General features: G+C 45.4%; 43 protein-coding genes and 2 pseudogenes (2 of these 45 only partly in view). 13 read left to right on the top strand and 32 right to left on the bottom strand.

The window, feature by feature from the left end:
* The 3 genes in view from FT12353_RS06145 to FT12353_RS06135 are tightly spaced (at most 13 nt apart) and all read right to left on the bottom strand, a layout consistent with a single transcriptional unit that may run on beyond the window.
* On the bottom strand, positions 1-7,829 hold the 5' portion of the coding sequence (locus tag FT12353_RS06145) for a DUF1542 domain-containing protein (protein ID WP_203619154.1). It extends 5,077 nt beyond the left edge of the window; the window shows 7,829 of its 12,906 coding nt (coding positions 1-7,829); its start codon is at positions 7,827-7,829; its stop codon lies off the left edge, out of view.
* The gene (locus FT12353_RS06140) at positions 7,826-8,833 is read right to left on the bottom strand and encodes a DUF1542 domain-containing protein (RefSeq protein WP_203619153.1); all 1,008 of its coding nucleotides are present in this window, start codon (positions 8,831-8,833) and stop codon (positions 7,826-7,828) included. Before FT12353_RS06140 ends, FT12353_RS06145 begins: the two co-directional genes overlap by 4 nt.
* A 13-nt stretch (positions 8,834-8,846) precedes the next feature.
* Positions 8,847-13,265: a pectate lyase-like adhesive domain-containing protein gene (locus FT12353_RS06135; protein WP_203619152.1), complete on the bottom strand. Its 4,419-nt coding sequence runs from the start codon at positions 13,263-13,265 to the stop codon at positions 8,847-8,849.
* A gap of 640 nt (positions 13,266-13,905) precedes the next feature.
* Here FT12353_RS06135 and FT12353_RS06130 point away from each other — a divergent pair.
* Positions 13,906-15,210 (top strand): nucleobase:cation symporter-2 family protein, encoded by a 1,305-nt coding sequence (locus FT12353_RS06130; protein ID WP_059393869.1) that lies wholly within the window; start codon positions 13,906-13,908, stop codon positions 15,208-15,210.
* A 239-nt stretch (positions 15,211-15,449) separates the two neighbouring features.
* Here FT12353_RS06130 and FT12353_RS06125 read toward each other — a convergent pair whose 3' ends face one another.
* Positions 15,450-16,202 carry a CPBP family intramembrane glutamic endopeptidase gene (locus FT12353_RS06125; RefSeq protein ID WP_203619151.1) on the bottom strand — a complete coding sequence of 251 codons (753 nt, stop codon included), beginning with the start codon at positions 16,200-16,202 and terminating at the stop codon, positions 15,450-15,452.
* A 141-nt stretch (positions 16,203-16,343) separates the two neighbouring features.
* On the opposite strand from FT12353_RS06125, the gene FT12353_RS06120 reads away from it, so the two are divergent.
* The gene (locus tag FT12353_RS06120) at positions 16,344-16,925 is read left to right on the top strand and encodes a xanthine phosphoribosyltransferase (protein WP_203619150.1); all 582 of its coding nucleotides are present in this window, start codon (positions 16,344-16,346) and stop codon (positions 16,923-16,925) included.
* Positions 16,926-16,996: 71 nt separating this feature from the next.
* Here the strand turns inward: FT12353_RS06120 and FT12353_RS06115 are convergent.
* The 6 genes and pseudogenes from FT12353_RS06115 to FT12353_RS06090 form a co-directional block, all read right to left on the bottom strand.
* Positions 16,997-17,164 (bottom strand): annotated as a pseudogene (locus FT12353_RS06115) (type II toxin-antitoxin system YafQ family toxin); the annotation flags it as partial.
* A 220-nt stretch (positions 17,165-17,384) separates the two neighbouring features.
* Complete coding sequence (locus FT12353_RS06110; RefSeq protein WP_203619149.1) at positions 17,385-17,873, bottom strand: DUF805 domain-containing protein; 489 nt, start codon at positions 17,871-17,873, stop codon at positions 17,385-17,387.
* Between the two features lie 123 nt (positions 17,874-17,996).
* Positions 17,997-18,497 (bottom strand): DUF805 domain-containing protein, encoded by a 501-nt coding sequence (locus FT12353_RS06105; protein WP_168778970.1) that lies wholly within the window; start codon positions 18,495-18,497, stop codon positions 17,997-17,999.
* A gap of 171 nt (positions 18,498-18,668) precedes the next feature.
* Positions 18,669-19,127, bottom strand: coding sequence for a DUF805 domain-containing protein (locus FT12353_RS06100; protein ID WP_168778969.1), 459 nt, complete (start codon positions 19,125-19,127; stop codon positions 18,669-18,671).
* 133 nt (positions 19,128-19,260) lie between these two features.
* The gene (locus FT12353_RS06095; RefSeq protein ID WP_203619147.1) at positions 19,261-19,719 is read right to left on the bottom strand and encodes a DUF805 domain-containing protein; all 459 of its coding nucleotides are present in this window, start codon (positions 19,717-19,719) and stop codon (positions 19,261-19,263) included.
* An 893-nt stretch (positions 19,720-20,612) separates the two neighbouring features.
* Entirely contained in the window at positions 20,613-21,566 is a 954-nt protein-coding gene (locus FT12353_RS06090) for a restriction endonuclease (protein WP_168778968.1), read from the bottom strand.
* A 91-nt stretch (positions 21,567-21,657) separates the two neighbouring features.
* Here FT12353_RS06090 and FT12353_RS06085 point away from each other — a divergent pair, with 91 nt between their 5' ends.
* The gene (locus tag FT12353_RS06085; protein WP_308438132.1) at positions 21,658-22,185 is read left to right on the top strand and encodes a restriction endonuclease subunit S; all 528 of its coding nucleotides are present in this window, start codon (positions 21,658-21,660) and stop codon (positions 22,183-22,185) included.
* A 27-nt stretch (positions 22,186-22,212) separates the two neighbouring features.
* Positions 22,213-22,767, top strand: a pseudogene (locus FT12353_RS06080) (restriction endonuclease subunit S); the annotation flags it as partial.
* A gap of 18 nt (positions 22,768-22,785) precedes the next feature.
* Here the strand turns inward: FT12353_RS06080 and FT12353_RS06075 are convergent.
* From FT12353_RS06075 to FT12353_RS06055, 5 genes are all read right to left on the bottom strand, one after another.
* A complete protein-coding gene (locus tag FT12353_RS06075; protein WP_373299342.1) occupies positions 22,786-23,742 on the bottom strand; it encodes a site-specific integrase in 957 nt (318 codons plus the stop codon).
* Between the two features lie 111 nt (positions 23,743-23,853).
* The gene (locus FT12353_RS06070; RefSeq protein ID WP_203619127.1) at positions 23,854-25,062 is read right to left on the bottom strand and encodes a restriction endonuclease subunit S; all 1,209 of its coding nucleotides are present in this window, start codon (positions 25,060-25,062) and stop codon (positions 23,854-23,856) included.
* Positions 25,055-26,650: a type I restriction-modification system subunit M gene (locus FT12353_RS06065; RefSeq protein ID WP_203619114.1), complete on the bottom strand. Its 1,596-nt coding sequence runs from the start codon at positions 26,648-26,650 to the stop codon at positions 25,055-25,057. The genes FT12353_RS06070 and FT12353_RS06065 overlap by 8 nt, the downstream gene beginning before the upstream one ends.
* 17 nt (positions 26,651-26,667) lie before the next feature.
* On the bottom strand, positions 26,668-29,682 hold the full coding sequence (locus tag FT12353_RS06060; protein WP_203619112.1) for a type I restriction endonuclease subunit R: 3,015 nt from the start codon (positions 29,680-29,682) through the stop codon (positions 26,668-26,670).
* A 179-nt stretch (positions 29,683-29,861) separates the two neighbouring features.
* The gene (locus FT12353_RS06055; protein ID WP_203619110.1) at positions 29,862-30,140 is read right to left on the bottom strand and encodes a helix-turn-helix domain-containing protein; all 279 of its coding nucleotides are present in this window, start codon (positions 30,138-30,140) and stop codon (positions 29,862-29,864) included.
* A gap of 112 nt (positions 30,141-30,252) precedes the next feature.
* Between FT12353_RS06055 and FT12353_RS06050 the strand changes: the two genes are divergently transcribed.
* Positions 30,253-31,410, top strand: a complete 1,158-nt coding sequence (locus tag FT12353_RS06050) for an AIPR family protein (RefSeq protein WP_203619108.1) — start codon at positions 30,253-30,255, stop codon at positions 31,408-31,410.
* 135 nt (positions 31,411-31,545) lie between these two features.
* Here the strand turns inward: FT12353_RS06050 and FT12353_RS06045 are convergent, their stop codons facing one another.
* The 7 genes from FT12353_RS06045 to FT12353_RS06015 form a co-directional block, all read right to left on the bottom strand.
* A complete protein-coding gene (locus FT12353_RS06045) occupies positions 31,546-33,177 on the bottom strand; it encodes a hypothetical protein (RefSeq protein ID WP_203619106.1) in 1,632 nt (543 codons plus the stop codon).
* A complete protein-coding gene (locus FT12353_RS06040; RefSeq protein ID WP_203619104.1) occupies positions 33,131-33,637 on the bottom strand; it encodes a hypothetical protein in 507 nt (168 codons plus the stop codon). Before FT12353_RS06040 ends, FT12353_RS06045 begins: the two co-directional genes overlap by 47 nt.
* 125 nt (positions 33,638-33,762) lie before the next feature.
* Positions 33,763-34,977 carry a PucR family transcriptional regulator gene (locus tag FT12353_RS06035; RefSeq protein WP_203619102.1) on the bottom strand — a complete coding sequence of 405 codons (1,215 nt, stop codon included), beginning with the start codon at positions 34,975-34,977 and terminating at the stop codon, positions 33,763-33,765.
* A 92-nt stretch (positions 34,978-35,069) separates the two neighbouring features.
* Positions 35,070-36,257: an aminotransferase class I/II-fold pyridoxal phosphate-dependent enzyme gene (locus FT12353_RS06030; RefSeq protein ID WP_203619100.1), complete on the bottom strand. Its 1,188-nt coding sequence runs from the start codon at positions 36,255-36,257 to the stop codon at positions 35,070-35,072.
* Between the two features lie 173 nt (positions 36,258-36,430).
* Positions 36,431-37,606, bottom strand: a complete 1,176-nt coding sequence (locus tag FT12353_RS06025; RefSeq protein WP_203619091.1) for a metal-dependent hydrolase family protein — start codon at positions 37,604-37,606, stop codon at positions 36,431-36,433.
* 42 nt (positions 37,607-37,648) lie between these two features.
* The gene (locus tag FT12353_RS06020) at positions 37,649-38,821 is read right to left on the bottom strand and encodes a hypothetical protein (RefSeq protein WP_203619089.1); all 1,173 of its coding nucleotides are present in this window, start codon (positions 38,819-38,821) and stop codon (positions 37,649-37,651) included.
* 387 nt (positions 38,822-39,208) lie between these two features.
* Positions 39,209-39,742 carry an SAV1803-related protein gene (locus FT12353_RS06015; RefSeq protein WP_203619087.1) on the bottom strand — a complete coding sequence of 178 codons (534 nt, stop codon included), beginning with the start codon at positions 39,740-39,742 and terminating at the stop codon, positions 39,209-39,211.
* A gap of 597 nt (positions 39,743-40,339) precedes the next feature.
* On the opposite strand from FT12353_RS06015, the gene argF reads away from it, so the two are divergent.
* The 5 genes from argF (at position 40,340) to argD (ending at position 45,906) form a co-directional block, all read left to right on the top strand.
* Positions 40,340-41,377, top strand: coding sequence for an ornithine carbamoyltransferase (gene argF / locus FT12353_RS06010; protein ID WP_203619085.1), 1,038 nt, complete (start codon positions 40,340-40,342; stop codon positions 41,375-41,377).
* Positions 41,378-41,454: 77 nt separating this feature from the next.
* Complete coding sequence (argC, locus tag FT12353_RS06005) at positions 41,455-42,486, top strand: N-acetyl-gamma-glutamyl-phosphate reductase (protein ID WP_203619083.1); 1,032 nt, start codon at positions 41,455-41,457, stop codon at positions 42,484-42,486.
* 155 nt (positions 42,487-42,641) lie between these two features.
* Positions 42,642-43,838 (top strand): bifunctional glutamate N-acetyltransferase/amino-acid acetyltransferase ArgJ, encoded by a 1,197-nt coding sequence (argJ, locus tag FT12353_RS06000; RefSeq protein ID WP_203619081.1) that lies wholly within the window; start codon positions 42,642-42,644, stop codon positions 43,836-43,838.
* A gap of 4 nt (positions 43,839-43,842) precedes the next feature.
* Complete coding sequence (gene argB / locus FT12353_RS05995; RefSeq protein WP_203619079.1) at positions 43,843-44,577, top strand: acetylglutamate kinase; 735 nt, start codon at positions 43,843-43,845, stop codon at positions 44,575-44,577.
* A 162-nt stretch (positions 44,578-44,739) separates the two neighbouring features.
* Positions 44,740-45,906 carry an acetylornithine transaminase gene (argD, locus tag FT12353_RS05990; protein ID WP_203619077.1) on the top strand — a complete coding sequence of 389 codons (1,167 nt, stop codon included), beginning with the start codon at positions 44,740-44,742 and terminating at the stop codon, positions 45,904-45,906.
* A 120-nt stretch (positions 45,907-46,026) separates the two neighbouring features.
* On the opposite strand, the gene FT12353_RS05985 is transcribed toward argD, so the two are convergent.
* Positions 46,027-46,206 carry a hypothetical protein gene (locus FT12353_RS05985; protein WP_203619075.1) on the bottom strand — a complete coding sequence of 60 codons (180 nt, stop codon included), beginning with the start codon at positions 46,204-46,206 and terminating at the stop codon, positions 46,027-46,029.
* A gap of 110 nt (positions 46,207-46,316) precedes the next feature.
* Here FT12353_RS05985 and FT12353_RS05980 point away from each other — a divergent pair, with 110 nt between their 5' ends.
* Entirely contained in the window at positions 46,317-47,702 is a 1,386-nt protein-coding gene (locus FT12353_RS05980) for an amino acid permease (RefSeq protein WP_059393892.1), read from the top strand.
* A gap of 406 nt (positions 47,703-48,108) precedes the next feature.
* Positions 48,109-48,930 carry an undecaprenyl-diphosphate phosphatase gene (locus FT12353_RS05975; protein WP_203619073.1) on the top strand — a complete coding sequence of 274 codons (822 nt, stop codon included), beginning with the start codon at positions 48,109-48,111 and terminating at the stop codon, positions 48,928-48,930.
* Between the two features lie 118 nt (positions 48,931-49,048).
* Here the strand turns inward: FT12353_RS05975 and FT12353_RS05970 are convergent, their stop codons facing one another.
* From FT12353_RS05970 to folB, 4 genes are all read right to left on the bottom strand, one after another.
* Entirely contained in the window at positions 49,049-50,401 is a 1,353-nt protein-coding gene (locus FT12353_RS05970; protein ID WP_203619071.1) for a bifunctional folylpolyglutamate synthase/dihydrofolate synthase, read from the bottom strand.
* A gap of 221 nt (positions 50,402-50,622) precedes the next feature.
* Complete coding sequence (gene folE / locus FT12353_RS05965; RefSeq protein ID WP_203619069.1) at positions 50,623-51,189, bottom strand: GTP cyclohydrolase I FolE; 567 nt, start codon at positions 51,187-51,189, stop codon at positions 50,623-50,625.
* A 15-nt stretch (positions 51,190-51,204) separates the two neighbouring features.
* Complete coding sequence (folK, locus tag FT12353_RS05960; protein WP_203619067.1) at positions 51,205-51,696, bottom strand: 2-amino-4-hydroxy-6-hydroxymethyldihydropteridine diphosphokinase; 492 nt, start codon at positions 51,694-51,696, stop codon at positions 51,205-51,207.
* Positions 51,693-52,073 (bottom strand): dihydroneopterin aldolase, encoded by a 381-nt coding sequence (gene folB / locus FT12353_RS05955; protein WP_203619065.1) that lies wholly within the window; start codon positions 52,071-52,073, stop codon positions 51,693-51,695. The genes folK and folB overlap by 4 nt, the downstream gene beginning before the upstream one ends.
* A 143-nt stretch (positions 52,074-52,216) precedes the next feature.
* Here folB and folP point away from each other — a divergent pair, with 143 nt between their 5' ends.
* Complete coding sequence (gene folP, locus FT12353_RS05950) at positions 52,217-53,314, top strand: dihydropteroate synthase (protein WP_203619063.1); 1,098 nt, start codon at positions 52,217-52,219, stop codon at positions 53,312-53,314.
* 259 nt (positions 53,315-53,573) lie between these two features.
* Here the strand turns inward: folP and FT12353_RS05945 are convergent, their stop codons facing one another.
* The 5 genes in view from FT12353_RS05945 to FT12353_RS05925 are tightly spaced (at most 12 nt apart) and all read right to left on the bottom strand, a layout consistent with a single transcriptional unit that may run on beyond the window.
* A complete protein-coding gene (locus FT12353_RS05945; RefSeq protein WP_203619061.1) occupies positions 53,574-55,556 on the bottom strand; it encodes an FtsX-like permease family protein in 1,983 nt (660 codons plus the stop codon).
* 1 nt (position 55,557) lies between these two features.
* Complete coding sequence (locus FT12353_RS05940) at positions 55,558-56,307, bottom strand: ABC transporter ATP-binding protein (protein WP_203619059.1); 750 nt, start codon at positions 56,305-56,307, stop codon at positions 55,558-55,560.
* A 12-nt stretch (positions 56,308-56,319) separates the two neighbouring features.
* A complete protein-coding gene (locus FT12353_RS05935; RefSeq protein ID WP_203619057.1) occupies positions 56,320-57,018 on the bottom strand; it encodes a DUF4097 family beta strand repeat-containing protein in 699 nt (232 codons plus the stop codon).
* Between the two features lie 4 nt (positions 57,019-57,022).
* Positions 57,023-57,580 (bottom strand): DUF1700 domain-containing protein, encoded by a 558-nt coding sequence (locus tag FT12353_RS05930; RefSeq protein WP_203619055.1) that lies wholly within the window; start codon positions 57,578-57,580, stop codon positions 57,023-57,025.
* A 1-nt stretch (position 57,581) separates the two neighbouring features.
* Positions 57,582-57,671 carry the final stretch of a PadR family transcriptional regulator gene (locus FT12353_RS05925; protein WP_168778939.1) on the bottom strand. The gene runs 222 nt beyond the window's last position, so the window shows 90 of its 312 coding nt (coding positions 223-312); its start codon lies off the right edge, out of view — the gene reads right to left on this strand; the stop codon is at positions 57,582-57,584.

Below are 57,671 nucleotides of genomic sequence, written 5' to 3'. Positions count from 1 at the left end.
CCCAAATCAGTATCCACCTGATTTGACTGAGACTGCTGTTGACTGCTAGTCAAACCGCTATCAGACAAGATTTGATTCTTAATTTGAACAGCCAGAATTGAAAGTTGACTATTCGCATCTTTTTGTTCAGCAGTGAGTGTTTCACCGGCCTTGTAGTCGGCCTTTAAGGTTTGCGTCCAAGTCGAAACAGCGCTGTTAACACCGTCGGCATTGGTTGCGCCACTCACAGCTGTCTGGGCCTTGGCCAAATCAGCATTCACATTAGCGGACTCAGACTGCTGGTTAGCACCAGTCAAACCGGTGTCGCCGTCAATCTGGTTCGTAATCTGACCAGCCAGCGTGCTCAATTGTTGATTGGCAGCCTTTTGTTGGTCTGCTAGGGCTTGACCCGCTTGATAGTCGCCATTGAGCGTCTGCGTCCAAGTAGCAACAGCGCTGTTAACGCCATCGGCGTTGTCTGCATTCTTCACATCCGTCTGAGCCTGAGCCAAATCACGGTCGACTTGTTTGGACTGGGACTGTTGGGCCACAGCGGTTAAGCCAGTATCGGCTTGAATCTTGGCCTTGACCTGGCCAGCCAACGTGGCCAAATTCGTGTTGGCCGCTGACTGTTGAGCTGACAAAGCCTGACCAGCCTTGTAATCGCCGGTGACGGTCTGCGTCCACGTTGAAACAGCACTGTTAACGCCGTCAGCGTTCGTCGCATCGGTTACGGCAGCTTGCGCCTTGGCCAAATCTTGATCAACCTGGTTGGACTGAGACTGCTGGGCAGCACTCGTCAAGCCAGTATCGGCTTGAATCTTGGCCTTGACTTGACCAGCTAAGGTGGCCAAATTCGTATTAGCCGCTGACTGCTGATCTGACAAAGCCTGACCAGCTTGATAATCATGATTCAAAGTTTGCGTCCACGTTGAAACGGCACTATTCACACCATCGGCAGTAGTTGCGCCATTGACGGCCGTTTGGGCCTTGGCCAAATCAGCATCAACCTGATTTGACTGGGCCTGCTGGGCAGCACTCGTCAAGCCGGTATCCGCCAAAATCTTGGCCTTGACCTGGCCAGCCAACGTGGCCAAATTCGTGTTGGCCGCTGACTGTTGAGCTGACAAGGCCTGACCAGCCTGGTAGTCAGTATTCAACGTCTGCGTCCAAGTTGAAACAGCGCTATTCACGCCGTCGGCGTTCGTCGCAGCGGTCACTGCAGCCTGTGCCTTGGCCAAATCAGTTTCAACCTGGTTCGACTGGGTCTGCTGAGCAGCGCCCGTCAAGCCAGTGTCCGCGCTAATTTTTGCTTTGACCTGGTCAGCTAATGTAGCCAAGTTCGTGTTCGCCGTTAATTGCTGGGCTGACAAAGCCTGACCAGCCTGGTAATCATGATTCAAAGTTTGCGTCCAGGTGGTGACAGCGCTATTTACGCCGTCAGCATCTGTGGCCGCACTCACAGCAGCCTGCGCCTTGGCCAAATCGTTGCCAACTTGGGCCAACTGAGATTGCTCGGTAGCACCCGTCAAACCAGTATCCGCCTGAATCTTGCCTTTGACCTGATCAGCCAAAGTACTCAAATTATTATTAGCAGTCGCCTGTTGGGTTGCCAAAGCCTGACCGGCCTGGTAATCCCCGTTCAGTGTTTGTGTCCAGGTTGAAGCAGCGCTGTTGACGCCATCCGCATTGACGGCCGCACTCACGGCAGCCTGCGCCTTGGCCAAATCCTGAGTAACTTGAGCAGACTGGGCCTGTTGAGTAGCACCGGTTAAGCCGGTATCCGCCTGAATCTTAGCTTTGACCTGATCGGCCAACGTACTCAAATTACTATTAGCAGTTGATTGTTGAGCCGTTAAGGCCTCGCCGGCCTTGTAGTCGGCATTCAAAGTTTGCGTCCAGGTCGAAACAGCGCTATTCACGCCATCCGCACTGGCTGCTGTATTAACAACCGACTGAGCCTTCGCCAAATCCTGGTCAATCTGATTTGACTGAGCCTGCTGAGCAGCACTCGTCAAACCAGTATCAGCCAAAATCTTAGTTTTGAGCTGACTAGCAAGGGTACCCAAATTGCCAACGGCAGTTGCCTGCTGTGTTGTCAGTGGTTCGCCAGCTTGATAGTCGGCATTTAGTGTCTGCGTCCAGGTTGAAACAGCGCTATTGACGCCATCCGCATTCTTGGCGGCAGTCACCGCATCCTGAGCCTTTTCGAGGTCTTGATCCACCTGCTTTGACTGAGCCTGTTGGGCAGCACCCGTCAAGCCAGTATCCGCCTGAATCTTTGTCTTCACCTGACCAGCCAACGTTGCCAAATTGTTATTGGCAGTTGACTGCTGGGTCGACAAAGCCTGACCGGCAGTGTAGTCATTATTCAACGTCTGTGTCCAAGTGGCCACGGCGCCATTGACGCCATCCGCATTGGTTGCGCCGCTGACAGCAGCCTGCGCCTTACTCAAATCATTCGTTACTTGGTTCGACTGGCTCTGTTGGTCGGCACTGGTCAAACCTGTATCGGCTTGGATTTTGTTTTGCACCTGACCAGCCAATGTTGCCAGGTTGCTATTTGCATTCTTCTGTTGGTCGGCCAACGCCTGGCCAGCCTGGTAGTCACCATTCAAGGTTGGCGTCCAAGTTGAAACGGCATTATTGACACCGTCCGCGTTCGTCGCAGCATTCACCGCAGCCGTGGCCTTCGTCAAATCAGCGGCCACTTGCTTGGTTTGTGCTTGTTGGTCAGCAGCCGTTAAGCCGGTATCCGCCAAAATGGCAGCCTTGACCTGGCCAGCTAATGTTGTCAGATTGTTAACGGCAGTCGACGCCTGCGTCGACAAAGCCTGACCGGCCTTGTGTTCACCGTTCAAGGTCTGAGTCCAAGTCGTCACGGCATTATTCACATCGTCAGCATTCTGGGCAGAGCCAACCTCCTGCAATGCCTGAGTCAAATCAGTATCCACCTGGCTCGACTGAGTCTGTTGGGTCGCACCCGTTAGACTCGTATCCGCCAAAATGGCAGTCTTGACCTGGTCAGCCAACAACGACAACTTCGTCTTGGCATCCCTTTGTTCGCCGGTTAAGGTTTCACCCGCCTGATAGTCGGCATTTAATGTCTTGGTCCAAGTGGCAACGGCACTATTGACGCCGTCGGCCTTCGTCGCTGATTTCACAGCACCCTGGGCACTGGTCAAATCAGTATTCACCTGGGCAACCTGAGCAGTCTGCTGAGCACTCGTCAAGCCAGTATCCGCCTTAATCTTGGCAATCACTTGGCCCGCTAAGGTACCTAGATTAGAAGTAGCCGTTGTCTGTTGGTCCGACAAAGCCTGGCCGGCTTGGTAATCGCCATTGAGTGTTTGTGTCCAGTAATTGTTGGCGCTATTAACGCCATCAGCATTCGTTGCGCCACTAACAGCCGCCTGAGCCTTGCCCAGATCAGCATTAACGGTGGCAACCTCTGCTTGTTGCGCATCCCCGGTCAAGCCGGTATCTGCAGTAATCTTTGTCTTAATCTGATCGGCCAAGGTCGCCAAATTCGAGTTCGTTGTGGCCTGTTGTGTCGACAGCGCCTGACCAACCTTGTGGTCGGCGTTCAAGGTTCCGGTCCAAGTGGTAACAGCGCTATTCACGCCGTCCGCATTCGTCGCTGACGAAACGGCCGTTTGAGCACTGGCAAGGTCAGTATCCACCTGCTTTGACTGAGATTGCTGCTCAGCATTGGTCAAACCGGTATCGGCTTCAATCTGGACCTTGACTTGATTAGCCAAAACGGCCAATTGATTATTCGCCGAATTCTGTTGATCTGACAACGCCTCACCAGCCTTGTATTCGGCATTCAATGTTCCAGTCCAAGTGGTTACCGTGTTGTTCAAATCATCAGCGTTTGTCGTGGCATTGATGGCCGTTTGTGCCTGACTCAAATCAGAGTCGACCTTGTTCGACTGGCTGCTTTGAGCAGCACTAGTCAAAACAGTATCGGCCTTAATCCGGTTTTTGATCTGACCGGCAAGGTTAACTAAGGCCGCATAGGCACTAGCCTGCTGGTTCGTCAAGGATTCACCAGCCTGGTAGTCCGCCTGCAAAATTGGTTTCCAAGTTGCAACCGCACTGTTAACGCCATCCGCATTCGTGGTCCCGTTGACAACCCCTTGAGCCCGGGCCAAATCCGCATTGACGTTGGTCACCTCTGCTTGTTGTTGGGCACCCGTTAGGCCACTATCGGCCAGAATCTGATTTTTCACCTGACCAGCCGTGGTTGCCAAACCAGAGTTAGCTGTGCTCTGTTGTGAAGACAAAGCCTCACCGGCATGGTACTCACCGCTGATGGCCTGCTTCCAGTTAGCAGCGGCACTATTCATGTCATCGGCATCTTTAGTGGCACTAACGGCCGCCTGGCCTTGAGCCAAAGCCTGGTCGACCTGGCTTGACTGTTGTGCTTTTTGAGCGTTCGTCAAACCGCTATCGTCTTCAATTTGCACCTTCGTTTGAGCAGCCAGTGTTGCTAACTGCTCATTTTGAGTTGACTGTTGCGTGGCCAATGGCACACCGGCCGTATAATCACCGGTCAAAGTGCCCGTCCAAGTCGAAAGGGCGCTCTTAACACCATCGGCATTGGTGGCCGTATTCACCGCGTTTTGTGCCTGAGTCAAATCATTGGCCAATTGGGCAGACTGCGCCTGTTGGGTCACAGTCGTCAAACCAGCATCACTGGTAATTTTAGTCTTGATTTGACCAGCCAACGTATTCAGCTGGCTGGTAGCCGTTGCCTGTTGCGTGGCCAATGGCACACCAGCCTGATAATCGTTGGTCAATGCCTGATTCCAAGCGGCAGCGGTATCGTTAACATCATCAGCATCCTTGGCAGCTTGAATAGCGGCCAAGGCCTTACCCAAATCAGTATCCACCTGTTTTGACTGTGACTGCTGATCAGCAGTTAGCAAGCCCGTATCGCCTGCAATTTGTTTTTTAACTTGAGTAGCCAAAAGCGACAGTTGTGAAATGGCCGCCTGTTGTTCAGCACTTAAGGTTTGGCCAGTCTTATAGTCAGCATTCAGCGTTTGCGTCCAAGTCGTCACAGCGGTGTTAACACCATCCGCACTCGTGGCTTGGTTGACTGCTTCTTGAGCCTTGCCCAAATCAGCATTCACATTGGCAATCGCTGATTGTTGCTGTGCGCTCGTTAAGCCAGTGTCCGCTAAAATCTTCGCATTGACTTGGCCGGCTAACGTGACAAGGTTGGCATTGGCGGTCGCTTGTTGCGTGGCCAATGGTGCCCCAGCTTGATAATCGCTATTCAGTGTCTGGGTCCAACTGGTCTCAGCAGCATTCACGCCATCGGCGTTAACAGCTGCCGTAACAGCCGCCTGCGCCTTTGACAAATCAGCCTGAACTTTGGCCGTATCGGCCTGACTCTGCGCATTCGTCAAATTGTTATCGGCCGTAATCTTGGCTTGGATTTGGCCTGCAAGGGTCTGCAGGTTAGTATTGGCCGTTGCTTGTTGGTTCGACAGAGCTTCGCCTGCCTTATAATCATTTGTTAAGGTTTGAGTCCAATTTGGCAGAATGCCGTTCAAACCGTCGGCATTAGTCGTGGCCTTAACGGCGTTTTGTGCCTGAGTCAAATCAGTGTTTAATTGACTAATTTCACTTTGTTGCTGAGCGGTCGTCAAACCGGTATCAGCCGAAATCTTGTCCTGCACTTGGGTAGCCAGTTGCTGCAAGTTCGAATTAGCTGTTGCCTGCTGGTCAGACAAAGCCTCACCAGCATGGTAATCACTATTTAATGTCTGATCCCAGCTCGTAACAGCTGCGTTGATGCCATCGGCACTCGTGGCAGCATTTACCGCACTTTGTCCCTTGGCCAAATCAGCATTCAGCTGGGCAACCTGTGCCTGTTGTTGAGCACCCGTCAGGCCGGTATCGGCCATAATCTTGACCTGCACTTGGCCGGCAAGAGCGCTCAGGCTGTTATTGGCAGTCAACTGTTGGTTTGTCAGTGGCACGCCCGTCTGATAATCGCCATTGAGAGTGTTCGTCCAAGTGGCCACAGCGCTATTCACCCCATCGGCATTCGTCGCTGCTTTAACTGCTGCTTGTGCGTTGGCAAAATCAGTTGCCAATTGGCTCGTATCAGCATTTTTCTGGCTAGTAGGCAACGTTGGGTCACTTGTAATCTTGCCCTGCACCTGGCTCTCAAGTGCTTGTAACTGCTGGATAGCAGTCACCTGTTGACTTGTTAAGGACTCACCCGCCTTGTAGTCGCTATTTAATGTTTGCGTCCAGACGGAGACGGCATTCGCCACGCCATCGGCATTCACCGTGGCATTCACAATTTTTTCAGACTTAGCCAAATCAGCATTCAACCCACTGATTTCGCTTTGTTGTTGCGCGGTCGTCAAGCCCGTATCGGACTGAATCGTTTTCTGAACCTGGCTAGCCACGCCTGACAGATTCGTATTCGCATTCGCCTGCAAGGTTGCCAGGGCTGGACCAGCGTGATAGTCGTTATTTAAGGTCTGTGTCCAAGTTGCACTAGCACTATTGACCTGATCGGCATTCGTGGTGGCAGAAACGGCTGTTTGTGCCTTACCAAAGTCCGCATCCACCTGGTTTGACTGCGATTGTTGTTCAGCAGTCGTGAGGCCGGCATCGTTAGCAATTTCAGTCTTTACCTGACCAGCCAATGCTTTCAAGTTGGCAATTGTGGTTGCCTGTTGGCTCGTCAAAGGAACGCCTTCATGGTACTCACCATTAAGCGTTTGTGTCCAAGTCGAAACGGCGGCATTGACACCATCCGCGTTTGTCGCGGCACTGACGGCTTGCTTGGCACTCGCCAAATCGTTATCAACCTTGGTTGACTGTGAACTTTGGTCCGCGGTCGTTAAGCCGGTATCGCCCGTAATCTCAGCCTTCACCTGACCAGCAATTTTTGCTAACTGATCATCAGCCGCACTTTGTTGGTCGGCCAAGCTACTATATGTCTTGTAATCCGCATTCAAGACTGGTGTCCAAGTTGAAACAGCAGTATTGACTCCATCAGCATTCGTAGCAGCAGAAACTGCCGCTTGAGCCTTCGTCAAATCAGCCTGCAGGCTGTTTTCTTCGCTTTGTCGCTGATCAGTCGTCAGACTGACATCCCCGTCAATCTGACCCTTGATCTGTCCTGCTAAGGTCGAGAAGTTTTGGTTGGCAGTTCCTTGCTGCTGTGACAAAGGCGTTCCAGCCTTGTAGATATTATTAATTGTCTGTGTCCAGCTCGTCTCGGCGCTATTGACACCGTCGGCATTCGTGGCCGCATTAATGGCTGCAATTGCCTGGCTTTCATCCGTGTTAACCTGACCGGATTGCGACTGTTGGGCAGCACCCGTCAGACCCGTATCAGCAGTAATCTTTGCATTCGCCTGACTGGCGGTTGCTTTCAGACTCGCAATGGCAGTCGCTTGTTGGGTCGCCAAAGGAATGCCGGCCGTGTAGTCGCCATTTAGTTTTGTTGTCCAAGTCGCTACAGCGGCATTGACGTCGTCATCATCCTTGGCATTCAAAACCGCATTCAAAGCACTCGCCAAATCAGCCGTAACATTGCTACCTTGTTGCTGCTGGGTGACACCCGTCAAGCCGGTATCGTTGGCAATTTGTTGCTTAACCTGTCCAGCTAACTGCGTTAACTGATTTTTCGCATCGGACTGCTCATCGCTTAGGCTTTCGCCCTTCTTGTAGTCAGCGTTTAAGGTTTGCTGCCAAATAGCAACTGCACTGTTGACCCCGTCGGCATTCGTTGCCGTTTTCACAGCAGTTTGCGCCTGGGAAAGGTGGGTATCAAGGTTGGCAATGTCGCTTGTTTGTGCCGCACTTGTCAAGCCAGTATCGGCCTTGACCGCAGCAACAAGTTGGTGCTAGCAGTCGTTTGTTGGGTCGCCAAAGGAACGCCCACTTGATAGTCAGCGTTAATTTTTTGTGTCCAGTAGGTATTGGCACTATTAGCACCATCGGCATTCGTCGTGGCACTAACTGCAGCCTGAGCCTTGGTCAAATCATTATCAACTTGACTCGACTGATCGCTTTGTTGGCTACTTGTCAGACCTGTATCAGCCTTGATTTCAGTCTTCACCTGCACAGCCAATGCCGCCAAATTAGAATTGATGGTGCTTTGCTGCTCAGCAAGTGATTGGCTAGCCTGATGATAATCGCCACTGATCTGCTTTATCCACTCGGCGTTGGCACTGTTGACGCCATCGGCATCTGTGGTGGCAGTCAAAGCGGATTCAGCTTTCTGCAAGTCCTGGTCAACGTTATTGGACTGGGATTGCTGCTGCGCACCCGTCAAGCCCGTATCGGCCTCGATTTGTTGTTTGACTTGTCCTGCTAACACTGACAAGGCATTACTCTTATCAGCCTGTTGGTTCGCCAATGCTTCACCGGAGACATGTTCACTAGCAAGCTTTTGCTTTCCCTGATCCCTGGCAGTGTTAATATCGTCAGCATTCGTAGCATTATTAACTGCATTTTTGGCATTACTAAAATCAGCCTCTACCAAGGCATCTTGAGCCAGTCGTGTAGAAGTCGTTAAAGTTGGATCGGTATTAATAGCGCTCTCAACCGTCGTTCGTTGTTGGTCTAAGACGTTGATCGCATCACTTTGTTGCTGGCTAATCGTTTCCCCAGACTGATGCTGGTTGGCAATATCGGCTAACCCAGACGTCTTTTTGTCCAAAACGCCCTGGGCATTCGTAGCATTCGTGACGAGTGCTTGGTCGGCCGTCAGTGCACTCTGCACATTCTGATCTTGTTGCTGCTTTTGCGTTGCTGTCAGCGTGACATCTTGATTAATCGTCGTTGTTGTCGCACTTGCTTGGGCAGCCAACGCATTATTGGCATCATTTTTTTTGCTGCGTTAAATCGTCACCAGACTGATGTTGGTTATCAATCGTCAACACACCATCTGATAACTGCTGCTGGATTCCCTGGGCCGTTGTTTGGCTGTTTAGGAGGTTCAACGCCGTGTTTTGCGCAGCCGTCACACCGGCGCTTTCCTGCTGTTGCTTGGCGGTCGTTAGGGTCGGATCGGTATTAATAGCGTTGGTAACCTTCAAGGCCTCGGCGTTCAGCTTGGCAATGGCAGCGGCCAATTGATCACTGACCGCTGGTCCAGACTGGTGCACCGCATTGATATTTTGAATGGCTGTATTCGCTAAGGTTTCGATGCTTTGCGCATCCTGGGCATTCGAAATAGCCGTGATAGCAGCACTCGCAAAGTTATAAACCTTTTGATTTTGCGCATCCTGATCACTCTTCGTTAATGTTTGATCGCCGCTAATGATTCCGGTTGCGGTATTAGCTGCCTGCTGAACCGCCTGTTCTTCAGCACTTTGCTGTTGCGTCAGCGGTGTCCCAGAAACGTGGGCCGCTTTAATTGCAGCCAGGCCATTAGCCAAGGCATCCGCAACCTGTTGGGCTGTTTGGGCATTTTGGATATTGATTAAAGCATCCGAATTGGCCTTATTAACAGCATTGTTTTCAGCCGTTTTGGTTGCTGTATCGATAGTTGGATCATTGTTAATATCCTGGTGAGTTTGATTGCCCGCACCATTAATGGCATTATTAGCATCCGACTTTTGACCAGAAATAGCCTCACCAGTCTTGTACTCACCCTGAATCTTAGTGCTGTAAGTATTGAAAGAATCATAAATGCCATCGATATCCGTGGCTGCTTTGATAGCTGTTTGACCTGCCTGTAAATCAGCATCAACCGCTGCCGACTCACTCGCCATTTGAGCGGTAGTTAACGTTGTGTCGGCATTGATGGTCGTCTTGGTTTTCGTTGCCACAGTTTGCAAGTCCGTCAAGCAGTCCGCCCGCTGCGTCTCGATTGGCAAACCGGTGTGATAGACTGCATCAATAGTCGCAATTCCCTGAGCAAAAATGTCGTTCAAGGCGTTACCGGATCCAGCACTTAATTTCGTTAAGGCCGCTTGCCGAGCATCCCCAACCTGGCTCACCTGGCTGGCTTTTACCGTCTTATTCAGGGTCGAATCGTTGTTAATAATGCCGTTTTCCTTGGTTTCCTCAGCATAAATCAGATTACTCAAATCTGAAACTCGATCGGCATTCGTTTCATAAAGGAAAGTAATCTGGTCACTAGGACCAAAGGTATAAGGCTTGGTTGGGTCAACAACTTGACCATTAACCTGCGTTTGATAAATTGAAAAACCATCAACCTCTGGTTGTGGCAAAGAAGAAAGTGTCTGACCCGTAATACCTTGAATCGTCAGACTTGGCACAGATTGAAGCATGTTGCCATGCTGATTTTCGTAAACTGGCTGAATATTTTGCGTGTTCCCAGCCACGTAAATCGTCACTAAGCCATTGTTATCGCTCACAACAGTGGACTTGGTCTGGTTGGTATTGTTGGCATCGTAGTGGTAGCCGGTTGGAACATTCGTAGTTGTGTAGTACTGCTTGGTCCAATCAATGGTATTGCCGTAATTAGCGGTCATCAAACCGGACGTTAATTCCGAGCCGGTTCCACCAGACAGCTGACCCGGCAAGACCTTGCCAGTATTTTCATCAACATACTGGTATTGAACGGTTTCAGGCAGACCATAAACATAAACCTTATAGGTAAAGGACATATCGTTGACGGGCACAATCAAATTATTGGCTTGCCCATCCGCAGTCCCGTCATCGGCTGTTGTTGTCGAATCCCCACCACTTTGATGATCACTCGCTGCAGTGCTTGGAATCTCAGAACCCAAGGCCCAGCGATAGCCCGTTGGCATTTGATCATTGACGATGTTGGAATTGACCAAGGAAACGACTTCGCCCGGATAATACTTCTTCAAATCAGAAACATCGACCTGAATCTGCTTGACGACCTTACCGGTTTCATCGACATAGTCAACGTTCACGACCCCGTTGCCGCCGGTATTATCGGCCCGAACTTCACGGATATTATTGGTATTCACCGAACTAGCCGGTAATTGAGTACCATCTCGAGAAGTTAAAGTAACGTTTTGGTTTGTAACGACTAAAGTACCACCATCCGTTGCATAGATGGGCGTTGGGTTTGAATTACTTGAGGTTCCGTTGGTCCAAAGGCTGGTCTTAACACCCTTGATAATAAATTGAGCACCATTACCCAACGTAAACATTTGACCGTTAAAGCCACCGATATTATCCACATGACCGGCATAGTAATAACCATTATTATTGGAATCAAAGAGCCCAACATAGAAAAGGCGGGGCTCATCAATCTCCAGCGTTGTTCCAGCGCCTAACTTAATCGATTGGGCATAATCCTGAGTATTAAACTGCTTAAAAGAAAGGGTTAAGCCAGGATAAAAGTAGATATTGGCATTCGTATTGTCGCTTGTTGTAATAAAGTCACGACCGTCAAGTGCAGTCACGCCCGACAAATTATCCTGGTTATTAAGAATATTAACCGTAAAGTTCCGACCAAAAATATACTGGCGGTTATTTGGATTAGAGCCATTGTAGTTCAATTGGTCTAATAAGTGCCGGTAACCGTCCAAAGTCCAGGTAACGTTATCACCGATTTCCATCCCCTGATAACTACCATAAACGAGACCATAGTTAAATAAGCCAGGTGCTGCTGCACCTGAGTGATAAAATCCTCCGCTGACCGAGGCACCATCCCCAACCCGGAACATATGGTCGGATCCAGTAATAGCCGACCCCTGTGATTGGGCGGTTGCCAGGCTCGAGAAGTTAAACATTGGCGAACCATCGCCCGTATTACTAGTAACGTTAGCACCATTGGCCAACTGGAAGTTCACATTAGCACCATTGACGATATCAACCTTACTAATCCGAGCCATTTCCTGGGTCGAATTAACAGTCACATTACCAGAGAAAATGGCGTACGAACCCTCAGCATCCAGTAAGTGTTCTGGTTGCTGATTAGCCGGGCCAGTAATCCCTTGTGGGCCATTCAAGCTAACGTTATCAATGTTATAAATCCAGCCACCATCGGAGTTATTTTGGCTATAGCTAGAAATGGCCGCATTCGGATAACCGCCTTTTCCGATAGAACCAGATTCACCAGTTGAATTCCAGGCATCGTACTGAACCAAATTGGTATTGGTAATTGTAAAGGTTGATCCACCAGTCCCATTGCTGGCAACATTGGGTGAAACGCCGGTCCACATCGCCGCTTGCCCCAGGTTCAATTGGTGACCATTTCCTTGAATAATAATGTTCTGGGTACGTTCGGAAAGGTCATTGTAATTGCCCGCATTTGGGTTCGTAATATCATTTTGAATATCGATAAAGCGAATATTGTCATTTAAATAAGCAGCCTTAAAAGAAGCCCAGTCGGTGACCGCCGCATAAGAATTATTGGCTTGGTCCTGCGCTTTGTATTGGGCAATATTAGTGAGCTGATCAGACTGGCTAATGGTAATGCTTGATGGGTTGACCTGATTTGATTGGCTAGTCGTGTTGCTAGCAACCGTACTATTAAACTGTGACCGGGCCGTCTGGTCGTCAGCCATCGACTGCACAGCCGTGGGTGCCGGGCTCGTGCTGGTTTGACTACCGCTCGACGACTGACTGGTCGTGCTGCTGTCACTACTATCCCCAAGGACAGTACCTTGGTCTGCCAAATCAGACTGCGCCAAGGCCTCGGGTGTTACCGCCGTTGTCCCCAGACTTAAAGCACTAACGTTTTCGTCTGTTGTGCCAGCTTGTGCCGTCGTCTGCGTTGACTGGCTGGTGATAAATTGAGTGTTGGCCTGACCTTGTCCACTGTGCAACAGCGCCAACGACTGGCTGGCCGAGACACTAGCCGACAGTGATTGCGATTGGTTAGTCGTCGATCCAGCCACACTTGACTGTGACTGGCTTGTTGACGCACTGGCCGAAATTGACTGTGACTGGCTTGTTGATGCACTAGCCGAAGTTGATTGTGATTGGCTCGTCGAAACGCTTTCCGAGTTTAACTGCGATTGACTGGTCGAACTGCTCGTTGAAGTCGATTGCGACTGACTCACAGACAAGCTGGTAGCAATGAACGCCGTTTGACTGACCTGCGCAGTTTGTTGGCTGGTGACACTAGCCGTACTGGTAGCAGCTGAATTCGTCGCAGTCAACTGACTACCGCCGTCCGTTTGGCTACTTTCGCCGGACTTCGCAATGCTATCCGCATGAGCAGCCAGGCTGCCTGAACCAAGGGATAAGAAACTCAAGGTAATACCGGCAACCAGCCACACCTTACCTGCCTTGTACATCTTAAAATGTTCTTTAATCGTTTTATTTAAGTCTTGATTACGATTCATTTGCGCCCCCTGGGACTAACATCGATTAGTCCACTTATTGATATCGCCTTTTTTCTACCAAAAGGCAACCGTATCAAAAAGATAGCTAAATTCGCCATTATTTTGATATGTAATCGTTCTAAAGTCATTATATTACTTTTGCGATTATTTTATATTAAATATGAAACATTTTATACTATTTAGTCACATTAATAAAGGAAAAGACTAAAACCTTATTTTTACAAGAATGCCAGACCCATTCTAATCAACATTAAAGGTCATCACCCTTATGCACCCTGTTTTCAAAATGTAAGGAAGATGTCATTTATTAGAATGACCCCACTTAAAAAATCAGCCAAGTCGAAGACCCAGCTGATTTCATGCACTTTTCTGATTTTCCGACCATTCCAATGGTATTTGTATCTTTTAAAGTTCATACCTGCTATAATATTAGTACCGTATTGGAGTTATATCCGGCTTTTAATGCTAGCCAAGTCTCTACCGCCCGGCAAAAAGGGCGACTATCACCAAGGGTTTTTTGAGCACGCTTGGGTACTGCGTGCTTTTTTTGTTGTCTGCGGGACGGGACTACTCCGATATTTTTGTTTTTTATCATAACTTTTGACCAACCAAGGATGGTTGGTCAAGCACAGGAGATCTCATGGAAACACCCAACCACCCCCTTCCAAAGTTTCAGGCCCTACTCTTAGGGTTGCAACACGTGCTGGCTATGTACGCTGGTTCCATTTTGGTACCACTGTTGATTGGAACAGCCCTGCACTTCAATAGTACGCAACTGGCTTACTTGATTTCAGTTGATATTTTCTGTACTGGTTTGGCAACGCTCTTCCAATTGAAGCAAACGCCAATCACTGGTATCGCTTTGCCCGTTGTTTTGGGCTCATCAATCCAAGCAGTTTCACCATTGATTAACATTGGCTCAAGCCTTGGCTGGGGCGCAATGTACGGTGCTACAATCGTGGCTGGTCTTTTCGTCATTTTGATTGCTGGGACCTTTGCTCGTTTGCGCGCCTTCTTCCCACCGGTTGTTACTGGCTCATTGATTACTGTTATTGGTTTGAGCTTGATCCCAATCGCCCTCCAAAACTGGGGTGGCGGCAGCTTAACAGCCAAGTCGTTTGGTGAATGGCAGAACCTCGTAATTGGTTTTGTAACCATCGTTTTGACGTTATTGTTGATGAAGTTCGCCAAGGGCTTCTTGAAGGCCATCGCCGTCTTGATGGGGATTATTTTAGGAACCCTCTTCGCAGCCGCCCTTGGTCGCGTGTCATTGAAGCCAGTTGCTGACGCTGCTTGGTTCCACCTTCCCCAACCATTCTTCTTGGGAACACCAACTTTCTCATGGTCTGCTTCATTGACGATGATCATCATTGTCTTGACTGCCATGGTCGAAGCCACTGGCGTTTACTTTGCCTTGGCTGATTTGACTGGTAAGAAATTAGAACAAAAGGACTTGGCCCGTGGTTACCGTGCCGAAGGTTTGGCCGTTGTCCTTTCTGGAATTTTCAATACCTTCCCTTACTCAACCTTCTCACAAAATGTGGCCGTTGTTCGCCTTTCAGGTGTGAAGACTAAGCAACCCATTTACTATGCCGCTTGCTTGCTCTTGGTTTTGGGACTTTTGCCAAAGTTTGGTTCCTTGGCAACCATCATCCCTTCAGCCGTCTTGGGTGGCGCCATGATGGTCATGTTCTCAACGATTGCCATCCAAGGTTTGCAAATCCTTGGTAAGGTCGACTTAAACAAGGAAGGCAACCTCTTGACTGCCGGCTTGTCAATCGGCGCTGGTTTGGGCATTAGCTCAGTGCCAACCCTCTTGGCTCACTTGCCAGAGCAATTGCAAATGGTGATGACCAACGGTGTTGTCATGACGACCGTTGTTGCCGTGATCCTGAACTTGCTCTTGAACGGCTGGCCAAAGGCTGATCAAGACGTTAACGCTTAAGTTCATCCAGCTAAAAAATCTGCTGTTCTCCCAGCTGCAAAATCAGTCTCGCTGATGATCGACCTGGGTACAAGGACAACAGATTTTTTTATTTTTCCACACGGATTGGATAGGCGGTCCATCTGCTCTTTAACCGGCCGTCCAACTGTTGCTTATGCTTAACCGTCGCTCCACCTACTCTTTACCCCACTAAAAAAGGCCTGCGAGTAAGCGCAGGCCTGATTTGATAGAAAATAAAATTAATGTTGGAGCAAGGTGATAATCGAGATGACCTGAATCCAGCCATTGTGGAAAACGTGCATGATAATCGAGGATGATAACTTGTCCGTTTTCTTGTAAACGTAAGCCAGCGAAAATCCGATGATTGCATACGGTGGTAGGTCCAAGAGCGATACCCAAGTGTAAGAGCTCAGGTGATAAAGGCCAAAGGACAAAGCCGACAGCACGACGACCAACCAAGGGAACTTCACCGATTTGAAATAACGGAAGAAGAGTCCGCGGAACAGGATTTCTTCCATCACTGGTCCTAAGAAGACAATGATCAACGAAAACATGACCAATGAATAGTGACCACCGGCCTGCATGATGTTATCAATGGCCGACTGGTTTTCCGTTGTTCCGTGGGTCAACTTATAAAAGAACAAAATTTCAATTTCGTTCCAGATGACCATCCCCGACCAACCCAGCAGGTAGGCCGCAATAATGGTTCCAAATTCTGATTTGGTTGGCCAAGCAATTTTCTTCAAAGAAAAAGATAACTTAGTCTTATTATCTCTAATGGCCTGCAGACCAAAGCGCACAAAGCAATACGCCAAACCAAGGCCAAGTACCAACAGCCCATAACGGTGCTGACCGGAAAAATAAACTGAACCCTGGATAAAGACCATCGCCGCATATTCAAGGGCGAAGAAACCCAAAAAGGCGGCCAGATTTAATAGAAAGGTTTTGGTAAGCCTCATCCACTTGATGAGCTTGTCTTGCTGATTTGGCATCGACATAATCCTCGTTTCATTAGTTTTTAATGTACCATATCTCTTACTGAATGCCAACTTTTGCCCTTGTAGCAAGCTTTTACCCTTGGTAAAATATTAATTAGATTGCCGCTTGTAAGCGGTCTTGATAAAGGAGTCCTCATGAAGGAATTAGAAGCACGAATTAAAGAAGACGGCCGCGTCTTAGGCGCTGATATTTTGAAGGTTGATTCCTTTTTAAACCATCAAATTGATCCGAAGCTGATGCAGGCCATGGGTGCCGAATTTGCCCGTCTCTTCAAAGACCAGGGCATCACCAAGGTGATTACGGTTGAAGCCTCTGGTATCGCCCCAGCCGTAATGGCCGGCCTAAGCCTCGATGTTCCCGTTGTCTTTGCGCGCAAGTCCAAGTCTCGCATCCTTTCAGACGATGCCTACACCGCAGACGTTTATTCATACACGAAGCAAAGCACCAACCAAATCAGGATTGATAAGCGCTTCTTATCGGCCGATGATCACGTCTTGCTAATTGACGACTTCCTCGCCAACGGCCAGGCCTTGCTCGGTATGAAGGCCTTAGCCGATGATGCAGGTGCTACAATCGTCGGGGCCGGCATTGTGATTGAAAAGTCATTCCAACCTGGTCGCCAAGCTGCCATCGAAGCTGGCTTAACGAACATCCACTCTTTGGCTAAGATTGCTGCCTTTGAAGACGGCCAAGTCGTGTTTGATGAAGCGAACTAAGCACTACCTCGTTTCTATATAATTCAAAAAGGCCCCTGATTTCGAATGGAAATCAGGGGCTTTACTTTTATCTACTTTGTCAGCACTTCATGCGGTCCGGTCGTGACTAGCAGTAAAATCAATTCGTCATTATCGAGCTGATAAACCACAATCCAGCCGTCATACTGTTTTCCATAGCTGCCATATCTGGCTGGATGAAATTCCCGATAACCTTGCCATTTTCCTTTTAAGGTATGGTTTTAATGCGCTTTAGCTCGTTCACTAATTTCCGGAGTCACACGAGTCGAAACTGTTTTATTTTTAATAGTTGCATGACTCACTGACGCTCCTCCTTTGTTTACGAACGTATTACACATTTCATTATAACTACGATTATTCAGCCTAGCAAAGACTACTGCAAGAGGACAAATTATCTATAAAACAAATAAAACCATTGACCGGTTGACGGCCAATGGCTTTTTAGATTTTATTAAAAGTCCCCGTCGGCAAAATTTTAATCAAAAAATCCGCCAATACCAACACCAGTAAAACTGGAATTAGCCACAAAGGCATGCTGATATTTGTTTCATAAGCCTTCGTTTCATAATAGTAAACGGCCATGGCTAAGCAAATTGCTACAGGCTCAATAATGAAAGCCCAGGGCGTCAAACCCGTATCGCGGTAGCGGCGGTAAGAAATCGACAGAAATGGAATGAAATTGAGCATCAAAAAGACTGTCAGCAAAAAGGTTACAAAAATCAATGTCACTAATACAACCCAGTAGGCCTTCGAATTATCGGCAACGGAAACAACTGTTCTGACCAAATTATCTAGTAAGTACAAGATCAACCAATAACCTAAGAGGCTAATCACGGTGTTAATCAAAAACACTGACCAATACTCCGAGCGAGAAGTCTGACCCTTGAAATGGAAATAGTCTTCCCAATATTGTTTATATATTTGTATCATCCTTCTCACCCCCTCTCCGGATAAATCAGCCTCCGACATTATACCATCAAGAAGCATTCTAAAAAAGTCTTTTGTCCGCTTTAACACTAAAAAACAGCCCAACCGGGCTGCTTTGCACACAAATCAAGAACGGTGCCGACCGAAAGCATCGGTTGGTGTTAAGTTAATCACCAATAGGACAATTTCAACAATGACCCAAAGAATCATGAGCCAGAGAGAATTTGATGTACCGCTGCCATTAGCAGCGTGATAGGCATCGCTTAGTAAAGCTACTAGCGAAGCCCATGGCAAGAGATAAGCTAAAACGACCAGAATAAACCACCAACCACTTAAGCCAGTGTCAATAATCCGGCGACTTTGCAAAGACAAATTGGGAATAATTGTTAGCAATTGATACAAAACAATAAAAACAACCGTAAAACCAGCCAAGCCAGTCGCTGCTTGCTCCTGATTGCCATTATTAAAGGCAGACCCCAGTGCAGAAACGACTGAACCGCTACTAATCATTGTTACCAAAATACCAATTAAAACGTTAGCCAGGACAACCCACCAAAAATCAGACCGGGTTGACCGACCAGAAAAACGGAAATACTTCTTCCAATAATCCTTGTAAGCAGATAACATTTATATCTCCCATTTTACTTTTCTCTCAATCGTTCTTATCTTACCACGCTTCTTAAATCAGAACTACTAAAAAATGACTGATTTTTAAAGCTTTAGTATCATAAGTCAACTTGCCTCAAAAAAATTATTGTCATATAAAAAAGCCCGACCAACGGCCAGGCATCAAAGAAATTAACGTTTATGTGAAAAGCGATTAGTTCCAGCTAAGTTAATGACCAGAAGAACTAGTTCCACAACAGCTAAAGCTAAAAGCAAGAGGCCATTTTGAAAAATGGCATACGCAATGACCAATACCCAAGCCACAACAGGAAGGGCAAACCAACGGGCGCTCAGTCCGGTATCCAAGATACGCCGATACTGCAATGATAGGTTGGGAATAATGGTTGCTAAACCGTAAAATAGCGAAATAATCAAAGCCAACGCTGCTATCCCAACAACACCTAAACCAATGCCGGAAACATCATTGTGTAGCAGTTGTTGCGCCAATCCCCAAATGGATCCACCTGTTAGCAAAAGGACCACAACCGTCAAGAGGATATTGTCAAAGACCACTAACCAAAAATCAGCTAGACAAGCTCGACCAGAAAAGTCCAAATACTTCCGCCAATAATTTTTATATGCTTGTACCATAATCATTTGCTATCCGACCTTTCGAACTCTCTATTGCTCATTGTAGCACCAGCGTTGCCGAATGTTTAGTACAAACCAAAAAAGGACCCACTTTCGTGGATCCTTTCCTGCAACTAACTTTTGTACGCTGAACTTATTTTTCTTTCTTGAAGGCATCTGCCTTAGACACGCTGATGACAAAAACAGCTAAGTTTAAGAAGAAAACAGCAGCTGTGATTGCGTTGTTTTGTGCCGCAGCACTAACTGACAAGAACTTGCCAATCACAACTAAGAGGAACCACCATGGACTAAGACCTGTATCCACGATTCGTCGGTACTGCAGTGATAATCTGGGAATGAAGGTTGCCAATGCATAAAAGAGGGCCAGTAAAAGCAAAACGATTAATAGGCCTAACATTGGCGTATCGGCTTGCGTGAAACGCCCATGGTCGACATACTTCATAATTGGCCCAACAGCAACACCAGCAAAGACCGCTATCCAAAGTAACCAAATAATGGTATTGGCCAAAGTAAACCACCAATAGTCAGCTCGCGTTGTTCGACCGTTAAAGTTAACGTAATTCTGCCAGAACTTTTTGTACGCTTTAAACATTTTTTCTCCTTATCGCGTTACTGAAGTTAAAACCGCTCTGACCATTTTAGCATAAGACTTGGTACGATGACCAACGGGCTTGGTGGAGTCTGAAAAGAGAAAAGTTCAGATAGCAGTAAACCGTGACATACATGATACCTTTTCCGAAAATGATGAATGGGCTGAGGAACTGTTTTCGTTTAAGGCACTGTCGGCAACACCGCAAATGCCGATGGTTCGTTCTCGGGGATGCGATTGTTTTGACATAGTAAACCTGATTCAAACGGGTCTGTTGAGTTTCATTAACACAATAATAATTAAACTGATTTATTACGCCTATTTGAACCATTCGGGCGCCTGTGTTTTGGCCCTGTTGCATTTTGATGGATTGTGATGTTGCCGCATTGCCATTGTTCATAGCAGTTAACCTCCTTTTGTACTAGGTTAGTGACATGGAGCTGCACTCGAAAGTTATCCGTGTGCCGCCCAAAAAAAGAATCGGTTAAGTGCTTGAAAACATACTTGATGCAAATGACCACCAATCGAATCAAGCTACTCATGTTCTACCTCCTTTCGTTTCGATACTTCATTTATAAGGTAAAAGCCAAAAATTCGCTAGCATTTTCCCACACATTGTCGTCTAACTTCCCTAACTCTCAACTTACCGAACAAACCGGCAATATTAGTCCGCATCAAAAGTATAAAAACTATTTTCTGCCAGGCTGATTTCACCAAAAATCAGCAAAAAAGGACAAACCGCAAGTAGTTTGTCCGTTTTCGGTGTTTTCAGTTGTCAAGCACTTTTTTTCAGATTGATGAAGAAAAAGTCCTCCATGCTGTGTAGCAAGGAGGACTTGGGAAAAATGATAGATTGTCGAAAACTTATTCACGGTGCGTTTCATCAGAAACATTACTTATTCAAAATAAAAATCACCAAGTTCATAAGTCTCAACTCGTTTAACAAATAATTGGTGTTTCTCAACCAAATCAACGACATCGTCTAAGTCTAACAAGGTAATTGGCGTTGACTTTGATGGGTCCTTCGCTTCCTTTACCGCTGCTGGCGTAAAGTAATCCGTCGTAATCAAAATTCCGTAATCTGTTCCATTTTGAATTGATCCACGAAAATCACGAATGTATTTATCACCGACTTGATTATTATAGCGTTTCGATTGAATTGCCACTCGAGTAGTCCGCAACTCATCACTGACAAAATAAGCATAGCCATCTAAGCCATGGTCCTGTGAAAGCTTCACTCCAATCTCATCATCAATTTGAGCGCCCATTTCTTGGATTAAGCGCCGACTAAACTTTTCAAATTTGCTTGGGTCCATTTTACGCAATTGAACCTTAAGCTCTTCTTTCCAGCTTTCTGTACTGTCGCTAATATCATCTGAATCATCATCTTCAGGTTCAGGATCAACAACTCGATTCTTGGGATTTTCAACTAGTTTTTGTGTTTCTTTTTTCTTTTTATTCTTTTCTGATAATTCGTTCATCAATTTTTCTGTTGCCGAACGAATTTTTTCTCCATTAGTTTGGCTTAAATCTAACTCCATCCCCTTTTCAGTTAAAATCAGAAATTTCCCTCTAGAATTTTCAATGCAGTCAAATAGCTGCAAACGCTTCACTGCAAAATTGAAAATGAAATTAAATGGTCGATAAGTGGTACCAGTTTTTTTAGAAACTTTTTCTTCCTGAATCATTTCATCAGAAATTCGGTCATCCGTTTGCGGCAACATATTTTTTGCCGCCTTCTTTTCCATCTTGCCACCTGCATTTTGCAGCATTTGAAGCAATGCCATCATGACAATTCCTTCTTTTGTTGCACTTTTAACGTGCTTTTTTGCTTTTAAATCGTCTTTCATCCCTTTTTACCTTCAAATCGTAGTTAAATACAAAATACCTTTTTCACATATAACCATCATAACATTTCTTGAATAACTAAGATAATTTAGAATTATTTACAACACTTGGGAACAGCGTAAGTTGGGTTGCTTAGGTAAGGTTGTTACAGGAAACACACCTAAAACCTCTGAAGCAGAAAACTGGAATGATGACGATAGCGGACATGTATGGATCACACCGTCAGACATTTCTAGTCTTAAAACCTATGACTCAGAACGACACCTTACTGCCGAAGGCTGGGGGAAAGCTCGACAATTACCAGAAAAATCCGTTTTAATCACTAGTATTGCTTCAATCGGTAAAAATACTGTCAATGAGGTTCCTGCAGCTTTTAATCAACAGATTAATGCCATCATTCCTAAGGAAAATGATGCTGACTTCATTTTAAATTCAATGATTAATGCAACACCTAGATTTAAGGCTATCGCTGGACAAACTGCAACGGCAATTATTAATAAATCAACTTTTGAGAAGTTTGAAATTACGGTGCCGAAACATGAAGAACAGAAGAGTATTGGGCAGTTACTGAATAGTTTTGACATGATTATCACCCTTCATCAGTGTAAAGATGATTTTTAGAAAATAAAGAAATAATTAGCCAACTTTATTTTTCACAAGATAAAAATAAAGTTTTTATTTTTTTCAGCTAATACTTGGGAACAGCGTAAGTTGGGGGAAGTTGCTAATATTATTGGTGGTGGAACACCGAGCACTACGGAAGGAAGTTATTGGAACGGTGACATCGATTGGTACGCTCCAGCTGAGATTGGCGACAGTATTTATGTTTCCCACAGCAAGAGGTCAATTACTAAATTAGGATTATCCAAAAGTTCTGCAAGATTATTACCTATTGGAACTATTCTATTTACCTCAAGGGCAGGAATTGGAAATACAGCAATCCTAAGGAAAAGCGCTACAACTAATCAAGGATTCCAATCAATAGTTCCTGATGAAACTAAACTTGATACCTACTTTATTTTTTCACTTTCAAAGCTTCTTAAGAAATACGGTGAAAAAATGGGAGCTGGCTCAACGTTCTTGGAAGTATCGGGAAAAACAATGTCTAAAATGCCTATTTTGTTACCCGAAATTGATGAACAACGAACAATAGGAAAAGTTTTTGAACGGTTAGATAACCTTATCACCCTTCATCAGCGTAGGTCACTTTCCCTTGTGAATTTAACTTAATCCCGACAATGACCGCATAACTAAATCCACATCCTTATTTTCTAGTTCTTGAATAATATGCAAATAGGTTTTTTGTGTAGTTGTCATACTTGCATGACCTAATCGCCTTGCTACACTCGCAATTGATACGCCGGCAAATAGCAGCAAGGAAGCATGTGTATGCCGCAATCCGTGAATAGATATCACTGGTACTTCGGACTTTTCGCAAACTCGAGCTAACATATTATTGATTGTTGAATTATAAATTTTTTCACCTGGAGCAACAAAGATTGGCTGTTCCTGTGGGAGTTCTTTCACCAACTCTGAAAATTGAATCACAGTCTGCCAATCTAATTGAATTTTCCGCACAGAAGAATGATTTTTTGTTGGAGAAAATCCCCCGTTGCCTTTATAATTCCATGTTTTGTTAACGGAGAGCATCTGATGCGGAAAATCAAAATCCTTTGGTGTCAAAGCCAAGGCTTCTGAAAAACGCATACCCGTTTTAGCAACCAATAGGATAAACCAATCCCAGTTAATTTCCTGGTCTAATTTCAAATTACTCAGCATTGTTCGTAATTCAAATTGATTTAAATATTTAGGTTTTTTATCTCTAGGATGTTTACCCTTAATAATGGCTTTTCTCGTCGGATCTCGCTCAACAAGTCCCTCGTCTACCGCATCAAGTATGGCTCCCTTTAACTGATGATGAAAATCCATCGTTGTTTGGCGCTCATGCTCTTCTGCATAATTATTTAATAATTGTTGGTATGAAATTCTTGTTAAATCCTCTAATTTCAAATCAGGTATGAGTTTGACTAGCCATTGGTGCGACATAATATATTTGGCCATTGTCACCTCCCGTATAGCGCCTTCCTTATAAACCGTAATCCATTGCTTATAATAAACATGAAATTTTTCATTTTTTGCTATCTTTTCTAACATAATTTTCTCCTTTAGAATCTGCATGTTAAATTTATATTCACTTCTTAAAAATATCTACGTGAACTAACCTCATTGTGCCAAATAAAGAGAAAAATACAAAAAAGCAGGCCACGTGGCCTGCTTTTTTCGATTTATTTATACGAACATTTTTTGCAATAATCCCTTTTTCTGTTCTTGCAAAGCATCAAGCTTACGCTGATGAAGGGTGATAAGGTTATCTATATTACTTAGTAATGATCCAATCTTATTTTGTTCTTTTGAAGATGGAATCAAAAATGATTGATTTAAAAATTCGGAGACAACTAGTTCATTCATCATCGTACCCAATTTTGTCGATCGGACTAAGCTATTTCGCATAATTGGTTCATAATGAATAAAGTATTTCCAATAGCTAATATTATATTTTTCTATAGGGCGCAATGTGGTGAATCTAGGGGACATAATACCGTTTCCTAGGTCATTTAAAACAAAACGTCCAAATAAAAAATGATTATTTTTATGTCCTTCAAACGCAACATCTCCTATACGAAGAACTTTGTAAGAATCTAAAGATTCTTTAGAGGCACCGTTGCCTTCCTGCTTGTAGATCATTTTAGCAATAGATATAGTTTTGTCTGAATTAAATTGTCCATTATTCTTCTCGGTGTTTTTTTCAAATACTTCTCCAAACTTACGCTGTTCCCAATCGTCAGTAAAACCATTAAAACGAATTTCCGGAATTTTTTCGTCTTTTTTCGGAAACATTTTTTGCAATAAACTTTTTTTCTGTTCTTGCAGCAAATTTAACTTACGCTGATGAAGGGTGATGAGGTTATCTAACCGTTCAAATAAAGAACCTATTTTTTCTTGTTCCTTACTTTCTGATGGGGTTGCTATTTTTTTTGAAAGTAGTTCAGATTTAGTAATACCCTTAATTGATGTTCCCTGAACACTATGTGCTTCTTGCATTAGTTTGCGATATATAGCATATATCGCAAAATTAATTTCAACATTTAAATAGCTAAGTGATAAGAAGTCTTGGCTTGTTGCGTACTCATAAGGCATTACAGAAAGCTTTCCAACTCCAACTCGAGTAACTATTGCGATGGAATTTTTTGGAATTAACTTTGTTGCGGAACTTTCAAGACCTTTTTCTGTAATGTGTTTTTTTGCAGAAACTGCCTGAACCTTATCAACTTTTAAATCAGAAGATTGTATCCATGGTATACTTCCGTTCCAAAATTGAGGATTAGAAGTTTTTGGTGTTCCGCCGCCAAATGTTTTATCAGAAAATCCTTCCAACTTACGCTGTTCCCAATCGTCATGAAATCCCTGAAATCGGATTTTCGGCACATTCTTATTCATGACTGCCTCCCGATAATAGATTCTTTAATGAGTCAATAACCGCCTTGCTATCATCATTTACGGCCAATTGATTAACCAGCTCTAGCAATTCAGCTTCTTCTTTCTTAATATCGGCTTCGACTGAAACGATGTCTTGGTTGACTTTGACCAAATCAATCGGTTCTTCTTCTTCAAAAGTGTCGACATAGCGTGGAATGTTAAGGTTGAAATCGTTTTCGCGAATTTCATCCATCGTTGCTACATGAGCGTACTTTTCGACGTCTTCACGCTTCAAATACGTATCGACAATCTTTTCAATATCTTCTTGCCGCAACTTATTGCTGTTCTTTTGCTTCTCGAATCCCTTAGAAGCATCAATAAAGAGTACATCATCAGTGGCACGGTTCTTTTCAAGCACCATGATAATTGTTGGAATACTTGTATTCGTAAAGATATTGGCAGGCAATCCAATCACTGCGCTAATATTACGGTTTTCCAGCAGAGCTTGGCGAATTCGTCCTTCGGCTGCTCCTCGGAACAAAATTCCGTGTGGCAAGACGATGGCCATTCGACCGTTGTTATTCAAGTGATAAAGTCCATGCAATAGGAAGGCGTAATCTGCCTTTCCCTTTGGCGCTACACCAAATTTAAAACGTGGATCGTCTTCACGGTTTTCGGAATCCCACTTTTGAGAATAAGGTGGGTTCGCCATAACAGCATCAAACATGCGAGGTGAATCAACCCCATCAACAGTTCCATCAGGCCAATCACCAGCTAATGTGTCACTGTTACGCAAATTAATATCGTTATACTCAACACCGTGCATCATCAGGTTCATTCGGGCCAAGTTATAAGTTGTTGTAATCAATTCTTGCCCATAGTACTTAATCGCCCCCTGGACACCAGCATTCTTCATGTATGATGCCGTGGTGATCAGTAATGAACCTGAACCCATTGTTGGGTCATAGAGGGTATACGTCTCCTGATTTTCACGACCGGCAGTCAAAATTCGAGCCATAATGTCTGAAACTTGGTGAGGAGTATAAAATTCTCCCGCTTTGGCACCGGAATTAGCAGCAAACATTCCAATCAAGTATTCGTACAAGTCACCTAACACGTCGGCATCGGTATCTAACTCGATTTCATCCATCAAGTTAATCCAGTCCATCATTGTCGCAGCACGCGTCTGGGCGTTAGCACCCAATCGTGAAGAACCAAGGTCGATATCCGAAAAGATACCAGCATAATCTGATTTTGCTTCTGGGCTAACGCCATTATCAAAGCGAGTCAAAGCATCTTTGGCCATCATAATGTTGAACTTGTCAGTGTTGATGGCCTCCTTCCAATCGGAAAACATGTCCCCGGGTTCAATCACATAGCCCAAACGACTTTGCATGAAATTTTTTGCCTTTTCAGGGTCTTGCGCCCAAATATCAGCCCATTTTTCGCCTCGTAGCATTTCGTCAAGCCAAAGCTGTGCTTTTTCTGACAGGAACTTATAAAACATAATCCCAAAGATGTAGTTCTTATATTCTGACGGTTCGATTTTGCCTCGCGTTTCATTCAATGTTTTCCAAATCAACGCTTGTCTATCTGCTGTTAATGCCATTATTTACTCCAAGTTTATTATAGTTTTGCAAAAAAGTCCTGGACACCATCTTCAAAATCAGCGATTTGAAAGAAACCTAACTTTTCGTCATTTTCAATTTGTTCTAATCTTGCCTTGAGCTTTGGATTGTCATTCAACCCCACTCCTGGCAAAAAGTCTTCATACGCTGTAATAATTGCATTACCACTTAGATGATGGTCATCCGCCCAACGACGAATCATAAGTTCTTGATGATCGGACCGGACAGTTTGTCGTGTTTGATCCAATGTCTCGGTATTAAAGGCAACACGGTATTTACCAGAAACGATACCATCCAAAATTTCGATGATTTCATTGCGCTCGGAATCACTCAATGCGGCAATATGCTTTTCAATCTCCGCGCGCTTTGTATCGACGGTTTCCTTCATGTATTCATTGATTAATTCAACCAATCGATCATAATCAATAATTTCACGACTATACAAATCAATCGCAATCTGGATATTCGTTAAATCAATCTGTCTTTTAGGTGGCAATAAACGATTCACGTCGTTCAAACGAGCCTGCAAAGCACCAAAATGTTCTTTATCTTCCAAATTTAATGCAATCTTTTTCCCATTTTGATTGCCATTTGCATCAACATCATCAATTTCATCACCGATATTATAGCCTTGCTGCACCAGTCGTTGCACTGAATGGTTAACATCTGCAGCTAACTGAACAAATTGTTCACGCTCTTTTTCAGACCGCGGAGTTACACTGAAATCTTCCCCCGCCATTGTCTTTAATTCATCAATTTGTGGAATCAATTCTTGAATTTGCTTAGCCTTTTTCGGAGCCAGAATATCATCAGTGATTAAATCCTTTTCCAATTCATCTTTATCTTTATTCAGCTTATCCTTATCAGGCTGAGTATCATTACCACCCTGGGTATAAATCATAAGTGCTTGCTTCACGCGATCTTCCATCATCTCGCCCTTACGGAAAAAACGAACCTTCCCATGCGGTTTCGCACTGCGGTCAATCGTTCGGTTAGTTCGTGACATTGCCTGAATCAGCAAGCCCTCTTTTAGGATTTTATCCATATAAATCGTATTGACATATTTCGAGTCAAAACCTGTTAACAGTTGGTCAGAAACAATAATTAAGTCAAGTCGCTGGGGCGTTTCTGCTTCTTGTTCTGCGGTCAGCTTTCTGTTGTAAGGCTTTTTGTGGGCAATTCTCTTCGTGATATCTGTTAAATAGGCACGCTCTTGATCGGAATCATTAAAAAAGTCATGTGTTCCATAAAACGTCGAATAGTCCTTGATAGCAATCTTTAGCGACTCTTGTAAATCAGAAGAGCCCATTCCGTTATCCTCATCACGAGAATAGGTCATGGCCACTCGCAAATTTGGCGCTAATTTTTTAAATAGATTGTAGTAGGCCACTACTGCCTGCTTACCAGAAACTGCTAACATGCCGTGGAATTGGTTGGGTTCTCGAATACCCATTTCAATGGGACCAGAATGATTTTCATTCCAATGGTCGCGAATATCCTCGACCACCGCCTCACGGAATGGTAACGAAGTATAAACAGCTTTTTCCAATTCCTTCTCTGTTAAATCGCTATCCGCATCCTTTTCAATGGTTGGCGTGTAGTAAGAGACATCGAAGCCCAGGACATTTTGATCACTAATGGCATCTTTAATGGTGTAGCGATGTAGACGTTGACCAAAAACATCATATGTTGAAACAGCTCGTGTCGTTTTTACATCATTTGCATCATCGCTGTAAAAATTAGGCGTTCCCGTAAATGCAAACCATGTTGTTTTTGGAAAAGCTGATTTAATATTTGCGACCGCATCCCCACTAGCGGAGCGATGCGCTTCATCCATCAAAATAACCATTCGTTCATCAGATTTCAAACCTGTTTTAACAGCCTTATCAAGCCCCTGAACGGTGGTTAAGAAAATATTCGATGGACCACCCTTTTGCTTGAAGAGCTTTTTCAACTCATAACCCTTAACCACCTGAATTCGTTTTTCAAACGTTTTGTAAGCAAATGACTTGAAATTTTCTGCCGTTTGGTTCACCAAATCAACGCGGTCTACGATAAACAAAACATGACGAACGCGTGGCAAGGAAGCTAGTAACTGGGCAACCTTAAACGACGTTACGGTCTTACCACTTCCGGTTGTATGCCAAACATAGCCGCCTTCTTTTTCAACGAGGTGGTTATTCTCCATGACCCGCATCCGATCCATAATGGCCCGAGTGGCTTGAATTTGATAGGATCGCATCACCATCAAATTATCATTGTCAGCATCCGGAATCATATTCACAGTAACCAACCGGTGCAAGGCTGGTATTCCCATTACCTGATGAATGAAAACCATGGCATCAGAGATGTCGTTCCCGTCATCATCTCGCCAGCCAAATAAGAATTCACGGTTGTACTCCGTTGAATTTTTTGGTCGTGCAAAATAATGAGCAGAATGCTGCGAGAGAACAAACATGACCTGCACGAATGAAAAGAGCCCTTCATACATACCATCTGAATCATACTTCTGGAATTGCTCAAAGGCGCTCAGCTGATTAGCCCGTGTTTCATCCTTTTCTTCAACATGTCCAACTGGCAAACCGTTAATCAACAACATAATATCGATTCGTCGGTTATGACCAAGAGTCCTTGGTAATTTATCAAAAGTAATCTGGTTAACAATTTCATAGCGAGAATGTCCACCAGCCACTTCATCACCATAAAAAATTTCAATTTCGAGTTGGCTACCATCGTCACGTGTTAGTGGCAGCGTACCAACCCCACCAGCACCCGCCAATAATAATTGGGCATCGTAAGGTGTTTTATTATGCGTCAGCTCCTGCTTTAATTTATCAAATTCATTATCAGAAAGAGGCTTATCCTTTAATTTGATTCGATTATTGTCGTTAAGCACTTCACGCCAGTTTTGCTCTAATACTTCTGCCTTTTTATTAGACAAATCTTCGCGGTAAGTCCAACCTTCTTTTTTAAGTTTTTCAATTACTGCTTTTTCAAATTTTTCTTCAGACATCGTTTTCCATCCCCGATTAACCTAATTACCAAACTTCACTCAGTACTTAAAAATCAAATATATTTTTTCACATATTCTCTCTATTTTACCTGATAAATGCATGATTTGCAGTGAGCAGTTACGTTAAACCGTTTGATAAATAAAAAGTAAGTCGACACGTTTGATTATGATTTGTAGTTTCACTTTATTCTTTTAACTACCTCTTCAAACAAATATCCCTTATCCACCTCCAATGCCGCAGCCAGCATTACTAAACCTTTCAGGGAGGGAATATTTTTTCCTGACTCATAATTCCCTAAAGTCTTTTCACTAATCCATTCTTCGTTGTTAAAACGTTTTGCACTACGGTCCTCAATAAAACCCATTCGACTAGTTGGAATGTCTTTTAAACCTTTCCGTAACTGTTTTAAAAATTGGCCCAATTCTCTATTTTCAGTACTTTTTTGCCTTATTGTCATAAAATACGAACCTAGGTTCCTTTTTTTATTTTATTTTAATTCTATTATTTACGTATGGCTTGTATAAAAATGCTAAGCCGAAAACAAAAATAATAGATGGAGGCATCTAGACATGGATCAAAAAAAGAACTTTAAGGTTTCTACCTTGCGAACAATTAGCTCGCCATCACAACCCGGTGTAACAACTTACATCGCTTACGTTAATTTTCGCGATTTACCAGATGATTTCAAGATGGATATTAATCCTCGAAAACCAAAAATGGGAACTGCCGTCGCCAAATCCCTAATCGCTGCCGTTAAATCACCCGATACTGATTTTGATATTAATAATCGTGGAATTGTGATCGTCGCGAAATCATTAAAGTACAACACTAACACCGATTCAATCACATTAGATCTTGGTACCGATTCAACACAAACTGGTATTTTGGATGGTGGACATACTTACACCGCTATTAAAGAGCACCGTGACGAAATGGCCGAAGACTTAGACAAGTTTGTTCGTTTGGAAGTCATCGTGGGAAATGATTTAACAGTTTCCCGCATTGCCGATGCCCGTAACACCTCTGCTTCAGTCTCAGATATTGCCTTGTATGAATTAGATGATAAGTTCGACTTTATCAAAAGAGCTGTTGCGAATGAACCGTACGCCGAGGATATCGCTATCAAGGACAATTCAAAAGAACGCCTACCAATTATCGAATTGCTAAAACTGCTATTTGCTTATAATGTGTATGATTTCACTTCTGATAAGGAAATGCCTACACAAGCATATTCCAGTAAGGCAGCCGTATTTAAGAACGTTAAAAATGATTTGGACAAACAAACGTGCAAATATGAACATCTTGCTAAGCTTTTACCCTCACTAGTTGAATTTTATGACTTAATCGAACTTACCTTCCGCGATAAATATCTAGAGTACAAATCTAATGGAAAATTTGGTGCAATGCGCGGTATCACTGTTGCTAAAAATGATCAAAAAAAATTTAAGACTCTTTTCTTAGAAAATGACACAAACTATCAAATCGCAGCCGGTTATTTACTACCTGTTTTTGGAGCATTTCGTGTTTTGATTAATCCAGAAACTCTAGATTGGGAGCTTGATCCAAAGGAAGTTTGGGGTAAAATTGGTGCTGATCTTGTTAGAAACACGCTCGCTAGCGCCCGAAACAATCCACAAGATGCTGGAAAGAATACTGCCATCTGGTCAAATAATTATTCAAAGGTGGAAAACGAGATGCTCCGCCAAATATTATCCGCCAAAAAGTAAGTAATAGTTATCCATTGCATAGTATTTTTAGTCAAAAAGTTATCAACTTTTTGGCTTTTTTTATAGTATTTTTTGCATAAAAAAAGACTAACTATCTGCTAAATATAGATAGTTAGCCACTTTCAGAAAAAATTGCTACTCAACCTTCATGACATGAAATTTATAAAGTAATTGATCATAAAACTTATTCATATACATTATTAAAATCAGAAGTATAGCATAATAATCATCAGAATAGATACTTTCATCATCATAGATAGGCATACCATGTTGATAAGTATTTCTAATAGCCATGCTATTATCAAATTTTTTATTATTCAACACGTAATCCAAATAGTCACTTTCTGCATGACTGAATAAACTACTATAACTAACCAATATACCCTCTCGAATCAAAAAGTCGCATTCTTTTTTTGATGAATCGCTAAGTTGAAAGTAATTAAGTGACTGCCAATCGTAAACCGCCTTTAAAATATGAATCCGTGTCAAATTGGAGAATACAAGCCTCCCATCTGAAGTCTCTGCTAAGAGTTGTTTTGAAACAAAAAACTCAATTGACTTTCTGGCATACGGTGAAACATTATCCCAATGGATTTCATTTTGTTGTATTTTTTCAAAAAGTGTATATCCCTCCGTATCATTTTCTATCAACGGTACTTCATTTTCATCAAATAACATCTTAGTAATATTTATGGGATAGTTTTCTTTTGGATTTAGCTCTACATAATTATTCTGTATAGTTGATTTCAGTTCGTCATGAGACGGAGTATTTAAATAATTTATCAATCTTGAATCAGTTTCAATAAATCGGTTCCCTTCTTCTATTTTTTCTACCGTTAAATTCCATTGTTTTCTTATATACTCTTCAAAACGAAATAAAGTCGACGATTTATTTATTACACTTTCGTCTAAACTTGGCATCTCAAACTTTGTCCACAATATTCCGTATTTATCAAACATATAACTAGTGAAAAACCAATTCATTATGCTTTCAATACTACTATCAAAGTTTTTAATTACTTTAATAAATAATCCTAATTTTTTTCTAGCAAATATTTGTTTTTTTATAAAATGTTCCCCGTACAAATATTGTCTTATATTGTCTATTTGATTTAGCCGTTCAAAAATACCAATTTCCGCCTTCTCGTAACTAGGTAGTATTGAAATACCATCTAAGTTAAATAAGTTCAGTTTTGATCGTAAAAAAAACCACAAGCCCTTATTATTTTTGTGTAATAGAGGATCCTGTTCATCAATAATATACGTCCATTTTTCATTATATATACCATTTTCATCGAGGAATATATCGATTAACGGTGCTTTTAATCGTTCGTCAACTTGACTCTTTCCGTCCTTCTTAATCGAAACCTGGAAAGTGGTTTTACTACGAATCACCTCCTCTACTTCTTTAGACCTGGACACAATAATTTCATCAATTTTAACTTTCTGACCTGCGTCCAAAACATCCCCTTTTATTTTCACACCACTACTTTTTAGTGTATTCACACCGCTACGTTTTAGTGTATAAAGATAAGAAAGTTCCGCTTCAGGGTTATCGATATAATTATTAACCAGCTGTTGTATTTCTTCTGAGAAAATTTTCTTCGGATAAAAAAATTTTTTACGACCATAATATTCATTAAATAATAATTCCAAATTTTTAGAATCACTTAAAAAATATTCTTTAGTAAAATTAGGATAATGTTCAATAAAATACGTATCAAAAAAGCAAAAATCTAATAGGTAATTTGGTGCTTTTATACGCAATTTCGAAGTCGCTTTCTGACACCATTTGATGTATATTTACCTTACTTAATAATTCAAAAAAATCATCATAATATTCTGCGTTTAACAAGTGAATATTATGCAAAATATCAAAAATTTCTTTTTTAGTAAAAAACTCGTTAAACAATCGATTAACTTTTTTAGATACTTCTTTTGCTTTTTTGATTCTTGCTTCAGTCCAATCCTTAAAAACAGATTGATCAATAAATTTTTTCACATTAAATAATTCCAGGACATCATTTACGTCCCAATCATTTTCACTCTTTGATGAATAATTTTCTATTAACTCAATAATTCGGTTCTCATACCACCCTATTGATAAATCTCTTAATCCATAAAACTTAACTCTTTCTTCCACTACTATTTCACCTCCCGAAAACGAACATCCGTTCCCTATTTTTTTTGATTGTACCACATCCACCCAATTATTTTCTCCACACACCAAAAACCCCCTCACACTCGTCTCGCAGCCCACACTGCTACCGAGTTTGAAGGGGTTTTTGTTTTATCTTGTTTGAGCTGATTGATGATTTAAATTGGTTAGTCAGGCGGCGATTAGAAGCCACCCTAATACCAAATTTCATACAGCTGAATGGCCAAGCGAATCTTTTCATTGTCGTCTGCATTGTTAAGGTCCATGTCGAGGATTTTTTCAATCTTTTGCAGGCGGTAAAAGGCCGTGTTGCGGTGGATGAAGAGCGTTTCAGCCGCTTTGGCGATGGATTCGTTGGAAGAAAAGAAGGTCATTAAAAGGGAAAGGTACTGTTCTTGGTCAGCGACCTTGAGCTCGAAGAGCGGTTGGAGGACCGCGTCGACGAAGATGGTCGCTTCTTTTTTGGGAACCAGTCGCAAGACGTCCGTAACCTGTTGGGGATTGTACTGGTGCGGCTTTTGCAACTGGCGATTTTTGGCCGTATCAAGGGCCTTGTCGGCCTCGTCGAGCAATTGTTGGAAGTTAATCAACGATTTTTGATACATCGTATAGCCAATTAGATTGCGCTCATTGGGGAAATGAGCAAGCAGGAATTTTTCCAAATTCGGTAAGATATCCGGCAAATCAGGTGTTTCCTTCACCAAGGCGAAAATTTTGAAATTCCAATTCATCAAAATGACTGGCTGGTTGATTTTATTGAAATACCAATAAATATAGTCTGCGACCCGATGCATGACAAATTGATGGTTGCCGGTATTTTGTGACCGCGCCTCATCGACCGCAAAGGCCTGGTACTGGTCATCAATATTTAAACCATTTAACTTGAGAATGCCAGCAAACGATTCCTTGGCAATCGGTTGGGCGATGATGGTCTCAAAGACCTCGCTTTTACGTTGGCGCTCATTTGTGACGTTGATGTGGACCTGCAAACTTTCGAGACTAAGCAGGTTGACCATGTTTGAAATCAGCAAGTCCTCCGCTGATTTCTTAGCGGGAATTACCGCAAAAATGACGAACCGACGCGTCAGCTTATCAATGGTCTTAAGGGGGTAAATAGTGTAACGATCGAAGAGAGTTTGAGGCTCTTCCATGTTGATTAAATCAAGATCTTTACTGGTGTAAGCAAGGAGTTCTTCGTCAATATCAGCCGTACTATTCTTGGCTTTCAGCCGGCCAAAGGAGTCGATGATATAGGCATCGACGCCGAGCATCGCTGTAATCTGATTTAGAATCTGATCATCCGGCTGTTTGGCAAGAATGTACTTCGAAATGGCCAAATTTTGATCCATAATCGCCGATAGTTGCTCGTTTTCTTCCGCCAAAATGGCATTTTCAACTTTATGCAGCATAGTGATTCTCGGGTCCACTCAAAAGAATCTTCACTTACTTATCCCAACATCTTTTTTCTCGACCCTCTTCCCTTCGATTTGTTTCACATATCTTAAGCCTCTTGCGATTTTAATGCAAGGTCATCTACCGCTAAAAAATCAGTCAAGCGGTCCATGGCCATTTCTAAATTAGCCGTACTCGTGGCATAACTAATCCGGAAATAGCCTTCGCCACCGGGGCCAAAAGCATCCCCCGGCACTACGCCAACCCGGGCCTGCTCCGCCAAGGCCGTGCAGAATTCCAAGCTACTTTCGTAGTTTGCCGGAATTTTGGCAAAGATATAGAAGGCGCCCTCAGGGGTCACCGCTTCAATGCCAACTTTTTCAAGGGCAGCCAGAACCAAATCCCGTCGTTCTTTGTAAACCTTTTTCATTGGCTCGATGTCATTAATTCCCACCGTGAAGGCCTCAATCGCTGCTTTTTGCACAATTGATGACACATCGTAGCTATTAAAGACGTGGACCTTGGCGATTCCCTCCATCAAGGATTCGGGGGCGAAAATGACTCCAAACCGCCAACCGGTCATCGCATGCGACTTGGACAAGCCATTAAAGACAATCGTCCGTTCCGGAATAAACTTTGCAATCGAGCTATGCACCTTGTCATAAGTGATTTCCGCATAGATTTCATCGCTAATCACCGTCAAATCAAACTCGCGGGCAACGGCTGCCAGGGCCTCCAACTCATCGTCTTCATAGCTGACGCCGGTGGGGTTACTAGGCGTCGTCAACAAAATTGTCTTCGCCCTTGGGTTTTCCTGGCCCTCCTGAAGGAGACGCTCAGGGGTCAGCTTGAAGTTGTCGTTGGCCAGGTTAATATAATCGACCTTCCCACCGGCAATGCTAATCGCCCCCTGGTAGACTGGGAAAACTGGTGAAGGCAAGAAGACCTCATCGCCCGGTTCGAGCAGCGCCAAGAAAACATCCAAGATAGCCTCACTCACGCCAATCGTCGTGACGACTTCCGTTTTCGCATCGTAGAAAATCCCATACTTTTTTGCTACAAAATCGGCCGCCGCCTGGCGGACCGCCAAGGTCCCCAGCGGATCCGTGTAGTGGGTGTCGTTTTCTTGAATCGCCCAAATCCCAGCTGATTTAATATGGTCGGGCGTATCGAAATCCGGTTCCCCGACGGTCAACTTAATGATGCCCGGAATGTCTTCAATTTGCTTACTAAAGGTTGAAATGCCCTCTGGTGGCATCGACAAAATCGCATCGCGAACAATACTGTTTTGGTTCATTTTCACACCTCGATTCTTTTCATTCAGTTCATAAACCGTCAACACTCTCTTTCATTACATCAATCCAATTCGTTGTCTGCTCTCGCTTGTTAGGATAAGTTCTTTTTCATCAATCGCAACGAAACACAACGCCCCTAACAGTTGAAAAGTAGCCAACGAAGTCGATTATCTAATTAAAATTGGCGCTGACCAGCTTGGTAAACCTGCTTGTCTTCTTGTTGAACAGCCTTGACGTCTGCCAATGGGTTATCCTTCAAAACCAAGAAATCAGCGTACTTACCGGCAGCCAATTCACCATATTCCCCAAGCTTCATCAAGGTAGCTGAGTTATGTGAACTCGACAAAGCGTCAAAATTCGTCATGCCGAGTTGGTCGACCATGATTTCAAATTCCTTTGGCGTTTCATCAAAATTAGTGAATGGGCAGCCAGCGTCAGTTCCCAAGGTCAGCTTAACACCCGCCTTGTAAGCCTTGCGGAAATTGCGGAAGCCAGCTTCTTTGACTTCCGCGTTCTTTTGAGCTTCCCAATCGGGCAATTCATCGCTGTGGTCGACCATGCTTTGGACAACCAACAACGTTGGTGTTAGATAAGTGCCCTGGTCAACCATCATCTGAATTTCTTCATCCGTCAGATAGTCACCGTGCTCAATTGAATCCACCTTGGCCTTCAAGGCATTCATGATTCCTGGATTTGCTTCCGCATGGGCGGCCACGATGCTGCCCTTGCTGTGAGTTTCTTCAACAGCGACCGCGATTTCTGGAATCTTCAACTGTGGCTGGACCATGTTATCGTTGATCGACATGACACCACCGGTTGCCATGACCTTGGTACACTGGGCTCCATCGGCAAAGTTTTCGCGAACTTGCTTGCGCATCTCGTCGGGTGAGTCCGTGACATTACCGCCGTGGAACAAAATACCGTGCCCACCAGACATGGTCATTGGTGCACCGGAAGGCATGATTTGTGGTACTTTTTCCAACTTTCCTTCTCGTTGCAACTTCGCCAGGATCCGATCAACCCCATAGCTACTACCACAGCCGCGGACATAGGTCACACCTGATTTCAACAACTGGCGCAAATGTTCAACCGAACGAACCGTGACGGTTACGATATCAGCGAACCCGTCCCCATCATGGGTGTTGGGGTCCAAGGATACATGGGTATGGGCATTAATCAAGCCGGGCATCACGTATTGACCATTCAAATCAACTGTTTCGCTGGCAGTTGGCGCCGTGCCAGTGCCCGTTTCACTGATTTTACCGTCGTCATCGACCAAGAACCAAGCGTCCTTGGTGATTTCATCTTTGATACCATCGAAAATGTTTGCATTTGTAAATACCGTACTCATAAGAATTTATCCTTTCTTTTGTTTAAAACAACGACGAAACAATTACAACAACTTCAAGAAAATCGAAGCGATAATAACGGAGGCAACGGAGACTGTCGCAAACCCACCGACCAACATCTTTGGCAGCGTGTTCGCCAAAATGTAGCTTTCTTCCTCCGACGTTTTGGCCAGGTTCTTGGCTGACTCATGCGTGACAATGTAGTCAGCTGGGAAGCCAAAGAGTGCGGTTAGTGCACTGGCAAAGGCCATTTCTCGTGAGAAACCTAGCGGCTTAGCCAAGAGGAAGGAAACGATGAACATGCCCAAGATTCCAAGAAGAATCATTGTCACGATTGGAATCAAAATGTTGACCAAGTTTTGTGGCGTGACGGTTGCCAAGAACGAGAAGATGTAGGAAAGCAGACCATACATCAACCAGTTAAAGACACCGGCCTTTTCCAAAACATGGCTAGGAAGCAAACCAACCTGGTGACCGATAACCCCAAAGACCAAGCAAATGATGTAAGGGTTAATCGTGTTTTTCAACAATGTTCCCAAACCAAGGGCCAGGCCGGCAAGAGCCATGACCGTAAAGATTTGAAAGGCCGATGTTTGATAAATTTTGGGTAGTCGATCAACGAACTTTGGCTTACTTTCCTCTGGTTGTTCGGGTTCGACGACCTCCTCGAATTCACCACGATGGTAATTCGTGAGCAGGCGCTTGCCCTCTTTCTTCAACAGAAAGGCGGTTAATGGGTAACCGATGATGCTGTGAACAACGAACATCGAAACTGGAAAGGAAATCAAAGCCGTGATGTGGGCCGCCTTTAACCCGTTACTCATCAAGAAAGCGGCCACGATACCACCGGTCAACGGTGGCACACTGGCAATGACCGTCTTCCAGTTGAAGAGTATCAAGCCACCACCCATGGCCAACAGGGCTGTACCGGCAACACCACACAGGGCAATCACGACGGCACGCCATTGGTGGAGTAAAGTTTTAAAGTCCATCAGCGTTCCCATGTGAACCAGCAAGGCCGCCTGAATCATGGTCGTAAATGCTGGCGTAAAGGTCGCGGTGGTGGTCACGTTCTTTGGAACAATCGTCCAATAACCAATTAAAAACAGCACGGCTGTGACAAAGACCGATGGAATATAGGCCTTACTTAGCGTCGACACCCACTCCCCAACGAAGAGAAAGAGCATGATGACGCTAAGAGCAATGACAGTCTGCATATGAATCACCTCATTTCTTGCGTGGATTTGTATTGCTTGGTCCCAAGTATAGAGACTTCCAAAAAATAATAATTTGAACAAATGAACAAAAAGTGCAGTCGGTCCTCGTGAACAATGGCTAAAAGAAATCAGCATGTAATCTTTGACGAAAATCAGCACCCGGATGAAAATTCATTCCAAACAATTGCTAAATTGGGGGTTGAAAGCCCTTTCTCTTTGACCTTCTTTTTGACTTTTTCTCGTCTTGTTTCTGTTACAAAGACGTAAAAAAGCGCCCCTCCTCATCCACCGCATGGCTGATGAAGAAGCGCGCTTGCTCCATAATTTATTGTTTTTTTGCCTTTTTTCCTTGGGTTTTAGGTTCGCGTGTGCGAGATTATCCCTAGCCTATGCTTTCACTAATTCCTTGATAAAAATCATCAGCTTAAAGGTTTCGTCGGCCGACAGGTAAGCTTTTTGATAACACTCGACTGCCCCAGCCGGACTCGTTGGTTGTTCGCCCTCGATATACCACTTTTCAATTTGTGGCTTGAGTTCTTTCTCTAGTTCGGCGTAGCCAAACTCTTGCTTGCTTTCAATGGCAATCAAAGCATGTAGGATGGCATGCTCGATTAAGTTACAGTACACCAAGCGGGTCTTTTGTTGACTAGCATAGGGATACTGCTGAACCTTAATCATGGCCGGATCGGCCAAGTTCAGGTACCGGCTTTCATCGATATGGTGGCAATAAAGGCCCTCTGCCGTCCGATCAATCGCTGGATTTTTTGGCAAAGAATACGTTTCACCAGCCAAAAAAGCCTGATAGTTATCTTCAGCAAAGTAACTGTCCTTGGCCGGACCGTACTTTTGCAAAAGTTCCGCCACGGCATCCGGATAGGATAATTTCAGCAATTGCATATATTGGTCGAGTTGTTCTGTCATGGCATGTCTCCTTTTGGCTGTTGATAAACTTTCTTCCCCCATCTTACCGCAACAACTACAAAATTTCTGGTCAATCACCTGTTTTACAAAAATTTCCCACTGAAAAATCAGCCTAATGCTAAATATTTTTTATCAGTGGCAAAAAATGCCAGCAAAGTCGCGCCCAGACTGATTTTTTAAATGAATTTTAACCAAGAAACAGCTAACATTTTTCTCACTTTTTTCTAATTAATGCTTGACAGGCGAAAAAATATTCATTATGCTGTTGTCAACAAGTTGGCGAAAAGCCAATGTTAATCAAAAAACGATGATCGGAAATTTTAGTTGACTTTGTTTTCACAGAAAAGCTGGATGTTAATTCGTGAGAACCGGCCAAACAAACCAACTAGATCGTGCCCGTGAGTTATCTTTCGAAATGAGTAGAAAGAATCGGTCAATGGCCCGTTACCGCCAAAGTCTTTTTTTGACTTGCTGAGCTAGGAGTGTGCAAACCTTCTAGGAACTGAGGTGGTACCGCGCAAAAACGCCCTCTGACAGAATAATTTTCTGTCAGGGGGCGTTTTTTTATTTGATTTATCGGCTAGAGGAGAACAAATTATGACAACGACAACATTTTTTCAAAACCAATTTTACGGCAAGAGCATTTTGAAGGAGACTGATTTATCAGTCAACGAACTAAACTACTTGGTTGATTATGGCTTGCACCTGAAGGGGCTGGCCAAGCAAAACATTCATACCAAGCTGTTGGCCGACAAGAACATCGCCTTGATTTTTGAAAAGAACTCAACGCGGACCATGTCAGCCTTTACCACGGCCGCCAATGAACTTGGTGCCCATCCCGTTTTCTTGGGCAAGGACGAAATTCACTTGTTCCACAAGGAATCGATTGAAGATACCGCTAAGGTTTTGGGTTCCATGTACGACGCCATTGAATTTCGTGGTTTCCGCCAATCAAGCGTCGAAGCTTTAGCTAAGTACTCCGGCGTTCCCGTTTGGAACGGCCTCACAGATGACTGGCACCCAACGCAAACCATCCCCGACTTGATGACCATCAAGGAAAACTTCGGTCACTTATCTGGCCTAAAGGTTGCCTACCTCGGTGATGGCCGCAACAACGTTGCCCACTCCTTACTAGTTGGTTGTGCGATGGCCGGCGTCAACGTCGCCATCGTTAGTCCGGAATCATTGCAACCAGCTGCTGAAGTCTTAGAAATTGCCCAGGGCTATGCCAAGGAAACCGGCGCCGAAATCACCATCACTTCTGATTTGGCCACCGGCTTAAAGGATGCCAACGTTGTCACCACTGACGTTTGGGTTTCCATGGGTGAGGATAACTGGAAGGAACGCATCGACTTACTCCTTCCCTACCAGGTCAACATGAACGCCTTGGCTATGACCGGACACCTTGATGACGGTCAATTGATTGTCCTCCACTGCTTGCCTGCCTTCCACGACCTTCGGACCGAAGTTGGTAAGGAAGTTTACGTCAAGTACGGCCTTAAGGAAATGGAAATCACCGACGAGGTCTTCCAAAGCCAATACGGTCGTCAATTCGATGAAGCCGAAAACCGGAAGCACGGTATCAAAGCCATGATGGCCGCCACGCTCGGCACCCAATTTATTCCAAAAATTTAAAGCCATTGATTGGCCAAGCGGGGAAATGACCCAAGCGGCCAGAATCCCTACCTAGTAACACAGAAAGGAAGCTTGCTATGAATGCCGCGATTACAGGCGTGACCGGTTATGCCGGCATGCAACTTTACGCCCTCTTACAAGAACACCCCGAAGTCGAGACGATTAACGTCTACCAACACGATTTAGACGACGCCATCCCCCTTGTCGACCTCAATCCCCGGTTGAACCTGCCTCATCCCCAGCTCGCCTATCCTTACGATAGCCAAGAAATCATGGCCAACAACGACCTGATTTTCCTAGCAACGCCAGCCGGGGTGGCCATCAACTTGGCCGAACCTTTCTTGAAGGCCCACTTCCCCGTGATTGACCTTTCCGGCGACTTCCGCCTGAAGGACCCAGCCGAATATGAGAAGTGGTACCACCTTAGCCCAGCTAAGGAAACTGATTTGCAAAACGCCTACTACGGCCTGGCCGACATCTACGAAAATCCGGGCGCCTCATACATCGCCAACCCCGGCTGCTACGCAACGGCAACCCTCTTGGGATTAGCCCCCGCCGTCATGGGTGATTTGATTGAACCCGATTCAATCGTTGTGGATGCCAAATCAGGATTGTCCGGTGCCGGCAAGTCACTGAGCTCGTCATCACACTTTAGCCGGTCGAACGAAAACCTGCAGATTTACAAGGCTAACCAGCACAAGCATATTCCAGAAATCTTGGCCGAGCTCAGCAAGTGGAACCCCAAGGTTCAACACCTACAATTCATGACTACCCTGGTCCCCATCGACCGCGGCATTATGGCCACGATTTATGCCAAGGTTAAGCCCGGCATTGACGAGATGGCGATCCTAAACTACTACCATGATCTCTACGACGAGGATCCATTCGTCCAAATTTGCGACGATTACCTGCCCGACATCAAGTCGGTCATCGGAACCAACAACTGCAAGATTGGCCTGACCTTTAACCCCGTTACGGGTTACCTGACCATCGATTCGGTGATTGACAACATGCTCAAGGGCGCAGCCGGCCAAGCCATCCAAAACATGAACCAGTTGCTGAACTACCCAGTGACTGCTGGACTGGAATTGACGGCCTTAGCCTTTTAAGAATTTTGGGGTAGCATGAAGCCAAATAAAACTTCTGCTGAACCACAAAGAGGTCACTTAGACCCTTTCATCATCCCACCAATCCTGGCAACACCTAGACCAACACCAACACAAACAAAAACCCCTCTTTATATAGAAGAAAAGGAGAACTTCTTATGCAAGAAATTGACTTTACCTGGCCCAAAGGTTTCCAAACGGGCACGGCCCATGCGGGCTTTAAAGAAGACCAACAGCTCGACATGGCTTGGATTGTTTCAGACGTTCCAGCCGTAGCCGCTGGCGTTTATACCAAAAACCAATTCCAAGCTGCTCCGGTGCAGTTCACCAAAAATCTGATTAACCAAAACCACAAGCTCCAAGCCATCGTGATTAATTCTGGTAATGCGAACTCCTTCACCGGCCAGGAAGGCTTGGATCACGCAGATGAAACCCACCAACTAGCTGCCAATAAATTAGCCATCGACCCCAATCTCGTGGCCGTCGCCTCCACCGGTGTCATCGGCAAGCAACTGGAAATGGACAAAATTCAAAGTGGCCTGGAGCAATTAAGTTTGGCCCCCGAATCCGACATTGCCCACGCCATTTTGACAACCGATTCCTGCGAAAAGAAAACAACGGTTTCCGTCATGATTGCTGGCCAACCCGTTACCATTACGGGAATCGCCAAGGGTTCTGGCATGATTCACCCAAACATGGGCACTACCTTAGGCTTTGTCACCACGGATGCCAACATCACGGGTGAAACCCTCCAAGGGCTTCTGTCCGACCTGATTCAATCTTCCTTCAACCAAATCACGGTCGATGGCTGCATGTCCACCAACGACATGGTCCTTGTCCTTGCTAATGGCCAAGCGGAAAACGCACTGATTGACCAAAGCACTACTCAGGCCAACGACTTAGCTGATTTCAAAGCCGGATTGAAGGCGGTTTTGGTCGCCTTGGCCAAGATGGTTGCCCAAGATGGCGAAGGATCCAACAAATTTGTCCAAGCAACCGTTGTCAACGCTGCTTCAGTGGTTGAAGCCAACCAGGTCGCCCGGGCTATCGTCGGGTCCAACCTCATCAAGGCCATGCTCTTTGGCGAAGAAAACAATTGGGGCCGAATCGTCCAAGCCATTGGGCAAACCCAAGCGCAAATCAGCCCCAACCACCTCGATATTTTCTTGGCCGATGTGCCCCTCGTCAAGGACAGCCAAAAAGTCTTGGCTGACCAAGACCAGGTAGCGGCCATCCTTGCCCAAGATGAAATCGATTTGACCATCGACTTGCATGTTGGCGAAGCAACCGGCCAAGCATGGGGCTGCGACTTGACCTACAAGTACGTTGAGATTAACGCCGCCTACGAGGGTTAAGACCATGATTGTCATTAAAATCGGTGGCAATGCCATCAGCCAAGTACAAGACGATTTCTTCCACCAAGTCAAGGAATGGACCAAGGAAGGCCAGCAAGTAGTCATCCTGCACGGTGGTGGGCAACTGATTTCTTCCACCTGCGCCTTCTTTGACTTGCCGACCAAAAAAATTGACGGGATTCGCGTCACGCCACCAAGCGTTCTGGCCTTAACCAGCCACCTGCTGACTGACGTCATCCAGCCTCATTTTCAAAATCAGCTGGCTGAAGCGGGCATTCCGGCCCTGGCCGTGAACCAGGAAGCCGGTCCCCTCTTCACCGCCGACTACCTTGATCAAGACACCTATGGCGAGGTCGGCGAGGTCACAGGCATCGATGAAGCGGTGCTGGCAAAGGTTAGCCAAGACGGAAGCGAGCAAAACCCCGTCTTATTGGTTAATTCCCTCGCCAGCGGGCCAAACGGCCCTCTGAACGTGAACGCCGACTCTGCGGCTCAGGCACTGGCTACCATGGCTTCGGCTGACCAATTGGTCCTCTTAACCGATGTCCCTGGAGTCCTGGTCAATGAAGAGGTCGTCACAGCCCTTAACCCGCTCAAAGCCAACCAATTGATTGACCAGGAATTGATTACAGCCGGCATGGTGCCCAAGCTTCAGGCCGCGTTTTCCGCCCTCCACCACGGTGTCCACAAAATCACCATCACCAATCACCTTGGCCAAGGAACAAAGTTAGAACTATGATACGTACAAAAAATCGACAATTTTATCTCGCTTTTTTGGGGACTGCAAACCCAAGCTTTTTTAAGTGCGCCTTCTTGACCGCTTAGTGGTGGAAAACGGCGAACCAGTTCCTGATTTTTCCAATCCTAAAACAGACCAGTAGAACCAATAGGAGGCTTTACCATGACAACGACTATGCATACTTACGACCAATTCCCTTTTGATATCGTGGATGGACACGATGCTTATCTCATCGACGACCAGGGTAAAGAATACCTTGACCTGACTGCCGGTATCGGTGTCTGCAACTTTGGCTACAGCAACCAGCAAATTAAACAAGCTGTGGCCGACCAGGTGGAAAAGGTCTGGCATATTACCAACTTATACCAAAACCAGCTCGCCGAAGAAGTCGCAGAAGACCTCTGCCCAGCCGGTTACCAGGCCTTTTTCTGTAACTCTGGGACCGAGGCCAACGAAGCTGCGATTAAATTAGCCCACAAGGCGACTGGTAAGCACGAGCTCGTTGCCTTTAACTACGGCTTCCATGGCCGGACCACCGGCTCCTTGTCCGTTACTGGTTACCCCCACATCCAAGAAGGCTTCGCGCCTTTGATGCCGGCAGTCAAGATGGTGCCCTTTAACGATCCAGCTGCCCTCGATGCGATTACCGAAGACACCGCTGCCGTCATCCTCGAAGTCATCCAGGGTGAAGGCGGCATTAATGTTGGTCAGGCCGACTGGCTGCACCAAGTCCAAGAAAAATGTCATGCAACCGGTACCTTGTTGATTATTGATGAAGTCCAAAGCGGCATGGGGCGGACTGGCCATCGTTTTGCCTTTGAACACTACGGCTTGGAACCAGATATGATTACAGTTGCTAAGGGATTGGCCAATGGTTTGCCTGTTGGGGCCCTCCTCGCCAAGGAAAGTGTTGCCAAGCACTTCCAGCCTGGTGACCATGGCACGACCTTTGGTGGTAACAAGGTCGTGATGTCCGCCGCTAAGGAAGTTCTGAAGCAGCTGAACCCAGAATTCCTAGCCACAGTCCAGGCAAAGGGTGACTGGCTTTTTGACCAGCTAGAAAAGAAGCTCAGTCCGCTAGAAGCCGTAACCGGTATCAGCGGTGCCGGTTTGATGGTTGGTATTCACTTGGCTGATTCCCTATCCGTTGGCCAGGTCATTCAGGCCCTCCACAAAGAAGGCATCTTGACCCTCTCTGCCCGTGGCAACACGTTGCGTCTTTTGCCACCATTGATTGTTGACCAAGCTGATTTGGACCAAGCTATCGATAAAATCAGCCAAACTATTCAACAACTTAGTAATGCTGACCAAGCCGTTGCTGTTAAATGACCTTCATGGTCATTTTTTATTCTTTGGCATTTTTTCGATTAATTGAACGATTAAAATTTTCATCCGCAACGATTTGATTAGCTCATCTGAACTCAAAATATTTCGTCAAAAAACGTCAAGTTATTTTCCCAACAAGATGAAATTCCCCTCTTTTTTATCTTTTTGACGAAATTTTTTTAGAATCATTTTTTCTTTCATAAAAATCCCCAAAACGCCAAATTTTCGCCTTTTTTCATAACACTTCCCCTTTGCTAACCCAAGAGCAAATGTCATATTTCCTAACAAAAATTCTTTTCGCATAATTTTTTCATTCTATGATAGACGAAATCGCAACGAAACACAGACTTATATTAGGAATTAATGATAATTGTTCGTTTGAATCTAAGATTCAAAGTAGAAGGAGGATGCTTATGGCACAACCTATTCAGGAGATCGAGGTTAACCAAGACGGAACCAAGCGCTCCTTGAGCAACCGTCACGTGCAAATGATTGCCATCGGCGGTACCATTGGAACCGGACTTTTCTTAGGTGCGGGCTCAACGATTTCAAAATCAGGCCCCACGATTTTAATTCTCTACGCCGTATTGGGCACGCTCTTTTTCTTCATGATGCGCGCCATCGGTGAAATGCTTTACTCACAACCCGACCAACACACCTTCGTTGGTTTTATTTCTAAGTATTTGGGCAAGGGTCCCGGGGTCTTTGCCGGCTTGACCTACTGGCTGGCACTGATTTTCGCCGGCATGTCTGAATTGACGGCCATCGCAACCTACGTCAAGTTCTGGTTCCCAACCTGGAACACGGCTGCAATTGAAATTTCTTTCCTCGCCGTCTTGGTTTTGCTAAACATTTTGGCAGCCAGGGCCTTTGGTGAAACGGAATTCTGGTTCGCGATGATCAAAATCATCGCCATCATTTCCTTGATTGTGACCGGAATCTTCATGGTCATGACTGGCTTTAAGAGTCCTGGTGGGGCGACGGCTAGCTTTGGAAACATTTTCCATAACTTCAGCCTCTTCCCTAACGGCTTCCAAGCCTTCCTTGGCTCCATCCCAATGGTCTTCTTCGCGATGGCCGGAATGGAATTCGTTGGTATTACCATTGGTGAAACCAAGAACCCTCGCAAGGTCTTGAAAAAGGCCATTAACGAAACGGTTTACCGGGTCTTGTTGTTCTACATCGGCGCTTTGATCATCATCATGTCCATCATGCCATGGACGAGCATCACTGCCGGTAACAGTCCATTCGTGCAAGTCTTCAAGTTGGCTGGTTTGCCAGCAGCCGCAGCCGTGATTAACTTCGTGGTTTTGACTTCTGCTTCCTCAGCTTTGAACAGTGTCCTCTTCTCAAGTGGTCGACACCTCTACCAGCTTTCTCGAGAACTAGACTGGAAGCCATTGGCTAAGATTGCAAAGGCTGGTATTCCAACACCTGCCATCCTCTTCTCCGGTGCACTTTTGCTCTTCGCACCCGTGATTGCTTCCATCCCATCCATCAACGATGCCTTCCAATTCGTAACTGGTGGTGCCAGTGACCTTTACTTGGTGGTTTACTTGATGACGATGGTTGCTCACCGACGCTTCCGCGTTTCACCGGAATTCATGCCGGATGGCTTCAAGATGCCTTGGTATCGTTACACGAGCCCAATCACTATCGGGGCCTTCGTCCTCGTCTTCTTGTCACTCTTCGCTAATCCAAACGACGTTATCCCCGCAACCGGGGCCATCATTTGGGTAATCGTCTTCGGTGGCTACTGCTACTTACGCTTCCGCAACCAAGAAGTAGCAACAATTTAATTCACTGTGTTTAGTTAATCAAAGTGTCCGTGTTTACACGGGCGCTTTTTTTATGCCTTTAAATCAGCTTTCTTCTATTATATAAGGTCTTTTCTCTTACCAAAATCCCGTACCAATCCCCATCTCTTGCCGTTAATTCAAACCGATTCTACACTCCGAGATTGTTAATCTGCTGATTTGATAAAAACTGTTTAAATTTATCCAAAACTCAGGTTTCAGTAAGAGGCTTTGTGGTAAACTGATTTTGACGATGAATTCTAACCTATCTAAGGCTAAAGCACCGCCAGATGTCGCCTGACCCTTCTTTTTCAAGAAACGGGTGGCTCTTGTTTGTTATTACAAACCGTAACCGAATGCCTGTGGGTATTCGGTTGCGTTTTGCATTCCAGAAATACTAGGAGAGATTATGCTTGACATTTTTAAAGCCATTATTATTGGTATTGTCGAAGGATTAACGGAATTCTTGCCGGTCAGTTCGACTGGCCACATCGATTTGGTGAGCCAATTCGTCCAAATCAGCCAAGGTAAAGATTTTGAAAACATGTTTGAATACGTGATTCAATTCGGCGCCATCATGGCTGTTGTGATTTTGTACTTCAGCAAGCTGAACCCATTTAGCGCCAAGAAGACCGTGCGGGAACGCCAAGATACTTGGGTCCTTTGGTTCAAGGTCATTATCGCCTGCCTCCCATCAATCATTATTGGTTTGCCATTGAATGATTTCATGGATGAGCATTTGCACAAGCCAGCCGTTGTGGCGACTGCTTTGATTGTTTATGGTATCTTGTTCATCGTGATTGAAAACATCTACAAGAACAAGGCCCCTAAGATTAGCAGCTTAGCAAACATTGGTTACAGCACAGCCTTCTACATCGGGTTGTTCCAAGCTTTGTCAATCGTGCCTGGTACAAGTCGTTCGGGGGCAACCATCTTGGGTGCCATCATCTTGGGTGCCAGCCGTTACGTGGCTACTGAATTTAGTTTCTTCCTGGCTATCCCAACTATGGTTGGGGTTACCATCCTGAAGGTTGGTTCTTACCTCTTGAAGGGCAACACCTTCACGGGCGAACAATGGGCCGTCTTGGCAACCGGAACTTTGGTTTCCTTCATCGTTGCGGTTATCGCCATCAAGTGGTTGTTGAAGTTCGTGCAAACTCACGACTTCAAGGCCTTTGGTTGGTACCGAATCGTCGTTGGTTTGATCGTCTTCGCCGTGATGTTTATGTAATTTCATCTTGAAAGTCCCCGCTTGGGGGCTTTTTTTATGGTCAAAATTTATAGAAAATCAGCTTAGCCGCCTGCCTTTCAAACACAAAAAAACCAGCGACTGCTGGTTTTTTACTCATTTATTGGTTGTGAACGGCCTTAATAACCTCTTTGACGAGGTAAAAGGAGCCTGTGGCCAAGACAACATCGTTCTCCTGGTCAAAGTGTTCCAGCGCATATTGGGTTGCCTGAGCCGGATTGGCAATCGTCAGCACCCGCTTGGCATCGGTAAACTTCAAGAATTCTTGGTACAGGTCCTCAGCGGCTAACTGTCGGTCTTGGTTATCCGGCGTGGTCACGATGAAAGTCGTATCGTTCAAGGCACACAGGTCTTGAACGCAAGTTAGCGTATCCTTATCCGCCAAAAAACCGACGATCAGGACCTTGCGGCGGTTTGCAAAAGAGCCCTGCACGGTTTCAATCAGGGCGTTAATCCCATCAACGTTGTGGGCCCCGTCAACAATCACCGGCCGGGGCTCCTCTTGCAAGTATTCAAAGCGTCCGGGCATGTGGGCCGTGGCAATCCCTGATTTTAAGGCGGCTAATGGAATTTTGCTGACGGCATCGATTTGGGATAGGACCTGCCAGGTGGCGATGGCCGTCTGCAAGTTACCCAATTGGTAAGACCCTTGTAATCCTAGGTGGATGTCCTCGATTTGCTGGTCACCAACCGTGACGGTGACCGTTCGCTGCGTGCCGCTTTCTGCCACCTGGTCAAGTTCAACCATTGCGGCTGAAAAGACCCGGTTGCCCCGCTCTTGGGCAATTTCCGCCACTACCGTATCGACCTCCGGCCGTTGTGGGGCATAGGAAATAATGGTTTCACCCTCGCGAACCATCCGCACCTTCGTTTGCGCGATAGCGGTTAAATTATCGCCCAAAATCCGCATATGATCCATGCCAATCCGAGTCAAAATCGTGTAATCTGACCTGGGAATCGCATTGGTTGCGTCCAGTTCACCACCTAGGCCGGCCTCCAAGACCAGGTAGTCTGGGTTTTTGCGAATGTAAAAGGCCATGGCCGTTAAGAAGGACGCCTCAAAACTGGAAATTTCGGTCAGCAAATCCACCCCGTGGTCGTCCAAGACGGCCAACAAATCAAAGAAGGCTCGGGCAAAATCAGCCTCCGCAATCACATCCCCATTCCAGGTAATCTCTTCTCGAACTTCAAACAAATGTGGGCTGTTAAAGCCGGCAACGGTCAGCCCACTGGCCACCAAGAAGTTTGTCACCATCTTTCCGGTCGAACCCTTACCGTTCGTACCGGCCAGACGAATGACCTTGCTTGAAAGCCGGTCAAAACCGAGCCAGCCAATAATTTGGCGCAAGAAGGCCACTCGGTCAATCTCTTCCTTGTACTTCATGCCGGCCGGAATGCTCTCCAGAATGGCCAACGCCTGTTGATAAGTTTGGTCGTTATCTACATTTTTCACCGTGACCTCCTTGTACTTTCACTGGCTGGACGAACTACAAACCGCTTGCACTGCTACTCAACTAACTGGACGAACTGCAAACCGCTTACACTGCTACTCAACTGACTGGACGAACTACAAACTGCTCACGCTGCTGGCCAACTGGCCCAGCCCAGCCATCAACTTATCTGGCTGGACTGCAGCCATAACCAACAGTCCGATTCTAATTTTTTCAGCGACACTTATGCCTGTTGCAAAAAGAGACTTTGCTTGGCCAAATCACCCTTGAACTCGCCCATATAGTAGGTCGTTTCCGTGATATTGCCGACACTGCGCACCCCACGCATTTCCATGCACATGTGACGGGCACGAACAACGATGGCAATCCCCTTGGGGTGGATTAGCTCGTCTAGTTTCTGAGCTACTTCAGAGGTCAAGCGTTCCTGAACATTGGGCTTCTTGGCCACGTGGCCAATCAACCGGGGCACCTTACTCAAGCCAACAATCTTCCCGTCATTCGGGATATAGGCCAACGAAACCTCGCCAAAGAATGGCAAGAGGTGGTGCTCACACATTGAGTAGAAAGGAATCTTCTTGACCGTAATAACTTCCTGGTCAACATCGTCTTCCGTTGAATCAAAGACGGTAAAGTTGGTGAAATCAGTATTGACCGCGCCAAAGACTTCGGCATACATCTTGGCCACCCGCTCTGGCGTTTCCAACAGGCCTTCTCGGTTCACATCTTCGCCGACCGCCGTCAAAATGGCTCGCACTGCATCTTCAATAATTTTTTGATTTTTACTATCCATGGTCTTTTCCATTAATTAATATTCTAATTTTTCAGCAACAACTCGGACCTCCTGGTCAGCCGGCAAGGCCTGACTGGCTTCCTGAAACTTTTGGTAAGCTGGATCACCAGCATCAAAGAGGTCTAACAGCGGTACTAAGACAAACTTCCGCCGGTAAAGTTCCGGATGTGGGACTTGTAGCACCTCATCATCGATTTGTGCATCCCCATAGAAGAGAATATCCAAATCAATGGTTCGCGGCCCCCAATGAATCTCACGGACGCGGTGCAAATCGGCCTCAATTTGATGAATCTTATCTAAGAGGTCGTGGGCCGAATAAGTCGTTTCCACCTTAGCGGCAATGTTATAGAAGTCGTCTTGCTTGACACCACCAACTGGGCTCGTCTCGTAAATCCGTGACACCCGGTCCACCGTGATTTGGTCATCGCCAGCCAACGCCTGCAAGGCAGCATTAATGGCCGCCAACCGGTCGTTCAGGTTACTACCAATACTCAAATAGGTAATCATTGGTCGGCACCCCGCTTGCCAGTGTCCGTCAACGTAATTTCCACGCTATCGAAAATCCCATTAACTGGCACGGCTAATTTGCGAATATTCAGTGACATGGTCACGATTTCAGCATCGTAGACGGCCCGAATATCATCAAAGATTTGCTGGCCCAAACGTTCGACGAGGTCAACCTTACTGTCGGCAACGGTCTTTTCAATGATCCGATAAATGGCCCCGTAGCTGACCGTATCCGTCAGGTCATCCGTGTAACGCGACTGGTCCGACTGCATTTGACAGGCCAAATCAATTTCGATGTTTTGCCCGATTTTCTTTTCCTCGGCGTAAACGCCGATATAGGAATGAAACTTCATATTATTTAACTTAATTGTCAACATGACACGACCTCATAATGTAAACAGAAAACCCTATTTCTTATCATAAAAATGATGATATGATTAATCGATAGGGTTTTAACGAATTACTTACCATTATACCTTAAAAGTACCCCTTAATGACCGAAAGAACGAGGAGACTAGCAATGTCCATCAAGCACATTGATCAAGCAACTTACAATCCCTTAATTGCCGGCAGTCAGATGACGATTGCCTTCACTGATTTAACCGCGGACCAAAAAAGCGGCCTGGCCAACTATTTTGCCCAGCACAACCAAAGCTTTATCACTCTGGAAAATCAGGACCTACTCCAAATCACCCACCGCGACCTGGAAACAGTGATTGCCGACTTCAAGCAAAACGCAATCATCGCCACGAACGAACTTGAGGCCATCTACAAAGACAGCCAAATCTTTTTTGCGGCCGGTAACCGGTCCTTTGATATTACGGATAAGCCCATGATTCACTCCATCATGAACCTGTCACCCGAGTCCTTTTACGACGGCAAGGACCACAACTTAAAGGAATACCTTGGCCGCATCGAGGAGCAAATCGCCATGGGCATTTCCTTCTTTGATATCGGCGGTAAGTCCACCAACCCTAAGGCCGGTGATATGAGTGCCGATGAGGAATTCAGCCGAATGGAACCTTACTTGAAGGAAATCAGAAAAGCTTTCCCCGACATCATCCTGTCAGTTGATTCCAACAACCCAATTACCATCGAACGGGCCTTGGACCACGGTGTTCAAGTGATCAATAGTATCTCCGGCTTTGACACACCAGAAATGCTCGGCTTGGTTGAACGCTACCAGGCACCAGTAATCACGACCTACAACAACCGTGACAAGCCAACCGACAATGTCCACCAATCCTTGCTTGACTACCTCGACGACCAAGTCACTGCATTGAAGGCCCGTGGTCTCAAGGACGAAAACATCATCTTGGATCCAGGGGTTGGCTTTACTTCCCGCTACGAGGGTATCACCAAGGAAGAAATCGCTGCCGAAGACGTTACTAAGATTAAGGCTATTCGGGCCATGGCTGACCGCCGTCTGCCCATCTTGGTCGGCGTTTCCAACAAGAGCTTTATGGGCACACTCTTCGACCGCGAGATCGATGACCGCCTTATCTCATCTTTGTTAGTTGAATACAACATGGTCATGAACGGTGGCCGGTTGATTCGTGTTCACAACATCGAAGAGACGCGCTTGCTCATGGATATTTTCAATACTTTGGCTTTGTAAGCCACGGTCGCTAACGTGGCAGCATCCGTGTCAACGCGGTCACAAGGCCCTGTAAACCAGGGCAAAACGACAGCCACCGACCTAGCAACATCTGCGTCAATGCGGTCGCAGAGCCTATAAGCCAGCACCAATAGACAGTCACCAACGTGGCTGTCTATTTTTTGTGCACAGAAAAAGACGAACCAGATCGCCATTGTAGCGAGGTTCGTCTTTATTCTCAGGTCATGGAAGCTGATTTTTCAGAGTCCAGACCATTCTTTTATTGGTTAACAATTTGTTGGTAACGTTTGGACGTTAGCCAGTAAATCACCAGGTAAATCAGAATGACAATCACCGTCATCGTGACCATAACTGGGATAAAAATCGTTGGGTCAAACATCCCCAAAGTCTTGAAAACCGTCTTCAAGATTGGGAAGGCAAAGGCCGCATTCAAGACCAGCAACAAAAGTGGCAAACCGAAGAGCAGACGAATTTGGCGGTTAATCATTTGCTTGGTTTCAGCCAGGCTGAGGCCAATTCGTTGCATCTTCTTGAAGTTTTGCCGGTCAACCATTCCCTCGGCAACTTGCTTGTAGTAAACAATCAAGACCGTGGTAAAGGTCAACACAACAGCCGTCAAAACACCGACGAAGACCAAACTACCAAAGACATTTTCGATGCTTTGCACGGCGTCGGCCCGGTCCGTGACCTGGCCACCCGTCTGCTGGAAAATCTTGCTCAAATCCTTGCTAAAGGCAATCTCGTTTTTCTTCGTGCCCTTCACGTCATAGGCATAGAGGTGGGTCACCGCATCCGGCATGTCCGAGATTGAAACTTGGACACCACTATCAGTATTTGCCGGCATCTGAACATCCTTCAAGAAGGCATTCAGCTGGCTTTGCTGGTTCACGACCAGGTAATAGTAGCTTGGACCAGATGGTGCGGTTGAATCCGGTGAAGTAAATTGGTTGATGGTCGTTACCTTGTAGGTCTTACCACCAATTTGCAGTTTTGTTGGCACCTGCTTTTGATGTGTTGCATAAATACCAACCTCATCGCTAGCCAACGAAACGGATTGCCCCTGCCACTTCTTCAAGCTCGCGGTCGTCATTGCCCGGAAAGCCGGCGTCGACATCACGTCACCTGTTCCAGTAAAGCGACTGATTTTACCCTCGTCGCTGACATTAGCCAAGATGGCATTGGTTGCTTCCAATTCATGACTAGCGCTTAAAGTTAAGTTGTGCTCTTGGGCGCTTTGCTGGACCTGGTTTAACTGGTCCTGTGACAGCGCCTGGGTACTCGTAATCGTTGTATCGTAAGGCAGGTACTGGCCAAACTTGCTGGTCACCTGCTGCATGGAAATTGCTGCCGTCAGGGCCACAACGATGGTTGTGAATAGCAAGGCAACTGTGGCCAAGCCGGCCCCATTGTTCTTCACTCGGAATAAGAGTCCCGAAACGGGGACAAAATGCTTGTCCTGATAGTAGTACTTTTGGTTCTTGCGCAAGCGCTTTAAGAGCCAACCAATGCCGACAATCATCACCAGATAAGTCCCGACAATCACCAGGCCGACCGCCCAGATAAAGGAGAACAAGGCGTTCAAGCTTGGCTTCGTTGTCAAGGCCAACCAGTAACCGGCGATTAAGATGACAAAGCCCGTGATACCCAGGAAGGCCTTTGCCTTTGGCTCTTTGGCAACCTTTTGGTCGGACTTGGTCAAATCAATCAAGCTCGTCCGACCGATTTTAAACCCTTCGATCAGGGTCATCAGGAAAAACAATGCTGCGTAAATCAGCCCAACCGTGACCACCGTATTCCAGTCAAAGGCAACCCGGTAATCCTGGCCACCTGCTAACTGATTTAACACGGGGAAGGCAATGAACAAGGCACCAAATGAAGCCGCCAGTCCGATGACCGTCGTGATGAACCACAGGCCAAGTGACTGCCAGGCCACCACCATGAAACCCTGAAAGCGCGACATCCCCAACATCGAGAGCGTCCCGATTTGTCGTTGCCGACGGCCAGAGACAAAGGAATTGGCGTAGAAAATAAAGACTGCGCCGACCAACAGTGACAAGACTAAGCCCAAGACCATCACAGCCTTGATAATCTTGCCATATTCGGAAGTAGCGATGCTGTGGTTGTTGCGAATGGCAAAGAACATCGCGTTAACCATCAACAAGAACGCGTTGGCAAAAATAAAGAGGGCGTAGTGGCGAAAATCCTTTTTGAGTGTTTGCAGTGCAAAACGAAGACTCAACATCTTATGCACCTACTTTCGTCAACTCCGTTAGCTGGTTGGAGATGGCTGACAGGTATTCCTCCTGCGTCATCTCGCCCCGGTCTAAGGCAGTTTGAATTCGACCATCCTTGATAAAGAGGGTCTTCTTAGCATAGGAGGCGGACAATGATGAGTGAGTGACCATGACGATGGTCTGCCCCGCCGCGTTCACGTCCTGGAAAATTGATAGCATTTCTTGAGCAGTCTTAGAATCCAATGCCCCGGTTGGTTCATCGGCCAAAATCAGTGCTGGCCGCGTAATCAAAGCGCGAGCAGCAGTCACTCGTTGCCGCTGTCCACCAGAAATCTGGCTGGGATACTTGTCCAAAAGCTCTTGGATCCCCAGTCGTGGAGCCAATTCATTCAAGCGACTGTCCATTTCGGACTTAGGAGCCTTGGTCAAAACCAATGGCAAATAAATATTGTCGCGGTTGTTGAAAATGTCCAAAAGATCGAAAGACTGGAAGATAAAGCCGAGGTTTTCTCGTCGGAAAACCGCCTTCTTGCCGTCTGACAAATCAGTGGTCTCCACCCCGTTCAACTTAATGGATCCATTGGTTGGGTTATCAAGGGTGGCCATAATGTTTAACAGCGTGGTCTTACCCGCACCGGACTCACCCATGATAGCGACATAGTCCCCTTCATTAATTGTCAGTGAGATATCCTGCAAAACCTGCTTGTTTTGGCTGTCCGGATAGGACTTCTGTACGTGTGTTAGTTCTAGTATTGCCATTGTTATTCTCCTTTAGTCCAGATCAACATCGCCGGACTGATTCATTAAATGTAAATTAGCGCCATCGCCGTAACTGACATGGTAGGCCCGCTTCATTGAAAGCGAACCAGACTTCGTCTCAGCCTCAACAGTTGGTAACTGACTTTGTTCGACTTCGATATCACCATTTTCGTTGGTAACATTGCCGCCATCCGTTACCGTGACTTGATTCAATTCAATGTCACCATTGGTATTGGTTAATTGAACTTGATTCGTACTGATGTTTTTTAGCTTAATGTCGCCATTCTTACTTTGAATGGTCATCTTCTGTAATTTCGCATTCTGTGGAATAGTAATCTCTAATCGGGGTTCCCCTGATTGGAAATTGCCGGTTTTACCGGACTTCTTGCTGACAATCAACTGCTGATTTTCAACTTTGGTCTCAAATACAGCATGGTCAGAAGAATCAATTTCCTGGGCACTGTACTGATCACCACTCTTGACCACGATGTCAAAGCTATTGGTGTCAACTTTTAAGCCTTGAATATTTTCATTTGTCAGCTGACTCTTGTCCGGGCTAATATCGTGCGTTTCCGTTTTAACGTGGGATAAATCACGCGTTAGTACCCTGGCAAAGTCAATTTCTCCAGGTTTGGCTAAGACAAAGGAAACACTGGATAGCACTACCCCAACGCCCATCAAAAAGACACCTAATTTCAACGATTTTTTCATTGTCTTAAATCCTTTCCCAAAGTTGTACAAGCCAGCGACTCAGAGCAACAATGCCCTGAATCACCTTTTTCGTGACAAAGATAATACCCGGAATCACCAAGAACATCAGACCGATAAAGATAATACCCAAGCCAGTAAAGAACAGTCCCGACCAGAAAGTGTGGAATAACGTGAAGAGGCCGTAAATAAAGAAGGCGACTCCCGCGGCCGTGGCCAATAACATCAGAATTGAGAAAACGAAGATGAGCATAAAGAGTGAAAAGAAGATGCCACCAAAGAATGGTAGGGTTAATGGCAACGTGATGATGATCAGAGCTAAAATCAGAACCCGATAAGCCGTTGTGTGCTGCTGTCCATAGGGTGGCACCTGTTCGCCATTTTCGGTATAATAGTCCGTTTTAATTTTTGTTGCTAACTCTTCCGGTGTGCCGAGGCTTTCAACCGCCTCTGCATCAGATAATCCGCCATCCTCAAGGTATTCACGATAATACTCTAAGATATCGTCTTTTTCTTTTGTTGGTAATCCTTTAAGTGCTGCTGCTAATTTTTCTAAATAGTTCATGTTACTCTCCCAAAATGCCGTTCACCTGCTCAACAAAGGTCTGCCACTCTTTTTTAGCGTCAGCCAGTTGCGCCTCTCCCTCTTTCGTTAA

The organism is Fructobacillus tropaeoli (assembly GCF_016860625.1).
Classification (GTDB): Bacteria; Bacillota; Bacilli; order Lactobacillales; family Lactobacillaceae; genus Fructobacillus; species Fructobacillus tropaeoli.
Note: the sequence above shows the minus strand (reverse complement) of the source record. Positions and strands in the feature narration are given on the sequence as shown.

Coding starts and splice junctions, on each gene's coding strand:
- FT12353_RS06135 (WP_203619152.1), bottom strand. CDS start 13,265: ATGAATCGTAATCAAGACTTAAATAAAACGATTAAAGAACATTTTAAG.
- FT12353_RS06130 (WP_059393869.1), top strand. CDS start 13,906: ATGGAAACACCCAACCACCCCCTTCCAAAGTTTCAGGCCCTACTCTTA.
- FT12353_RS06125 (WP_203619151.1), bottom strand. CDS start 16,202: ATGCCAAATCAGCAAGACAAGCTCATCAAGTGGATGAGGCTTACCAAA.
- FT12353_RS06120 (WP_203619150.1), top strand. CDS start 16,344: ATGAAGGAATTAGAAGCACGAATTAAAGAAGACGGCCGCGTCTTAGGC.
- FT12353_RS06110 (WP_203619149.1), bottom strand. CDS start 17,873: ATGATACAAATATATAAACAATATTGGGAAGACTATTTCCATTTCAAG.
- FT12353_RS06105 (WP_168778970.1), bottom strand. CDS start 18,497: ATGTTATCTGCTTACAAGGATTATTGGAAGAAGTATTTCCGTTTTTCT.
- FT12353_RS06100 (WP_168778969.1), bottom strand. CDS start 19,127: ATGGTACAAGCATATAAAAATTATTGGCGGAAGTATTTGGACTTTTCT.
- FT12353_RS06095 (WP_203619147.1), bottom strand. CDS start 19,719: ATGTTTAAAGCGTACAAAAAGTTCTGGCAGAATTACGTTAACTTTAAC.
- FT12353_RS06090 (WP_168778968.1), bottom strand. CDS start 21,566: ATGAAAGACGATTTAAAAGCAAAAAAGCACGTTAAAAGTGCAACAAAA.
- FT12353_RS06075 (WP_373299342.1), bottom strand. CDS start 23,742: ATGCAGATTCTAAAGGAGAAAATTATGTTAGAAAAGATAGCAAAAAAT.
- FT12353_RS06070 (WP_203619127.1), bottom strand. CDS start 25,062: ATGAATAAGAATGTGCCGAAAATCCGATTTCAGGGATTTCATGACGAT.
- FT12353_RS06065 (WP_203619114.1), bottom strand. CDS start 26,650: ATGGCATTAACAGCAGATAGACAAGCGTTGATTTGGAAAACATTGAAT.
- FT12353_RS06060 (WP_203619112.1), bottom strand. CDS start 29,682: ATGTCTGAAGAAAAATTTGAAAAAGCAGTAATTGAAAAACTTAAAAAA.
- FT12353_RS06055 (WP_203619110.1), bottom strand. CDS start 30,140: ATGACAATAAGGCAAAAAAGTACTGAAAATAGAGAATTGGGCCAATTT.
- FT12353_RS06050 (WP_203619108.1), top strand. CDS start 30,253: ATGGATCAAAAAAAGAACTTTAAGGTTTCTACCTTGCGAACAATTAGC.
- FT12353_RS06035 (WP_203619102.1), bottom strand. CDS start 34,977: ATGCTGCATAAAGTTGAAAATGCCATTTTGGCGGAAGAAAACGAGCAA.
- FT12353_RS06030 (WP_203619100.1), bottom strand. CDS start 36,257: ATGAACCAAAACAGTATTGTTCGCGATGCGATTTTGTCGATGCCACCA.
- FT12353_RS06025 (WP_203619091.1), bottom strand. CDS start 37,606: ATGAGTACGGTATTTACAAATGCAAACATTTTCGATGGTATCAAAGAT.
- FT12353_RS06020 (WP_203619089.1), bottom strand. CDS start 38,821: ATGCAGACTGTCATTGCTCTTAGCGTCATCATGCTCTTTCTCTTCGTT.
- FT12353_RS06015 (WP_203619087.1), bottom strand. CDS start 39,742: ATGACAGAACAACTCGACCAATATATGCAATTGCTGAAATTATCCTAT.
- argF (WP_203619085.1), top strand. CDS start 40,340: ATGACAACGACAACATTTTTTCAAAACCAATTTTACGGCAAGAGCATT.
- argC (WP_203619083.1), top strand. CDS start 41,455: ATGAATGCCGCGATTACAGGCGTGACCGGTTATGCCGGCATGCAACTT.
- argJ (WP_203619081.1), top strand. CDS start 42,642: ATGCAAGAAATTGACTTTACCTGGCCCAAAGGTTTCCAAACGGGCACG.
- argB (WP_203619079.1), top strand. CDS start 43,843: ATGATTGTCATTAAAATCGGTGGCAATGCCATCAGCCAAGTACAAGAC.
- argD (WP_203619077.1), top strand. CDS start 44,740: ATGACAACGACTATGCATACTTACGACCAATTCCCTTTTGATATCGTG.
- FT12353_RS05985 (WP_203619075.1), bottom strand. CDS start 46,206: ATGCGAAAAGAATTTTTGTTAGGAAATATGACATTTGCTCTTGGGTTA.
- FT12353_RS05980 (WP_059393892.1), top strand. CDS start 46,317: ATGGCACAACCTATTCAGGAGATCGAGGTTAACCAAGACGGAACCAAG.
- FT12353_RS05975 (WP_203619073.1), top strand. CDS start 48,109: ATGCTTGACATTTTTAAAGCCATTATTATTGGTATTGTCGAAGGATTA.
- folE (WP_203619069.1), bottom strand. CDS start 51,189: ATGGATAGTAAAAATCAAAAAATTATTGAAGATGCAGTGCGAGCCATT.
- folK (WP_203619067.1), bottom strand. CDS start 51,696: ATGATTACCTATTTGAGTATTGGTAGTAACCTGAACGACCGGTTGGCG.
- folB (WP_203619065.1), bottom strand. CDS start 52,073: ATGTTGACAATTAAGTTAAATAATATGAAGTTTCATTCCTATATCGGC.
- folP (WP_203619063.1), top strand. CDS start 52,217: ATGTCCATCAAGCACATTGATCAAGCAACTTACAATCCCTTAATTGCC.
- FT12353_RS05945 (WP_203619061.1), bottom strand. CDS start 55,556: ATGTTGAGTCTTCGTTTTGCACTGCAAACACTCAAAAAGGATTTTCGC.
- FT12353_RS05940 (WP_203619059.1), bottom strand. CDS start 56,307: ATGGCAATACTAGAACTAACACACGTACAGAAGTCCTATCCGGACAGC.
- FT12353_RS05935 (WP_203619057.1), bottom strand. CDS start 57,018: ATGAAAAAATCGTTGAAATTAGGTGTCTTTTTGATGGGCGTTGGGGTA.
- FT12353_RS05930 (WP_203619055.1), bottom strand. CDS start 57,580: ATGAACTATTTAGAAAAATTAGCAGCAGCACTTAAAGGATTACCAACA.